Annotated in this window: 42 protein-coding genes and 6 pseudogenes (1 of these 48 only partly in view); 31 read left to right on the top strand and 17 right to left on the bottom strand. The window is 59.0% G+C overall.

The genetic code is table 11. The annotated features are described in order from the left end of the window. From AC1DIJ_RS27425 to AC1DIJ_RS27445, 5 genes are all read right to left on the bottom strand, one after another. Window positions 1-10, bottom strand: the 5' end (the start) of a protein-coding gene (locus AC1DIJ_RS27425; protein WP_112389113.1) for a CoA-transferase. Its footprint begins 1,604 nt before the window's first position; 10 of the gene's 1,614 nt are visible here — the first part of the coding sequence; the start codon lies at window positions 8-10; its stop codon lies beyond the left edge, outside the window. 30 nt (window positions 11-40) lie between these two features. Next, window positions 41-868, bottom strand: a complete 828-nt coding sequence (locus tag AC1DIJ_RS27430; protein ID WP_112389114.1) for an ABC transporter permease — start codon at window positions 866-868, stop codon at window positions 41-43. 3 nt (window positions 869-871) lie between these two features. Continuing rightward, on the bottom strand, window positions 872-1,783 hold the full coding sequence (locus AC1DIJ_RS27435) for an ABC transporter permease (protein WP_477831689.1): 912 nt from the start codon (window positions 1,781-1,783) through the stop codon (window positions 872-874). Next, window positions 1,783-2,865: an ABC transporter ATP-binding protein gene (locus tag AC1DIJ_RS27440; RefSeq protein WP_112389115.1), complete on the bottom strand. Its 1,083-nt coding sequence runs from the start codon at window positions 2,863-2,865 to the stop codon at window positions 1,783-1,785. The genes AC1DIJ_RS27435 and AC1DIJ_RS27440 overlap by 1 nt, the downstream gene beginning before the upstream one ends. A 74-nt stretch (window positions 2,866-2,939) precedes the next feature. Further along, entirely contained in the window at window positions 2,940-4,124 is a 1,185-nt protein-coding gene (locus tag AC1DIJ_RS27445) for an extracellular solute-binding protein (RefSeq protein ID WP_112389116.1), read from the bottom strand. A gap of 107 nt (window positions 4,125-4,231) precedes the next feature. Here AC1DIJ_RS27445 and AC1DIJ_RS27450 point away from each other — a divergent pair, with 107 nt between their 5' ends. From AC1DIJ_RS27450 to AC1DIJ_RS27500, 11 genes and pseudogenes are all read left to right on the top strand, one after another. Beyond that, window positions 4,232-5,005: a 3-ketoacyl-ACP reductase gene (locus AC1DIJ_RS27450; protein WP_112389117.1), complete on the top strand. Its 774-nt coding sequence runs from the start codon at window positions 4,232-4,234 to the stop codon at window positions 5,003-5,005. Continuing rightward, a complete protein-coding gene (locus tag AC1DIJ_RS27455; protein ID WP_112389118.1) occupies window positions 5,005-5,508 on the top strand; it encodes a MaoC/PaaZ C-terminal domain-containing protein in 504 nt (167 codons plus the stop codon). Before AC1DIJ_RS27450 ends, AC1DIJ_RS27455 begins: the two co-directional genes overlap by 1 nt. A 53-nt stretch (window positions 5,509-5,561) precedes the next feature. Continuing rightward, a complete protein-coding gene (locus AC1DIJ_RS27460) occupies window positions 5,562-6,593 on the top strand; it encodes a LacI family DNA-binding transcriptional regulator (RefSeq protein WP_112389119.1) in 1,032 nt (343 codons plus the stop codon). A 49-nt stretch (window positions 6,594-6,642) separates the two neighbouring features. Then, complete coding sequence (locus AC1DIJ_RS27465) at window positions 6,643-7,809, top strand: dihydrodipicolinate synthase family protein (protein WP_112389120.1); 1,167 nt, start codon at window positions 6,643-6,645, stop codon at window positions 7,807-7,809. Between the two features lie 6 nt (window positions 7,810-7,815). Next, the gene (locus AC1DIJ_RS27470) at window positions 7,816-9,108 is read left to right on the top strand and encodes a glycerate kinase type-2 family protein (RefSeq protein WP_112389121.1); all 1,293 of its coding nucleotides are present in this window, start codon (window positions 7,816-7,818) and stop codon (window positions 9,106-9,108) included. Window positions 9,109-9,527: 419 nt separating this feature from the next. Then, a pseudogene (locus tag AC1DIJ_RS27475) lies at window positions 9,528-9,875 on the top strand (copper resistance CopC family protein); the annotation flags it as partial. Window positions 9,876-9,892: 17 nt separating this feature from the next. After that, on the top strand, window positions 9,893-10,747 hold the full coding sequence (gene copD / locus AC1DIJ_RS27480) for a copper homeostasis membrane protein CopD (RefSeq protein WP_112389122.1): 855 nt from the start codon (window positions 9,893-9,895) through the stop codon (window positions 10,745-10,747). Window positions 10,748-10,825: 78 nt separating this feature from the next. Then, window positions 10,826-11,293 (top strand): DUF305 domain-containing protein, encoded by a 468-nt coding sequence (locus tag AC1DIJ_RS27485; protein ID WP_477831690.1) that lies wholly within the window; start codon window positions 10,826-10,828, stop codon window positions 11,291-11,293. Between the two features lie 15 nt (window positions 11,294-11,308). Then, window positions 11,309-12,763, top strand: a complete 1,455-nt coding sequence (locus AC1DIJ_RS27490) for a YncE family protein (RefSeq protein ID WP_112389123.1) — start codon at window positions 11,309-11,311, stop codon at window positions 12,761-12,763. A 52-nt stretch (window positions 12,764-12,815) separates the two neighbouring features. Beyond that, entirely contained in the window at window positions 12,816-13,343 is a 528-nt protein-coding gene (locus tag AC1DIJ_RS27495; RefSeq protein WP_112389124.1) for an RNA polymerase sigma factor, read from the top strand. Continuing rightward, window positions 13,343-14,116, top strand: a complete 774-nt coding sequence (locus tag AC1DIJ_RS27500; protein WP_477831691.1) for an anti-sigma factor family protein — start codon at window positions 13,343-13,345, stop codon at window positions 14,114-14,116. Before AC1DIJ_RS27495 ends, AC1DIJ_RS27500 begins: the two co-directional genes overlap by 1 nt. Before the next feature lie 288 nt (window positions 14,117-14,404). On the opposite strand, the gene AC1DIJ_RS27505 is transcribed toward AC1DIJ_RS27500, so the two are convergent. Together AC1DIJ_RS27505 and AC1DIJ_RS27510 are read right to left on the bottom strand one after the other, a co-directional pair. After that, window positions 14,405-14,806, bottom strand: coding sequence for an SDR family NAD(P)-dependent oxidoreductase (locus AC1DIJ_RS27505; protein ID WP_112389126.1), 402 nt, complete (start codon window positions 14,804-14,806; stop codon window positions 14,405-14,407). A 66-nt stretch (window positions 14,807-14,872) separates the two neighbouring features. Then, entirely contained in the window at window positions 14,873-15,769 is an 897-nt protein-coding gene (locus AC1DIJ_RS27510; protein WP_162706017.1) for a LysR family transcriptional regulator, read from the bottom strand. 126 nt (window positions 15,770-15,895) lie between these two features. On the opposite strand from AC1DIJ_RS27510, the gene AC1DIJ_RS27515 reads away from it, so the two are divergent. The 7 genes from AC1DIJ_RS27515 (at window position 15,896) to AC1DIJ_RS27545 (ending at window position 20,796) form a co-directional block, all read left to right on the top strand. Further along, window positions 15,896-16,690, top strand: a complete 795-nt coding sequence (locus tag AC1DIJ_RS27515) for an SDR family oxidoreductase (RefSeq protein WP_112389128.1) — start codon at window positions 15,896-15,898, stop codon at window positions 16,688-16,690. Between the two features lie 76 nt (window positions 16,691-16,766). Beyond that, complete coding sequence (locus AC1DIJ_RS27520) at window positions 16,767-17,777, top strand: polysaccharide deacetylase family protein (protein ID WP_112389129.1); 1,011 nt, start codon at window positions 16,767-16,769, stop codon at window positions 17,775-17,777. Between the two features lie 414 nt (window positions 17,778-18,191). Further along, window positions 18,192-18,536: an MBL fold metallo-hydrolase gene (locus AC1DIJ_RS27525; protein ID WP_477831692.1), complete on the top strand. Its 345-nt coding sequence runs from the start codon at window positions 18,192-18,194 to the stop codon at window positions 18,534-18,536. Further along, on the top strand, window positions 18,533-19,006 hold the full coding sequence (locus tag AC1DIJ_RS27530) for an MBL fold metallo-hydrolase (protein WP_477831693.1): 474 nt from the start codon (window positions 18,533-18,535) through the stop codon (window positions 19,004-19,006). Before AC1DIJ_RS27525 ends, AC1DIJ_RS27530 begins: the two co-directional genes overlap by 4 nt. A 36-nt stretch (window positions 19,007-19,042) precedes the next feature. Next, window positions 19,043-19,570, top strand: coding sequence for a cupin domain-containing protein (locus AC1DIJ_RS27535; RefSeq protein WP_477831694.1), 528 nt, complete (start codon window positions 19,043-19,045; stop codon window positions 19,568-19,570). Window positions 19,571-19,795: 225 nt separating this feature from the next. After that, window positions 19,796-20,134 carry a hypothetical protein gene (locus AC1DIJ_RS27540; RefSeq protein WP_112389130.1) on the top strand — a complete coding sequence of 113 codons (339 nt, stop codon included), beginning with the start codon at window positions 19,796-19,798 and terminating at the stop codon, window positions 20,132-20,134. 470 nt (window positions 20,135-20,604) lie between these two features. Further along, window positions 20,605-20,796, top strand: a complete 192-nt coding sequence (locus AC1DIJ_RS27545) for a hypothetical protein (RefSeq protein ID WP_477831695.1) — start codon at window positions 20,605-20,607, stop codon at window positions 20,794-20,796. A 163-nt stretch (window positions 20,797-20,959) separates the two neighbouring features. Here AC1DIJ_RS27545 and AC1DIJ_RS27550 read toward each other — a convergent pair. Continuing rightward, a pseudogene (locus AC1DIJ_RS27550) lies at window positions 20,960-21,232 on the bottom strand (hypothetical protein); the annotation flags it as partial. A 91-nt stretch (window positions 21,233-21,323) separates the two neighbouring features. Here AC1DIJ_RS27550 and AC1DIJ_RS27555 point away from each other — a divergent pair. Both AC1DIJ_RS27555 and AC1DIJ_RS27560 read left to right on the top strand, forming a co-directional pair. Then, window positions 21,324-21,614 carry an aldolase/citrate lyase family protein gene (locus AC1DIJ_RS27555; protein WP_112389132.1) on the top strand — a complete coding sequence of 97 codons (291 nt, stop codon included), beginning with the start codon at window positions 21,324-21,326 and terminating at the stop codon, window positions 21,612-21,614. 86 nt (window positions 21,615-21,700) lie between these two features. After that, a pseudogene (locus AC1DIJ_RS27560) lies at window positions 21,701-22,222 on the top strand (biotin carboxylase N-terminal domain-containing protein); the annotation flags it as partial. On the opposite strand, the pseudogene AC1DIJ_RS27565 reads toward AC1DIJ_RS27560, so the two are convergent. Further along, window positions 22,221-22,413, bottom strand: a pseudogene (locus AC1DIJ_RS27565) (pyridoxamine 5'-phosphate oxidase family protein); the annotation flags it as partial. The pseudogenes AC1DIJ_RS27560 and AC1DIJ_RS27565 sit on opposite strands and share 2 nt — an antisense overlap. 227 nt (window positions 22,414-22,640) lie before the next feature. Beyond that, the gene (locus AC1DIJ_RS27570) at window positions 22,641-23,783 is read right to left on the bottom strand and encodes a mandelate racemase/muconate lactonizing enzyme family protein (protein WP_477831696.1); all 1,143 of its coding nucleotides are present in this window, start codon (window positions 23,781-23,783) and stop codon (window positions 22,641-22,643) included. A 60-nt stretch (window positions 23,784-23,843) separates the two neighbouring features. On the opposite strand from AC1DIJ_RS27570, the gene AC1DIJ_RS27575 reads away from it, so the two are divergent. The 5 genes from AC1DIJ_RS27575 to AC1DIJ_RS27595 all read left to right on the top strand — a co-directional run bounded on the left by AC1DIJ_RS27575 (window position 23,844) and on the right by AC1DIJ_RS27595 (window position 28,820). Continuing rightward, on the top strand, window positions 23,844-24,539 hold the full coding sequence (locus tag AC1DIJ_RS27575) for a GntR family transcriptional regulator (RefSeq protein ID WP_112389133.1): 696 nt from the start codon (window positions 23,844-23,846) through the stop codon (window positions 24,537-24,539). 107 nt (window positions 24,540-24,646) lie between these two features. Continuing rightward, complete coding sequence (locus tag AC1DIJ_RS27580; RefSeq protein ID WP_112389134.1) at window positions 24,647-25,885, top strand: ABC transporter substrate-binding protein; 1,239 nt, start codon at window positions 24,647-24,649, stop codon at window positions 25,883-25,885. 73 nt (window positions 25,886-25,958) lie between these two features. Further along, a complete protein-coding gene (locus tag AC1DIJ_RS27585) occupies window positions 25,959-26,864 on the top strand; it encodes a carbohydrate ABC transporter permease (protein WP_477831697.1) in 906 nt (301 codons plus the stop codon). After that, window positions 26,861-27,712 carry a carbohydrate ABC transporter permease gene (locus AC1DIJ_RS27590; RefSeq protein ID WP_477831698.1) on the top strand — a complete coding sequence of 284 codons (852 nt, stop codon included), beginning with the start codon at window positions 26,861-26,863 and terminating at the stop codon, window positions 27,710-27,712. Before AC1DIJ_RS27585 ends, AC1DIJ_RS27590 begins: the two co-directional genes overlap by 4 nt. Window positions 27,713-27,722: 10 nt before the next feature. After that, complete coding sequence (locus AC1DIJ_RS27595; RefSeq protein WP_112389137.1) at window positions 27,723-28,820, top strand: ABC transporter ATP-binding protein; 1,098 nt, start codon at window positions 27,723-27,725, stop codon at window positions 28,818-28,820. Between the two features lie 1,262 nt (window positions 28,821-30,082). Here the strand turns inward: AC1DIJ_RS27595 and AC1DIJ_RS27600 are convergent. The 5 genes from AC1DIJ_RS27600 to AC1DIJ_RS27620 are packed head-to-tail and all read right to left on the bottom strand — an operon-like array spanning window position 30,083 to window position 34,970. Continuing rightward, window positions 30,083-31,543: an aldo/keto reductase gene (locus AC1DIJ_RS27600; protein ID WP_112389138.1), complete on the bottom strand. Its 1,461-nt coding sequence runs from the start codon at window positions 31,541-31,543 to the stop codon at window positions 30,083-30,085. 4 nt (window positions 31,544-31,547) lie between these two features. Beyond that, window positions 31,548-32,519, bottom strand: coding sequence for a branched-chain amino acid ABC transporter permease (locus AC1DIJ_RS27605; RefSeq protein ID WP_112389139.1), 972 nt, complete (start codon window positions 32,517-32,519; stop codon window positions 31,548-31,550). Further along, complete coding sequence (locus AC1DIJ_RS27610) at window positions 32,516-33,427, bottom strand: branched-chain amino acid ABC transporter permease (RefSeq protein ID WP_112389140.1); 912 nt, start codon at window positions 33,425-33,427, stop codon at window positions 32,516-32,518. The genes AC1DIJ_RS27605 and AC1DIJ_RS27610 overlap by 4 nt, the downstream gene beginning before the upstream one ends. After that, the gene (locus tag AC1DIJ_RS27615; protein ID WP_112389141.1) at window positions 33,424-34,164 is read right to left on the bottom strand and encodes a branched-chain amino acid ABC transporter ATP-binding protein; all 741 of its coding nucleotides are present in this window, start codon (window positions 34,162-34,164) and stop codon (window positions 33,424-33,426) included. Before AC1DIJ_RS27615 ends, AC1DIJ_RS27610 begins: the two co-directional genes overlap by 4 nt. After that, window positions 34,161-34,970: an ABC transporter ATP-binding protein gene (locus AC1DIJ_RS27620; RefSeq protein ID WP_112389142.1), complete on the bottom strand. Its 810-nt coding sequence runs from the start codon at window positions 34,968-34,970 to the stop codon at window positions 34,161-34,163. The genes AC1DIJ_RS27615 and AC1DIJ_RS27620 overlap by 4 nt, the downstream gene beginning before the upstream one ends. Before the next feature lie 100 nt (window positions 34,971-35,070). Between AC1DIJ_RS27620 and AC1DIJ_RS27625 the strand changes: the two genes are divergently transcribed. The 5 genes and pseudogenes from AC1DIJ_RS27625 to AC1DIJ_RS27645 form a co-directional block, all read left to right on the top strand. Beyond that, window positions 35,071-35,841 carry a GntR family transcriptional regulator gene (locus tag AC1DIJ_RS27625; RefSeq protein WP_112389143.1) on the top strand — a complete coding sequence of 257 codons (771 nt, stop codon included), beginning with the start codon at window positions 35,071-35,073 and terminating at the stop codon, window positions 35,839-35,841. Then, window positions 35,834-36,184 (top strand): TIGR04076 family protein, encoded by a 351-nt coding sequence (locus tag AC1DIJ_RS27630; RefSeq protein WP_112389144.1) that lies wholly within the window; start codon window positions 35,834-35,836, stop codon window positions 36,182-36,184. The genes AC1DIJ_RS27625 and AC1DIJ_RS27630 overlap by 8 nt, the downstream gene beginning before the upstream one ends. Before the next feature lie 10 nt (window positions 36,185-36,194). Then, the gene (locus AC1DIJ_RS27635; protein WP_112389145.1) at window positions 36,195-37,247 is read left to right on the top strand and encodes an aldo/keto reductase; all 1,053 of its coding nucleotides are present in this window, start codon (window positions 36,195-36,197) and stop codon (window positions 37,245-37,247) included. Window positions 37,248-37,270: 23 nt separating this feature from the next. Beyond that, complete coding sequence (locus tag AC1DIJ_RS27640; protein ID WP_477831701.1) at window positions 37,271-38,503, top strand: ABC transporter substrate-binding protein; 1,233 nt, start codon at window positions 37,271-37,273, stop codon at window positions 38,501-38,503. Between the two features lie 105 nt (window positions 38,504-38,608). Then, window positions 38,609-38,956, top strand: a pseudogene (locus AC1DIJ_RS27645) (DUF993 family protein); the annotation flags it as partial. 832 nt (window positions 38,957-39,788) lie between these two features. Here AC1DIJ_RS27645 and AC1DIJ_RS27650 read toward each other — a convergent pair. Beyond that, window positions 39,789-39,914, bottom strand: coding sequence for a hypothetical protein (locus AC1DIJ_RS27650; protein ID WP_310300788.1), 126 nt, complete (start codon window positions 39,912-39,914; stop codon window positions 39,789-39,791). Between the two features lie 197 nt (window positions 39,915-40,111). Here AC1DIJ_RS27650 and AC1DIJ_RS27655 point away from each other — a divergent pair, with 197 nt between their 5' ends. Continuing rightward, entirely contained in the window at window positions 40,112-40,342 is a 231-nt protein-coding gene (locus AC1DIJ_RS27655; RefSeq protein WP_162702701.1) for a hypothetical protein, read from the top strand. Between the two features lie 355 nt (window positions 40,343-40,697). Here AC1DIJ_RS27655 and AC1DIJ_RS27660 read toward each other — a convergent pair. Further along, window positions 40,698-40,844 (bottom strand): annotated as a pseudogene (locus AC1DIJ_RS27660) (transposase); the annotation flags it as partial. Between the last annotated feature and the right edge of the window lie 188 nt (window positions 40,845-41,032).

Below are 41,032 nucleotides of genomic sequence, written 5' to 3' on the forward strand. Positions count from 1 at the left end.
TGTTACGCATCTTATTCCTCCGATAGTTCACTTCCCGCCATCAGCGGGCGCGTCCGACGATCTGCGTCGGGTTCACGAATTTCAGGGCGATCACGAGCCAGATGAGTGTCGTGACCATGTAGACGACCGCCATTGCGTCGATCGACTGCACCGCACGGACGCCCGAGGCGAAGACCGCGTAGTACAGGGCGACGACAAGCGTCGTGCTGTCAGGACCGGCAACAAGGAAGGTGAGTTCGAACATCGCGATGGTGCGGACCAGCACCAACAGCAGAGCCGCCATGATGCCGGGCAGAAGAAGTGGCAGTAGCACGTGGATGAAAAGCTTGAATGTTCCGGCGCCGAAGACACGGGCAGCCGCTTCGATTTTCGGATCGATCTGCTCGATGAACGGGATCATCACCAGGATCACGAACGGGATCGTCGGAACGAGGTTGGCAGCGACGACGCCTGAAAAGGTTCCGGCGAGACCCGTTTGATAGAGAACGCTCGCGAGCGGGATGCCGTAGGTGATCGGCGGCACGAGCATCGGCAGGAGGATCAGCAGCATGACGATCTTCTTGCCAGCGAATTCGCGGCGGGCGAGAGCGTAGGCTGCTGTTACCCCGGCAATGCCGGAAATGATGACGACAGCGAAGACGACCTGCAGGGTGACTTTTAGCACGTCAACGAGCTGAAACTCGTTCCAGGCCGAACTGTACCAGCGCGTGGTGAACCCTGTGGGAAACCAAGTTCCAAGCCAACGTGTTGCAAAAGAGCTAACAATCACGGTGGCAATCATCGCCAGGAGATTGAGGATGAAGAAACCGATCAGTGCCCAGACGGCGTAGATCCAGATTCTTGAAGCAAGCGTGTTGTCTCTGATCATTGTTCAGCCCTTTCCGCCGCTGACGGGACCGCGATAGAGCAGGCCGCGCATTGCCAGGATGACGAGCACCACCGCGAACTGGACGAAGCCCATGATCATCGCGATGGCGGAAGCCTTGGAGTAGTCGTATTCCTCGAATGCCGCCTGGTAGGCCGCGATGGAGATCACACGGGTCAATCCTGCGGGCGCACCCAGCAGTACCGCCGATGGGAACACCGAAAATGCCTGCACGAAACTCAGGCAGAAGGTAATGGCGATGCCCGGCATCAGGAGAGGCAGATAGACGTTCATGAAGCGCTGCCGGCTGTTCGCGCCAAGCGTGGCTGCGGCCTTCTCAAGCGAAGTGTCGATCCCTGTCACGTAGGAAAGAATGAGCAGGAACGTGAAGGGAAAGCCTGTGATAAGGAGCGAGAAAAAGACGCCCCAGTAGTTCTGAATGAGCCGTATTGGCTGGTCGATGACACCCAACGTCAGCAGCGTTCTGTTCACCCAGCCCTGAGGTCCGAGATAGTTCAAAAGCCCCTGAGCAACGAGAACGGTCCCGAGCGTGATAGGGAGGATCAGAATCGTGGTCAGCACCTTCTGGTTTTTTAGTAGCCTCACGCGAAACGCGACTGGAAGTGCAAACCCGATATTGACGATCGTGACCGGAAGCGCCAGCAGGAGGGTCTTGTAGATCGTGTCGTACTGGAACGCGTCCGAAAAGAAATGGACGTAGTTGGTCAGCACGCCGCCTTCCTTCGGCTCGAAGGACAACATCAGGCCGTAGAGGAATGGGTAGATAAACAGCGCGCCCAGCAGCGCCACAGCCGGAATGACGAGTAGCGTCACACCATCGAACCCACGTGCGGCAAGCTTCTCGGACAGGCGAGGCGCCTCTATCGTCGGATGGAGTACAGTTGACATGTCTGCCATCACGCCCTCCCTGCGCCATCCGCGAAGATGATCACGCGATCAGGGTCCGCGCGGAGTTCGACAGACGAACCGATCGGCGCCGATGTCGGCGAGTGGAAGATCAGGTCGATGCCGTCCTGTGTTTTCGCAGTGCCGACGAACTCGCGTCCGCGATATTCGATTGTCTCGACCGTCGCGCTGAATGCGTTGTCGTTCGCGCTCCCGGCGACCAGATCGTCGGTGCGGATCGCGACATATGCATTCTGACCTGCTGCCAACGAAGCATGGGTTATGCCGGAAATCTGACGGTCGCCGATCTTGACGGTGGCACGGCCGGACGCCGCCGTCTCGACTTTGCCGCGAAGGCGGTTACGGAAGCCCATGAAATCGGCGACATCGACGTCGGACGGCTTTTCGTAAAGTTCAGTTGGGGTTCCGATCTGGCGGACGACGCCGTCCTTCATGACGACGACACGGTCCGCCATCGAAAGCGCTTCGTCCTGGTCATGTGTCACGTAGATCGTCGTGGCGCCGAGGGCGTTGTGGATGCGGCGGATTTCGGCGCGCATTTCCAGGCGGAGCTTGGCATCAAGGTTCGAAAGGGGCTCGTCCATCAATACAAGTGGCGGCTCGATGACGATCGCGCGGGCGATGGCGACGCGCTGCTGCTGCCCGCCTGAAAGCTGGCCAGGTAGCTTCGCATCCTGACCCTGCAGCCGGACGAGGGCGATGGCCTCGTCGACCTTTCGCTTGATCTCAGCTTTTGCGACACCACGCATTTTCAGGCCAAACCCAATGTTGTCGCGAACACTCAGGTGAGGAAAGAGCGCATAGTTCTGGAAAACCATGCCGAAGCCACGGTCTTCGGGCTTGAGAACATCGATCCGCTGCTTGTCGAGCCATATGGAGCCACCCGTCGTCGAAAGCAGGCCCGCGAGCATGTTCAACGTGGTGGACTTTCCGCAGCCAGACGGTCCCAGGAGTGCGATGAACTCGCCACGCTTGATGGTCAGGGTGATGTCGCGGAGGGCGTTGTGGGAGCCGAAGTCCCGGCGCACACCTTCCAGCCGCACTTCCTCGAAACGGCGAAGAGCAATAGCCATTGTCAACCTCATTCAGATTGGATGTCTGTCCCCGGCAGTCACATTCGTCGTGAGCCGGGGACCAGGAAAGATGATCAGTTCTTCTTGTTCGCGCCGACGCGTTCGTCCCAGAGACGGAATGCCGCGACCATCTTGTCCGGCATCAGCGGGATTTCGATTGGGGTCTCGGCAATCAGCTTGTCGTACTCGGGGCGTCCGAATGCCTCGATGACCGCCTTGCTCGAATCCGGAGCCTTGTCGAGACCGACGTCCTTCACTGCCGGACCGGGATAGAAATAGCCTTGGTCATAGGTCGTCGCCTGCTGTTCTGGCGAAAGAACCCATTTCACGAGTTCGAGCGCGACGGCGAGTTTCTCATCGGAAATGCCGTTTGGAACCATCAGATACTGGGCGTCTGCGATCCAGTGGAAGCCCTTGAGCGTCTGGGTCTTCGCTTCGGCGGGGACGATGCCGAGCGCGCGCGGATTGATGTCCCAACCCAATGTCGTGACCGTCATGTCGCGCGAACCTTCGCCGAACTCCTTCATAAGAGCGCCGGTCCCGGTCGGGTAGTATTCGATATGCTTGCCGAGTTCGACGAGGAACGACCAGGTCTTTTCCCAGCCGTTGACGGGATCCTTGGGGTCCTTGTCGCCGAGAATGTAGGGCAGCCCCATGAGCCAGGTGCGGCCGGGACCTGAGTTGGCCGGGCGTGCATAGAGAAAGCGGTTCGGGTTCTGTGTTGCCCAGGCAAGCAGCTCTTCGGCGCTTGTAGGCGGCGTCTTCACGCGGTCGGGCGCGTACTCAAGCAGAGGGCCGGATGGAGTGTAGACAGCGATAAAGGCTTGATCCTGGGCGAGCTTCTGAAGTTCGATCGTTGTCGACTGCAGAATGGCGTCCGGCTTCGGAAGCACCGCACCATAATCGGCAAGCAGCGGTACCCAGAGCTTCTGGTCGATGCCGGCAGAGAGAACATCGAGCCCGCCAATGACGAGATCGATATCAACCCGTCCGGCGCTTTGCTGCGCCTTGAGCTTGCCCGGAAGTTCGGGCGCCGGCGCCTTCGAAAAAGTTACGCGGGAAACGAGTTCTTTTTTGGTGTCGCGGAAGGATTCGAGGGATGGCTGCAGAAGCGCGAGCGCACCGCCAACGTCAATCACATTCAAGCTTACTGGCGACGACGGCAGTCTTGGCGCGTCCTTAGCCATGGCAAGGAGCGGCGACAGGCCTGCGATGCCCACGCCGATCACAAATGCACGTCTATTCAAGATGATAGGCATAATCTCTCTCCCAAAAATCTCTTGTAGAAAAATCTACTTGATCGTTCTACTAGATCGGTCTAGTACATCGTCACTAGACGACATGCAAGATTTTTTTGGGAGCGAGCATGACAAAAGGCGAAACGAAGCGGGCTCTGGTAACCGGGGCCGGACGGGGTATCGGCAGGGCGATCGCTCTCGATCTCGCCAAGAGCGGGTTCGACGTCGTCATCAACGATATGGTTGGTTCAGCCGATCTTGAGGAGACTGGAAGGCTCGTGCGCAAAACTGGGCGTTCCGCGCATCTGGTCACAGCCGACATCAGCGATCTCGACGACCACGAAAGAGTTGTTTCCGAGGCCTGGGACGCTTTCGGAGGCATCGAGTGCCTGGTCAACAATGCAGGGGTATCGGTCGCTCAGCGTGGTGACATGCTCAAGACCACTCCGGAAAGCTTCGATAGGCTGATGAACATCAACCTTCGCGGGCCCTTCTTCCTAACCCAGGCCGTCGCGACACGGATGTGTGAGGTGCCGGGCGAAGCGTCCCGGTGCATTATCACCATATCGTCATCGAATGCAGAGTTCGCTTCGACAGACCGGGCCGAGTACTGCATTTCGAAGACTGGCCTGTCGATGATGTCTTCTCTCTATGCCCTGCGTCTCGCGGGCGACGGCATCAATTCGTACGAAGTCCGTCCGGGCGTCATCCGCACGAGCATGACCGCCGTGGCAAGGGAAAAGTACGACAGGTCGTTCGCCGAAGGTTTCGCCCCGATCAGCCGCTGGGGCGAACCGGAAGACGTCGGCAGGGTCGTTGCATCGCTGGCGTCAGGCGCCTTCGGCTACAGCACCGGCGAGGTTTACCGCGTTGATGGCGGGCTTGCAGTGAGGAAGCTGTGATGGCCGCGCATCCAGCCGAGCTCGCCCCCGGCGAGTACTGGTTCGAGGATCTGCCCGTCGGTGCAGTTTGGAGAACTGGTGGGCTGGTCATCACAGAAAGCCACATCGTCGGATTCGCAGGCCTTTCCGGGGACTTTTTCGATGTTCACATGGACGACGATTTCGCGCGCAGCCAGGGTTTCACAGCCCGGCTGGCGCATGGTCTTCTTGGCCTTGCGCTAACGGACGGCCTCAAGAACCGCGCGTCGGTCAAGCTGATGGCTGTGGCGTCGCTGGGGTGGGATTGGCGCTTCGTCGGGCCGATCGTAGCCGGCGACCGTATCGCGGCGGTAATCTCCATTCGTGAGAAGAGGCTTTCATCACAGGGAAAGGGCATTGTCACACTGCAAATCGAGGTCTCGAACCAGCGAAACGAGATCGCACAAAAGGGCTCGACGACACTGATCGTTCGCAAGAGGGACGAAGACATGCGCAACACCGTACCAGTGCAGGGCATCAATTGATAATAAGATCCTCGCCAGCAACCGATTTGGACTCGAGCGAGGAGAGACAGGGCATGGATTCGAAGGCAACACGACAGAGACCGACACTTGTGGACATCGCAAACGCCTCGGGCGTTTCGAAGGCCACGGTGTCGCTGGTGCTGCGAAACAACCCCTCGATTCCTGAGAGGACGCGCGAGCGCGTCCTGCAAGCGGCCAAGGAGCTGGGCTACGTCTACAACAGGGGAGCGGCAAACCTTCGGGCCACAGGTTCGAAGCTTATCGCCATGGCGGTCAACGATCTCACGAACCCGTACTTCGCCGAAATCGTTGCAGCGATGGAGGACTCGCTCACAGAGCAGAATCGCGTCGTCATCATGTCCAACACGGGCGAATCGGTTGCGCGACAGGAGGCATTCGCAACAGTGGTGCGCGAGTACAACGTCGACGGCATGCTGGTCGTCCCGGCGGTCGGGACGGACATATCTTTTGTCGAAACCCTGCGCTCGTGGCGCATGCCGCTCGTGTGCGTCTCGCGTTCGATTCCCGGCGCGGACGTCGATCTTGTCCAGGCAGACCATCGCACAGGAATGATGAGCGCCATGGCTCATCTGATCGAACTCGGCCATCGACGTATCGGTATCATTTCGACGAACGAGCAGATCTCGACAGGCCGCCAGCGGTTCGAAGGCTACCGAATGGCGCTTTCGCAGGCAGGAATTCCGTTAGAACCAAGGCTCGTAAAGGCGGGCGCTCCGACGCGTGATGTCGGCATGCAGCACATGCTTGAACTTCTCGATCTTCCAGAACCGCCGACCGCAGTGGTCTGTTTCAACGACGTCGCGGCTTTTGGCGTGATGCTGGGTCTGCGTGCCCGCGGACTAGTAGTCGGCAGGGACATTTCCGTTGTGGGGTTCGACGACATCGCGGAGGCGACGCTATGGCGCCCATCACTGACAACGGTTGCAGTTGCTAGGCAGCAGGTCGCCAAGACCGCTGTCGAGATGCTGCTCCAGCGAATTGAGGATTTTGACGCGCCCACCAGGACCGTCTTGCTGCCAACCAAGCTAGTCGTCCGCGAGACGACAGGAGCCCCGATACCCTGAGCCGAAGGTAGATCTTCGGCGCAGGGTCAAGTCAGAGAGGAGACACTGAATGACACTGAAGCTAGCACTGCCCGACACTGCGGCCTCGAAGATCGAATACTCGCTCGTTGGTACGCCGATCGAACGTTCGAACGAAGTTCCGGAATTCAGCCGCATCGCGTACGCAGCCGCTCACGTCGTGTCTGATCCGGCGCGTGATCACAATCCCTGGCAGGACCCGGCAATCGACTGGGACGCGACCATCGCATTCCGCCGCCACCTCTGGAGCCTCGGCTTTAAGATCGCTGAAGCGATGGACACCTCGCAGCGCGGAATGGGCTTGAACTGGAAAGGCGCGCAGGAGCTGATAAGCCGCTCGCTTGCGGAATCGCGAACGGTGGCAGGAGCGGACTTGGCTTGCGGTGCAGGTACTGACCAGCTCGCCGCCGCCGAAGCCCGCTCTCTCGACGATGTGGTCAAGGCCTATGAAGAACAGTTCGGGTTTGTCGAAAAGCACGGCGGCCGCGCGGTGATGATGGCGAGCCGGGCACTCGCCAGTGTCGCGGCGTCGGCGGGTGACTACGAAAAGGTCTATGGGCACGTACTTTCGCAAGCCAAAGACAAGGTGGTCCTTCACTGGCTGGGCGATATGTTCGATCCGAATCTCGCAGGGTATTGGGGGTCGTCGGATTTCGGCCCGGCGCTCGAAAGCGTCATCCGCATTATCGAAGCCAACAAGGACAAGGTCGAGGGCATCAAGATTTCGCTTCTCGATAACGAGAAGGAAGTCATCCTTCGGCGCCGCCTTCCAGATGGCGTCCTGTGCTTCACCGGAGACGATTTCAACTACGCTGACATGATTGAAGGGGATGGCGAACATTACAGCCATGCGCTGCTCGGGATCTTCGATGCGGTTGCGCCTTCGGCCTCGAAGGGACTGGCAGCTCTGGCGCGCAACGATCTCTCGACGTTCCGCGAGGTGCTCCATCCGACGGTCGCGCTCTCCCGCAAGATCTTCGAAACCCCGACACAATTTTACAAGGCGGGTGTCGTATTCCTCGCGTGGCTCAACGGTCATCAGAATCATTTCTGCATGCCCGCAGGCATGCAGTCGGCGCGCGGCATTCTGCATTACGCGGAAGTATTCCGGCTTGCGGATCAAGCCAACGTTCTCGACCGCCCCGAACTCGCCGTTGCAAGGATGCGCCATCTCGTCGGCGTGTACGGAGTCGAGTAAAGCCAGATGACATCGCCGTATCATCTTCACGCGTCGGATCCTGATTTCGACCCGAGGCACTTTCTCAAGAGCCTCTTTGATGCCGCCGTCGCGGCTGCAGACCCCGTTGCGGGAATTCGTCAGCACCTTCCAGCAAAGCCAAAGGGTCGTACGGTTGTCGTCGGCGCAGGCAAGGGTGCCGCACAAATGGCACGCGCACTGGAAACGCTCTGGGATCGACCACTCTCCGGCGTGGTCGTGACGCGCTACTCTTATGGGTGCAAGACTGATGTCATCGAAGTCATCGAAGCGTCGCATCCCGTCCCCGATGCCGCCGGCCTTGTCGCGTCGCAACGATTGATGGATGCGATCAAGGACCTCAACGAGGACGATCTGGTCATCGCTCTGATATGCGGAGGCGGCTCGGCGCTGCTGCCGGCGCCGCCGCCGGGCTTTTCGCTCGAAGATGAGAAGAAGCTAAACGAGATTCTGCTTTCATCCGGAGCACCGATTTCGGCGATGAACGTCGTCCGGAAGCACTTCTCGACGATCAAAGGCGGGCGGTTGGCGGCAGCCACTAAAGCGAGGGTCGTCAGTCTGGTCGTCTCCGACATCCCAGGCGACAATGCGACCTTTGTGGCCTCCGGCCCCACATTGCCGGATGTTGGGACTCGGGCGAACGCGCTGGACGCCATTCGCCAATACGCCCTGCGTCTCCCTGCGCGGATGTTGGAACACATATCCTCGCCACTTGCCGATGCGCCGTCTCCACGCGATCCAGTGTTCGCCCGGAATTCCGCGCACATCATTGCCTCCGCGTCGATTTCTTTGGATGCTGCAGCCGAGCTGGCTCAAAAGTCCGGATTTCAAGCTGCGGTCCTGTCTGATTCGATCGAAGGCGAAACCCGTGACGTTGCGTACGTCCACGCGGCGATCGTGCGTGAAATAGCACTTCGCAATCGCCCTTTTGAAAAGCCGGTGGTTCTTCTCTCAGGAGGGGAAACAACGGTTACCCTCCGAGGGGCAGGCGGAAAAGGCGGAAGAAATTCCGAATTTGCGCTTTCAGCGGCTCTGTTAATCGATGGGATGCAGGCGGTTATTCTCGCGGCAGATACGGACGGCATCGATGGCTCGGAGACAAACGCAGGTGCATTTGCGGACGGCACAACGGTCCGGCGCTTGCGGTCACTTGGAATAGATCCGCGGGCACTGCTCTCTAGGAACGATAGCTATACTGGATTTGCCGCGATCGGAGACCTTTTTCTGACCGGACCAACCGGAACAAACGTCAACGATTTTCGGGCCGTAGTCGTTTTTTGATAGGGCGCACGCTAATAAGATCGTTAGCACATCTGGCATGACCGCTCATGTTGTATCGGGTGGCATCGTACTTAGCGATGCCAGACCCGAATATCGGCCACGAAGCTCTCCAAGGCAGCTACTCTCGCTTGTAGTTCCTGCTGACGCCTCAAAGCTAATCGGACTAGTTAATTGGACCTTTTGCACCAGAGGCTAGGTTCAGATCCGCTCAAAGCCCGAAAGTCGGTAATCGAAGAGAGCTTCGGCACCCGACGAAAGCAGATCGGCTATATCCTCGATCGACGCGGTTRCCAGAATTTGCTGCATCCGCTCGCCAAGCGATCTACGCGAAAGAACTTTTCAGTTTTCCTGGAATAAACGCGGCTGCGCGATGTCTACGCAAAAAGAACACTCGGAATTCGCTGACAAGGAACGCGGACATGACATTTTGTCTGACAAAACTACTTCTGCTTACCGCCTGCGTGGCTGCTATCTCAGCACCTGCCTGGGCTCACGCGCATCTCGAAATGTCAGTGCCGGCCTTCGGCGCGACGGTATCGTCGCCCCCGGTCTTGTCTGTCGACATGTCTGAAGCTCTCGAACCCTCATTTTCCACGATTTCGATCACCGATAGCGCAGGCGCGCCAGTCGCGATCGGCGATCCGCAGGTCGGCGGCGAAGGCGGGCGGCAGCTCTCCGCGACCGTGCCCAAGACCCTCAAGGCGGGCCTCTATCACGTGGAATGGCGTGTTCTTTCCAAAGACGGACACAGGACTGCCGGCAAGTTTGACTTCACGGTTGCGCCATGGCGTTCAACCGCTTCCTGCACGACAGTTCGCTCGGGCTGTTGTGGGGCGGGCTGGGCTACGCGTCGTTCGTCGCCAAGGGTCCGCTCGCTGACAGGCTCGTGCAACGGCTCGACCCCATGGTGTCCTTTTGCGTTGTGGTAGCCGTCGTTACAACGGCTTCAGGCTTTCTAATCTCGGCGGCGAATGCAACGGGCGTGTGGAGTTCTGTCTTCGATCCTGAGACGCTCCACCTCATGGCAGAAACGGAGGTCGGGCAGGCCTTTGCCATCCAGGCGGCCACGGCAGTCGCTCTTGTGGTGTCTACGCTCTTGAAGACCTACCGGACGTCAGTCGCCGTGACCGGCCTCATGCTCGGCGAACTCGCGCTTAGCGGGCATGCCACTGAAGGTTCAGGACTCGCGAGCTTATTCCATCAAGCAACCGACATCGTGCATGTCCTGTCCGGAACCGCATGGCTCGGAGCGCTCGTGCCGTTCATCCACCTCCTTCGCCTATCTTCCGTTCTGGACCTACGGACGGCAGCCCTTGAATCGTTGAAGCGGTTTTCCCTGGCGGGGCACGTCGCGGTCGCACTTGTCCTCGTCAGCGGGCTGTTCAACGTCTGGCTCGTTCACGGGCGGATTTGGCCAGACCTCTCTTCGAGATATGATCAGGAGCTTCTCCTCAAGATGCTGGCCGTCGGTCTGATGGTGATCCTCGCCATCGTCAACAGATACGTCTTCGTGCCGATGTTCGGCAGGAATGCTGCCCGTGCGCGAACCTGCCTGCTGTACGGGAGCCTGACGGAGATCTTCCTCGGCCTTGTCGCGCTCGGTCTGGTCGCCTCGTTCGGTCTGCAGGATCCCGTTTAAAAAAGAAATTGGCGTCTCCCGGAATAAACCGCTCCGGCCAATGTCTACGCTTTTGGAACAACAACAAAGGAGACGAAGATGACCCGATCTTCCAGATACCTGATCACGACGCTGCTCGTGTCCGCCGCGGCATTCTCCGGATACCAGGCGTTCGGCCAGCAGGTGGAAAACGCGCCGTCGGTGGCAAGCCAGCCGGACACGCCGGAAGCGGCCTACCTCGCCGAGAACGATGCGGCGATGACCAAGATGATGGAGGACATGGAGGCGAAGCCATCAGGCGATATCGACCGTGACTTCGTCGTCATGATGACGCCCCATCACCAGGGAGCCATCGACATGGCGCAGGCATACCTGCGCTACGGCACGAACGAACAACTGAAGCGCATCGCCCAAGAAATCATCGTCGACCAGCAGCAGGAAATCGCGGCCATGAAGATCGCCGTCGGTGACCCGCTGCCACCATCCGACGCGGCCCCGACCCAGGTCGCGCCGCAGACTGCCCCAGCCGGAGCCATGAAAGCCATGTCTCCTGATATGAAGATGTAAGTGAAAGGACCACCAATGACACGCTTATCGATCGCAGCACTTCTGCTCGCGGGCTCCATCCTCTCCCCGTTGGCCGCATTTGCAGGTCAGGCACCGGGATCAGCTTCGGACGCCGACATCCCGATCAGCCACAAGGACCGCGTCTATGCGGCCGAGCAGTTCTCTAACACGATCTCCGTCAGCGATCCCGTCGACAACAAACTGCTGGGCGTGATTAAGCTGGGCGACCCCCAGCCCGGCAACCTCAGCCCGCTCTACAAGGGCCAAGTCCTTGTGCACGGCATGGGCTTCTCCCCGGATCACAAGACGCTCTCGGTCGTCTCAATCGGTTCGAATTCCGTGACCTTCATCGATACCGCGACCAATGCGGTCAAGCACACGACCTATGTCGGCCGGTCGCCACACGAAGCCTTCTTCACACCAGACGGCAAGGAAGTCTGGGTGACCGTGCGTGGCGAGGACTACATTTCCGTCATCGACGCTGCGACCTTCGAAGAGAAGATGAGGATCAAAGTTCCGGCTGGCCCCGGCATGCAGATCTTCTCGCCTGACGGAAAGTACGGCTACATCTGCTCGTCCTTCAATCCCGAGACGGTCGTCGTCTCCGTCGCCGACCATCAGATCGTCGGCCACGTGAAGCAGGATAGCCCGTTCTGCCCGAACATTGCTGCCTCTCCGGACGGCAAGCAGGTATGGTTCACCCTCAAGGACGTCGGTAAGACACAGGTCTTCAACGCCCAGGCTCCGTTCGATCTCATCAAGACGATTGACACCGGTCCGATCACCAATCACGTCAACCTGGTCACCAACAAGAACGGCAGTTTTGCCTACGTGACGGTCGGTGGCCTCAACCAGGTCAAGGTCTTCCGTACCGACACCTTCGAGCAAGTCGCGACCATCCCTGTCGGCAACCTGCCGCATGGCATCTGGCCTTCGGGCGATGGAACGCGCGTCTACGTAGGCCTCGAGAATGCCGACCAGTTCGCCGTCATCGACACCCTCACCAACAAGGTCATTGCAAACATTCCGATTGGCCAGGCACCACAAGCCGTGGCATATGTTCCCAATGCTGTTCCAGAGGGCGATGGATTGCAGAACCTCGTGCCCCTTGGAACGGCAGGCGACGCGGCCCATCTGAAACTCGAGGCAAAGGGGAAGAGCAAGGAAGGCACGCCGACAAGCGTCACGCTCTTCAACCAGGGCCTGACACAGGTTCTGCAAGCCTCGGTCACGGGACTGGATTCGAAGAAGCCATACGTGCTGGCGCTTTCCGACAAGGCCGACTGCAGTGGCACGCTGCAGGGGCTGGCGAACTTCATGACCAATCCCGCCGGCTCGGCGATCGTCAACGCGGTCGGCCCAATCCGCCAGATCGTCGAAGCCAAGCACAAGGATGAGCGCCAGTACCTGGTCATCGCGACGTCCATGGACGGCAAGCCCGGCAGTGTCGTCCAGACACAGGCCGATTGATGTGGCTGGCCCGCCTCCACGAGACGGGCCTCCTTTACTCCGGAGGTGCCCGATGGACGACATGCTTACACTGGTAGAACCGCTTATCCCGACACTCCGGCGCTACGCTCGGGGTCTACTGGGCGACGCGGACGCTGCGGACGATACGGTTCAGGACTGCCTCGAGAAAGTGGTCGCCAACTGGCATCGCAGGCGGAACGAGAATCCCAGAACGTGGGTGTTTTCCATCCTGCACAATCTGGCTGTAAACCGCATACGGCAGAAGGCGAGGTGGGGCTACCTCCCGCCGATCGAGGACATGCCGGAGGAAAACCACTCATTAGCCGCCTCTCAAGACGAAACCGTTTACGGCGGGCAAGTGATGCAAGCCATTGAACGGTTGCTACCGGACTACCGCAGCGTCATCCTGCTTGTTTCGGTCGAGGACCTTTCCTATGCGGATGCAGCTAAGGTACTAGGTATTCCGATTGGAACGGTCATGTCGAGACTTTCGAGAGGTAGAGAGCAGCTTCGGGCGCTGCTCGAGCCGCAGCCGGTATCGGCCGGTAAGGAAAGACCGCATCTGAGGAGTGTTAAGTGATGAGAAAGCCAGTCACGGAAGACGACATCCAGGGCTACGTCGACAACCAGCTTCCTTTGGAACGCCGAGACGATGTCGAAGCCTATCTGCATGCCAATGGAGCCGAAGCCGCCCGCGCAGCCGAGTTCCAGCGCCAGGCCGAGGGCCTGAAAGCGGCGCTTGACCCGGTTGTTCGGGAGCCGATCCCCGTCCGGCTGACCCTGGCCCACATCGCGGCGAACAGGCAGCCCGAGAGACTGCATAAGTGGCGGTACGCGGCGGCGGCCATGGTGTTGCTTGTTGCCGGTGCGGCCGGCGGCTGGTCCATGCGCGGTTTCTCTATGCCGCCTTCAGAGGGGGTCGCAGCTCTCGCGCAGGAGGCTTCCGCGACCTATGGTACGTTTGCCACCGACCCGGTGCGACCAGTCGAGGTCCGCGCCGACGACATGGGAGAGCTCGCCAGCCTCGCGTCGGCCACTCTGGGAAAGAAGGCCGTCCTTCCTGATCTCTCCAAGGCGGGTTACCGTCTGATGGGCGGACGGGTAATCTCGACAACCCATGGCCCCGGCTTCATGCTGGTCTACGACGACGATAAGGGCGGCCGGCTGGTGGTCATGGCGAGACATATGATCGTCGATCAGAACAAGCCGATGGTGCCGCACGCCGATGGCGACGTAAACGGCTGGTCGTGGGCGAATTCGGGAATGGGATACAGCGTGGTTGCTCCACAGTCGTCGGAGAGCTTGCATCCGCTCGCCGATCAGGTTCGCGCGCAGGTGACGACAACTCTTTAGCAGCGCTAAACGCGGTGCGTCCGATTTGAGAGCTTGCAACGCCTCACATGTCCAAGCAGCGGCAAGCTCTATTTGCGCAGTCGCAATGTTTATGACGAGTTACCAGATGCCGGCGACGATACTTTAGATTTCAAGGTCCCAAACGTCCAGGAAATGCTGCTTGCGGGGTTTCATTTCGATATGTTCAAATGGCGAAGTCATGCACGCTTGGTCTCGCGCGCGCTTTCCCCACTCATCCGCGTCAACGCCGTCTGCCCCGCATTGTCGACACGACGCGGGCACTTCTTGTCATCGTGTTGATCGCGCCCTTGAAAGCGGCATGAGGAGCGACGATAACAGACGCATGGGCGTGACGCCGGCATTGTTGAATAACGTGTCGAACCTGCCGAAGCGCTCGGCCGCCGTTCCCGCGATCTGCCGGCAGGCATTGTCATCAGCGATGTGCCCCCCGACCGTAATTGCATCGACGCCTTCGTCTCGGCATTGCGTGGCTACAGCTCGGCAAAGAGGTCTATCTAGGATGTGTCTTGTGAGGTAAACCAGAGCGTCTGCCTTGCCGTGATGCGGTCCCACGCCGTCATAGCGAGCAGCTAGCAGGCGCGAACGATCACTCCGTGGGGCCTCATCGCTCGCGATGTGGATCGGCGCCGTTATGCCTTGGTCGGGGAGGCTTAAACGTTCGAGGCTCATGCCATGAGAGACCTTCTGCCGGTCAGTCACCGTTGGCGGCGACAGGCCAACCGGAGGCTCTCAGGCTCACAGTATCTTCGTCACAAAATCGATGAATGCTCGAACCTTTGGTGCGAGGTTTTTATTCGATGGAAACAACACTGAAATCGGCGGACCGTCCGCCGCAAAAGCTGCGAGGACCTCGATCAGTGCGCCAGACTTGATGTGCGGTTCAGCCATATAAGTATGCAACTGTACCAAGCCGGCACCTGATAGTCCGGTGTCGACCATCGCGTCTGGACTATCGAAGCTCAAAGTTCCCTGGACAAAACGTTCAAAAGGCTCCCCGGTCTCAGGTCGAGAAAAACGCCAGGGCGCGAACTCAGGACCATAGTGCGAGACCCGTCGCACGCAATCATGGCGAGAAAGGTCTTCTATGGTCTCTGGCTTGCCATGAGTTGCAAGATATGAAGGGGAGGCGCACACGATGTATCGAACGGTTCCAACGCGCTTTGCCATCAGGCGTTCATCACGCGGTTCTCCGATCCGGACGACAGCGTCGATGCCAGCAGCAATCGGGTCTGTGACTGTGTCAGCGAACGTCGCAGCGATGCGCAGTTCGGGGTAGATCGATGTGAGCTGCCCCAAGGCAGGCACAATCTTGAGCCTTCCAAGCGCCGTCGGCATTTCGATGCGCAGGACACCACTGGGTCGAGCGGCCCGTGCACGCATGTCCTCTTCCGCCCGGTCGAGGTCCGCCAGGATCCCGCTGCACCGCTCGAAAAACAGCTTCCCATCTTCAGTCATGGTGAGAGTTCGGGTCGTCCGATGAAAAAGCCGGAGTTGCAGCCGTTCCTCCAGCCTTGCGACGCTCTTGCTGATTGCCGAGGGCGAAACGTTCAGATCCCGGCCGGCAGCGGCGAAGCCGCCGAGCTCAGCGACACGGACGAATGCGACAATACTTCCAAGACGATCCGATGCCAAAGTGATCTCCTCGCCCATCCATTAGTGACTTGTCGGAACGAGTGCAAGGACTGTTCCACGTCTACTGTCTGGTTTCGAGCAGGCATATCTTCTCTTCTATCGAATGAACGGTAAGAGGAGTTGCAAATGAAAATCGACCTTTCTGGAAAGCGCGCTATCGTCAGCGGCTCGACCGCGGGTATTGGCCTTGCCATCGCCACGGGCCTTGCTGCGGCAGGCGCGGAAGTGGTGGTCAATGGCCGCACAGAAGAGCGCGTGCAAAAGGCTATCGAAACCATCCGACAGGCAGTCCCAACGGCGATCGTTTCCGGCGTTTCTTCTGACATGTCGACGGCTGGAGGTGCTACCAAGCTCGTAGCAGCGGCGCCTGAAGCCGACATTCTCGTCAACAGCGTCGGTGCTGCTCTGTTTAAGTCCTTTGATGATCTGACCGACGAAGACTGGCTCTTCATGTATCAGCTCAACGTCATGAGCGGTGTGCGGCTTACCAAGCACTATCTGCCAGGTATGACCAAACGGGGATGGGGGCGTATCGTCTTTATTAGCAGCGAGTCCGCTCTGAACCCGCCGAAGGAAATGATCGACTACGGCATGACGAAAGCCGCCCAACTCGCGGTATCGCGTGGAGTCGCGGAACTGGCAGCCAAGTCTGGCGTCACGGTCAACTCTGTTCTGCCGGGACCAACACGGTCTGAAGGTTTTGGTAGTGTTCTGGAGGGTATCGCCCAGCAGACCGGCCAGTCAATTGAAGCGGTCGAAAAAGGTTTTCTCGAGCAGAACCGGCCGACGTCGCTTCTGGGCCGCTTTTCCACCACCGAAGAAATCGCCAACATGGTCGTCTACGTCTGCTCGCAACAGGCCTCGGCGACAAATGGCTCGGCATTGCGCGTCGATGGCGGCGTCGTCCGGTCAATCGCGTGAGCGCTTCGGCGGCTGGTCGTGCCAGCCGCCATTTCTAAGCGCGCGATCGCAAGACAGACAAACAAGGAAAACAGTGATGTCATCCAAACTGGAATTAACTCGGCGTAACTTCGTTGGCGTGGCCGCAACAGGGGCACTCGTTTCGCAGGCGCTTCCTGCTGCGGCCAAAACAGGCAGCACAGGAGTAGCATCGAGCAGCAAGCCAGACGGGAAGACCGGCCCCTTCTGGCCGAACGGTGCTAGATTGGCGGTTAGCATTTCCCTGATGTTTGAGGGAACGGGACAGCCGATCTCCGGGGCTGGCGGCGCTTTACCTGAGCCGATAAAGCCCGGCGTTCCGGATCAAGCGACGAATGCCTTCTTCGCCTACGGTGTGAACGAAGGCATCCCGCGCGCGCTCGACCTGTTCGATAAGCACGACATCAAGGTGACGTCGTTCATGATCGGCAAGGCGATCGAGCAGAACCCGGACTTGGCGCGCGAGATCGTTAGACGCGGTCACGAGGCGGGTGCACACGGTCCGACTTGGACGGCCTCGTATGATCTGTCACCTGAGGAGGAGAAGGCGTTCATCAAGCAATCCGTCGATACCATTAAACGTATCACCGGACAGAAGCCTGTCGGCTGGAATGCCTACTTCATGCGCAACTCCATCCATATATCGGAGACCCTGCAAGATCTTGGCTTTCTGTACAGTATTGACGAGCCAAGCAGGGACGAGCCGTTCATCATCCCTGTTCGTGGAAAAGACTTTGCCATGGTGCCGTACACCCTACATATGAACGATATGAACTTCCCGTTCCAAGGCTACGACCCCCATGCGCACGAGCAGGCCTTGCAAGACGAGTTCGACCAGCTCTACGAAGAAGGTGCGACCAGACGCCGGCTGATGGTGATCGGCATGCACGATCGATTGAGCGGACATGCCAATCGAATTCGCGCGCTGGATCGCTTCCTCGCTTATGCGAAAAGTCATGACGATGTTTGGTTTGCGCGAAAGGACGAGATAGCACGCTGGGCGCTAGCGCAACGCCAGTATACGCCAGTTGTGCACCGCGGCCCTCCATCTGAAACCGGCTTGCCGTGAATGAATTCCTCCGGCCGGCGCATTTCTCCATCGCTTGACCGACGCCGCCGGCCGGAATGCACCATCTTCAGCTCTTCAAACCAAATGTGACTTAACGTTAAACATCTACTGCAAACGGTTGCGGCGGATCTACTGTCGGTGCTTGGAGAGATTGGCGCTGAGGACGCATCCCCTAAAGCGATGCGGCCGTGAGCAAGGCTCACATCGTACTCGAAAATAATCTCATAAAAAGTGGAATAATCTGCGGATCGAGATGTCTACCTCGTAAGAACATCGGAAAAACACCGTCTGCATCGCGAGATCTGAAATGCAAGGCCCGGAAGTGAAATCGGAAGCTTGCCTGCACAGCGCATTTAGGATGGGCGCGACGAACTGGTGGAACGTCCCCGGGTGTTCTTCAAAAGGAGCAGAACTATGGGCCCACGCCTCTATGCGATGACATGCGGTTGGCTGACAATGCCATCCAAGCTTTTCCTGAGCGGCGGGGAGGGTTGGTTGGCTATCCCGGTACCGAGCTACCTTATCGTCCATCCAAAGGGCACCGCACTGTTCGACACCGGGCTGGAAACCAACCTTCAGAGCCTCGATCGCGAGGAAGTCAAGCGAACCTTGGGAAAGTTCGAGCCTCTGGTCAAGCCCGAGTTCAAGGCCGGCGAAGACGTCGCCGAGCGTCTTAGGGCGTTTGGCGTCGATCCCGATAAGATTGACGACCTGATCAACTCGCACCTGCATTTCGATCATTGTGGCGTAATGAATTGATAAAGAACGCTCGGCTGGTTCTCCAAAAACGAGAGTGGATAGCGGCAACAACACCTGAAACGATCGAACAAAATAGCTATCTGACCCGCCAGTACGATCTCGGTCATGACAGGCTTCTGGTCGATGGAGAGCATGATCTCTTCGGCGATGGGAGCGTCGTCCTCATTCCAATGCACGGCCATACTCCAGGTCACCAGTCGCTCAAGGTGAAACTCGCGGACGGCGAGATTATTCTTTCGGCCGACGCCTGTTACTTGCGCAAGGCCCTAGAAAAAATGGTGCTGCCAGATCCTGCGTTTGTCCGTGATGAGGCGGCAATGTTGGAGTGTTTTCGCCGCTTGCAGAAGTTTCAGAATGACGGTGTTCTTGTCGTGTTCGGTCATGATCCCGAGCAATGGAGGCACCTCAACAGCGGGCCGATAAGAGAGCTTTTTCACGCAACGGTGGCTGAAGCCGCGAGAGGACAGTGACTGTTGCAGTTCACATCAATCAAGTTCAGACAAAAGATGGATCAGATCGTCATGAAGAATACCGAAAATCTCGCGCTTGCTCGAATACCGGCTGGCGAAGGCAGAACGTTTTCTGTTGCAGGTGCGAATCTCACGTGGAAGGTTAGAAGCGGCGAGGCGAATGGAGACTTGTGCCTCTTCGAACAGGTCGTCGAACCGGGGGAAGGCGTTCCCGTCCACATACATAGTTATCCGGAAGCTTTCTACGTCGTCAGCGGTACCATCCACTTCGCATCAAGCACCAACTTGGGCAAGAGCTGGGACTGTAGTGCGGGCGACGTCGTTATTGCCCGGCCCCATACACCACACGGGTTTTTTAACAAGGGCAGTGAGACGGTGCGTATGCTCAGCATTTCTGTGGCTGCCCATGAAAGGTTCTTCGACGAGGTAGAGGATGCCGACGAGCAGGAGCCCTTTTCGTCGCAGCCGCCAGCCGCGGCTTTTGAGCGTGTGATTGCCATCGGCGCACAAACCGACACGCATTTCCTGCCGCTTTCCTCTGAGGAAAGCGCGCCCGAACAGTAAGATTATTTGAAAGCTGCTGTAGTCATTAAGGGCTGAAATTCTACCTTTCCGTGAGAAGCCAGCGACGAATGGTGCGCGGTGCAATGATGGGGCGTAAGTGAAAGCTATGCCGGCGTCCGGGTCAGTGTTCGGCCGGATGCTCTGGCTGCAGCAACCGCCAAGGCTGCCAAGCCTGGCACAACCCCTAGGGAATATTCCCATGAGCAAGATAATGCGGAGGCCAACATGCTTATTAAACATCATCCTTATAACGGAATAGATCCCAGCGGTTATGCGTTAAAGCCGACGGAGCGGCAAAAAAGTGCCAACGGCTTTGCCAATGTATTGGCAACCACGAGCGGTACGAACTCCGCGGACAACGAAACCGCTGCTTTCGCAGCATCATTTACGCTGGCGACATCAGGAACTTCTGCGGGTGTAGCTGGCCGCATCCAAAGTGTAGATACGTCCATCCCTCAAGCAATGAAAGCCTTGGACTTCGATGGGGACGGCCAGCTTAGCTTAAATGATATGCTGAACGATCTTGCAAAAGCGAAGTCATTGGGCATCAAATTGCCGGAATAACGATGCAACAATTCATTCGTCTGCAAAGATCTCGGGTCCAGATGTCGTTTCTGCGACTTCTTTGGAGCGGGGCACGGCTGAACTTTCCCGTAGTCTGATGAGCGGCGGCTTTCTGTCCTTTAAAGCGATCTACGGACGACCGAATGGTGTCGACATCCGCACCCAGTCCAACCGTCGTTTACAGGCGACTTATTCGGACCGCGAATGCCAAACGCGGACGGACCGCCGTCGCCCATTATCACGACAGTCGAAATGCGGCGCGGTTCCAAGAGTCATGTCGCGCAAAGGGACGAGGTAAAACTTCTCGCGCATGGACGGCGAGGCACCGCTCATCGAGCAGCTGTCGTCCAGCATCCTGGCGTAGTCATGTTCGAGAGCCGCCCATTCTTCGCCCGAAGTTGCCAGTTTCGCCCCGGGGAATTTGTTCTACCGCTAAAACCTAGACGGAGCCAACCCTTCGGAGGCGATCATTGCAAATTCATGGCGTCAGGGCATGGCGGGCGGCGTTCTTGCTCATCATGCGAGTGTCGCTTCTTGGCTGGAAGATTATACCGACCGAACACCTCAAGAAGATCACCGTGCCGGTACTGGTGATGCATGGCGAGAAGGAACCAAGTCGTGCCATTCGCCAGTTCGGTGCCGCGTGCGGTCAACCTACTTAAGAGTGGTGACTGAAGGTTTTCGCCGTGGCATGTTGAGGACACATGCTAATGTCCTCAACCGTGACTTGCTATTGTTGATCGGATTGAAGACATCCGTCAATCTTCAGTGTTTAGAGGGAGATCGCCTGACGGCGGTCTCTTTGTCTGCTATAATTCGCGATGATCAAAGTATCATTGTGTTTGGTGGCATGCCGAGCAGGACACGACCATGTAGCTCCGCGGAGGCGTCGATGTCGAAAGCTGCATGGCTGCACATTACTTGTATGTCGCGAAACAGCCGTTGAAAAGCGTTATCGCTACGATGAACGCTCGAACCTGCGCCGTCTGCAACTATCCGCGCAGCTTTGAGGCAAAGCTGCGCGGCATAGGCAAATTCCATTGGGAGCCGGGCACGAGTTGGTACCTGGGAGGCATTCGAAAGCGACTGCGCCGCGAGGGCGCGTCGAGCGGCCCCTCGTTTCTGGCGTTACCCGTGCAACACGGTTCGGCCGCACACCCGCATATCAGACAAAGGCGCGTGACGAGATTTGCCTGATCGTCCAGGTCGAATCGCGTCTGTCGCCGGCATCGATGCGATTTTTGTCGGACCTTCCGACCTCGCTGCGTCACTGGGTTTTCCAGGCCAAGCTAATCATCCTGTTGTGAGAGAAGCAGTTCTGGATGCAATCAGAAGAATTCGCAGGGCTGGTCTTCCTCCCGGGATTTTGACCGTCAGCGAGGATTTGTACCATGCGGCGATCGAGGCAGGCGCAGTCTTTGTTTCTAAGACGATTGACATGCTCTCGTTGCAAAAGGCCGTAACTCTTCGAAGTGACTGACCGTCTAGCTGGGACAATCTCCCACACACTGCGAGCATCGCGGGTCGAAGCTCATATGCAATCGCTGTCGCCCCGAGGTAGCTGAGATGATTTCCAAAATCCTGGTCGCCAACCGCTCGGCAATCGCTATCCGCGTGTTACACGCCGCTAACGAGCTTGGGATAAAAACGGTCGCCATCTGGGGCGAGGGAGACAAACTGGAGCTTCATCGCTTCAAGGCGGACGAGAGCTATCAAGTCGGCCGCCGGCCGCACCTTGACCGCGATCTCGGGCCGATCGAGAGCTATCTGCGGATCGAGGAGATCATCCGCGTCGCTAAGTTCTCCGGCGCCGATGCCATTCATCCCGGCTACGGCCTGCTGTCGGAAAGCCCGGAATTCGTAGATGACTGCGATGCGGCCGGCATCGTCTTCATCGGCACGAGGGCCGATACGATGCGCCAGCGCGGCAACAAGGTCGCAGCCCGCAATCTGGCGATTTCGGTCGGTGTGCCTGTCGTGCCCGCAACCGAGCTGTTGCCCGACGAAGTGGCTGAAGTGGCGCGCATGACCGAGGAGATCGGCTACCCGGTGATGCTCAAGGCCTCCTGGGGCGGCGGCGGCCGCGGCCGCGCGGGCTGACATCCACTCTGCCGTCGAGATCCTCGGTGCCTATGCACAGGAATGGCGACCGGCGGATGAACTCCTGCGCATGCTTGCCCGAGCTATCGTGCATTTCTGAATGGCCAGGTTGTGTGTTGGCTCGAACAGGCCCCGAAGCGAGCGTTCTCAGTAACGGCAAACTCCGGATAGGCCTGTATCCATTCATGCGATGCTCCTCGACGGTTTTCGTTGCCGTGCGCGCATATTACGCGGACAGGTTTTCTGATGTACGTGCCTCATTTATAGGTACAACAAACGCCGGTCGCGATCAAGCTCGCTGAGCCGCAGAAAACGTCGAGATTAGCGGGTCGAGGGAGGGACAGGGCAGGCTGCTCAGCTAAAGTCTGCTGACCAATCGCGGGAGAAGCCTGCCGCCAGTCGTTTCTCAGCTGTATGCCGGAAGGCGCAGATTGATCGGCGCGGCGCCGAGTTCCGATCGATCGAGGCGGCGCGGGCGCGACCATTCCTTGCGGGCGGTTTCGCTCAGGACGAGACCATGGCCGGGCCGCTCGGGCGCATAGGCGAAACCGTTGGTGATCTCGATCGGCTGTTCGACGAGATGGTCGAAATTCTGGAACGAGTATTCCAGCCATTCGACTTCCGGAAGGGCAACGGCCATGTGAACGCCGACTTCCAGGAAGGTGTTCCCCAGGCTGACCGGGATGCCAAGCTCAGCGGCAAGCCATCCGATCCGCATGACGTCCGTGACCTGACCGTGAACATTAAGCAGGTCGGTGCCGAAATTCTCCATCAGCAGCCGCTTGCCGTTTGCGTCGAGATACTCGCCGCTGTTGATCTGCGTCCAGTTGGCAGCGTGACGGAGCGTCCGGAGGCCTTCGAAATCATGCCGCAAGATCGGATCTTCCACCCAGAGCAGTTCGTGGCCCGCATCGCGGATCGCCGTCAGTTTGACAAGCGCTTCCTTGGAGTTCCACGCTTCGTTCGGATCGATCATGATCTGCGAACCGGCCGGGACGACCTCCTTCAGCAGATCGAGCCGGCGCATGTCCCGTCGGAAGTCGGAATGGCCAACCTTGATCTTGAATGCCTCATAGCCAAGGCTTGCCGCATGCGAAAACAGCGCGCAGAAGGCTCCGTCGCTCAGGTGGAAATCGAGGCCGCTGGCATAGGCGCGTACCCGGTCGCGGCGGCTTCCCAAAAGCTTGTGCAGCGGCAAGCCCGCTTCTTTGGCAGCAAGGTCCCACAGGGCGACCTGAAGCGCTTCGTGAAACGGTAGCGAAAAGGCACGCTGGTTTCCGCCACGCGGACGACTGACACGGTGAACCACGCCGATCGCTTCCTGTCCCACGATGCCGGGCCAGACTTCATTCTTGAAGACAGCCTCTATCTCCGCCTGATCCGGTAGAGGGTGAAAGAGCGTCTGAATAAACCCCAGCCCGATCTTCCCGCTTTCGCCGACAAGTTCCAGCGCGGCCACGTTGGCATCGTCTGCGCGGACCTGACTGTCGCCGATTACCCTGTCGCGGGCGAATTGAAATCGGGTTATACGAAATTCGGAGATGGGCATAAAAGTGCTTTCTGATCGCTTTATATTGATAACTGATCTATCAGAGGTAATATCGGATCGATGAAAAAATCGCAAGAGCGTAGATCGAGACCAACGACGCCAGAGGTGTCTGCGCCACGGCTGAGCGATGTCGCCTACGAACGGATTCTCGAAAGCCTGTTTGATCGCAAGGTGCCTGTCGGCGCGTTTATTTCACAGAGCGAACTGTCGGCGATCGTCAGCGTGCCGGTGGCGCCGCTGCGCGATGCGCTGCGCATGCTCGAGGCCGAAGGCATCCTGACGATCCATCCACGCTCCGGCATCCAGTTCGTGCGGCCCGGCCTCGAACTGACGCGTTCCACCTTTCAATTCCGTGCGATTGTTGAGCGTTCGGCTGTTCGCGTTTTCGCCGAAGAGGCTGGCGAAGACGCGATGAACAGCCTTGAAGTCCGACATTCCAGGCTTTTGCGCAAGGTTGAAAAGGATGGGTTGACGCCTGAGCACCTCGCCGAAATGGACAGCCTGGAGCTTGATCTTCATGGCCAGATCATCGCGATTTTGCACAATCCGCTTATCGATATCGCCTATCGCCGGATGCACAATTATTTGCGCCTGCTGCGGCTGGACCGCAAGATGACGCCGCCAATCCTGATGCGAACCCTAAGGGAGCACTTGGAAATCCTCGAGGCGTGTTCCTCAAGGGATGCCGATGCCGCCGAAAAGGCGCTTCAGGCGCATTTCCAAGCTGCGATAAACCGCAATCTCGGCCTAGCCTGATCACAGGGTTTACCCCGGGCCAACTCACCTATTGCCGTGAAATCAAAAGGCTGCTATCTCCAACTGATCGATCAGATTACAATTCTGATATCTGGGAGGATCAAGAGATGCAGATCACGAAACGCGAATTCCTTGTTGCGACAGCGGCGCTTGCACTTGCCAGCGGCGTCCGCTCGGCCAGCGCTGCCACGGCGATCAACTACTGGCATCACTTTGCCAGTCAGTCGGAAATGGCGGGTCTGATGAAGATCATCGAGCTCTTCGGCAAGTCGCACCCTGATATTTCGGTCACTCAGGAGAGCATCCCGAACTCGGAATATATGGCCAAGGTATCGTCCGCTGTCGTTGCTGGCGGGAGGCCCGACACCGGAATGGTGATTGCCGAGCGCTTCGCCGACCTGACGGCGATGGGCGCGCTGACCGACATCAGCGAGCGCGTCAACGGCTGGAAGGGAAAAGCCAACCTTCCGGAGAACCGATGGACCGGCATGTCTCAGGATGGTGCCATCTACGCCGTTCCCGCCTATGCGTTCGTCGACTGGATGTACTATCGAAAGGATTTTTTCGAAGAGGCAGGCCTGTCCGGGCCGCCAAAGACTTTCGAGGAATTCGTCACTGTCTGCCAGAAGCTCACCGATCCGTCGAAAGGCCGCTATGCCTTCGGCATGCGGGGCGGAGCCGGCGCATTCAAATACGTGATCGATGTCATGGAGGCCTTCGGCTCGCCGATCGTCAAGGACGGACAGGGCGCCATCGACAAGAGTGCCGCGGTCGAGGCAATCACCTTCTATTCAAGTCTCTTCCTGAAGGAGAAGGTTGTTCCTCCGAGTGCTCCGAACGATAGCTATCGTCAGATCATGGAAGGTTTCCGCACCGGCCAGACGGCGATGGTCTGGCACCATACCGGATCGCTGATCGAAATTTCGGCCGCCTTGAAGCCAGGGGTACAGTTTTCCACAGCGCCGATGCCTGCGGGACCGAAGGCGCATATCGCCAGAGTGGCCTATGCCGGAAACGGCATCATGAAGGACGACAATGCCGACGCTGCCTGGGACTGGATCAGCTTCTGGGGCGAAAAGGATGCGGCCATTGTCTTGCTTGAGGCGACGGGCTATTTCCCAGCATCGACTGCTGCGCTCGACGATGAGCGGATCAAGTCCAACCCGATCTATCAGGCGGCCTCGCAGACGCTCGACTTCGGCCGGCTGCCGAACAGCTTCGTAGGTGCTGCGGGGTGGTCTGAGAACGTGGTCAATCCTGCCTTCCAGTCCGTTCTTACGGGTCAGCTCACACCGGAGCAGGCCGTCGATCGAATGATCGAGGGTCTGGAAGCCGCCCTCCGGTAATGAAACAGACGCGACGACGAAACGTCGTCGCGTCCGAGAGGACGGCCTGCGCCGTGAAAACATGAAATCAGTCTTGAACCGCGGTCCACTCGCCAAGCTCGGCGATCTCTCCGAGACGCGCTATTGGGTTTACCTTCTGCTGTTTCCGAGCCTGATCCTGCTCTTGCTGGTCGTTGCCTATCCGACCCTTTATGGCTTCGTCATCAGCGTAAGGGAAATGCGTCTCACCCGGCCGGGCCTCAACGGCTGGGTCGGGGCCAAGCATTACATCGCGATGATGTCGGATCGCGTCTTCTGGATCTCGTTGAAAAACACGGCGATCTGGGTGGCGGCGGCCATCGCGATTGAGGTGACGCTCGGTTTCATCGCCGCGGTCGCCCTGAACCGCAACGTGCCGGGCACAAAGCTGTTCGGCGTGCTGATCCTGCTTCCCTATTTTCTGCCGAACGTCGTTGCCGGCCATATGTGGGCCCTTCTGCTGGATCCGCGGCTGGGCGTCATCAACGACCTGCTTGTGGGGATTGGCATACTGAGCACCTACAAGGCGTGGTTCGCCGATCCGGCCACGGCCTTGGCCGCGACCATTCTGGTCGAGGCGTGGCATGGCTTTCCGTTTTTCGCGCTGCTGTTTCTGGCGGGGCTGAAGGGCATTCCCGAAGATCTCTACAAGGCGGCTGCCGTGGATGGCGCAGGCCCGGTCCGGCAGTTCCGGCTGATCACCGTGCCGATGCTGCGGACGGTGATCACCGCCGCCGTCATCCTGCGCGTGATCAGCCTGGTGAACTCGCCGGATCTGCTGCTCGTTCTGACTGGCGGCGGGCCAGGCAACGCCACCCAGGTCCTGTCGCTTTATGCGTTCCAGACCGCCTATCGCGAATTCAACTTCGGATATGCCGGCGCTCTGTCGGTCGTCATGTTCGTCATCCTCATGGTGTTCGCGACCCTCTACATCAGATTCACGCAGGTCACGAAAGAATGACGATGTTCAAGACCAGCCGCGGTCGCCGCCTGATGGCCGATACCCTGACCTATATCGTCCTCTTCACGATGACGATCTTCTGCCTCGGGCCGATTGTCTGGATGTTCCTGACCTCGTTGAAGAACGAGGCGGACATCGTGACATCCCAGATGCAGTACATTCCCCGGTCGATCACCTTTGAGAACTACGGGGCGATCTGGACCCAATCGAACTTCCCCGTCCTGATCACCAACAGCTTCGTGGTGACGGCGATAACCGTGGCGATCTGCGTCATAACAGGAACGCTCGCTGCCTATGCATTCTCGCGGCTGTCATTCAGGGGGCGCGACAAGCTGATGCTCGGCTATCTGCTCGTTCGAATGTTCCCCGCCGTGATGGTGATCATTCCGCTCTTCGTGATGATGCGCACGGTCGGTCTGGTCGATAGCCGCTTCGGGTTGGCGCTTGCCTATACGAGCTTCCTGCTTCCCTTGTTCGTCTGGATGCTCAAAGGCTTTTTCGACGCCGCGCCGAAAGAGCTGGAAAGCGCTGCCCGTATCGATGGGTCCACTCGTTTAGGCGCCATGGGGCGTATCATCTTGCCCCTGGCACGAAACGGCCTGGTCGCAAGCTCGGTTTTCATCGCCATCGCCGCCTGGAACGAGTTCATTTTCGCACTGATGCTGACGACAGGGCAGGGTTCGCGGACCTGGCCCGTGGGCCTGCAATTGATGGTCGGGGAATTCCAGTTGCCGTGGGGCGTTCTCGCCGCCGGCGGCATCCTCAGCATCCTGCCTGTTGTCGTCCTGTTTGCCATCGTCCAGCGCACGATGGTTCAGGGCCTAACGGCTGGCGCGGTAAAAGGTTAAGGGCATTACAATGGCGACACTGTCGATCAAAAATATTCAAAAGTCCTATGGCGCCCTGAAGGTGTTGCACGGCGTCGACGTCGATCTCGACGACGGCGGTTTCCTGGTGCTTCTGGGGCCATCGGGATGCGGCAAGTCCACCTTGCTCAACATCATTGCCGGGCTCGACGAGCCGTCTGCTGGTGATGTCGGGATCGGGGGACGATCTGTCACGGCACTCCCGCCCAAGGACCGGAACATCGCAATGGTGTTTCAGTCCTATGCCCTCTACCCGACGATGTCAGTGGCCCGGAACATCGGGTTTGGGCTCGAGATGCGGGGTATTTCGGAAGGGGAACGTCGCGTCGAAGTTCAAAAGGCAGCGGAAATGCTGCAGATCACCCATCTTCTGGATCGGCTCCCCGCGAACCTTTCAGGCGGCCAGAGGCAGCGCGTTGCCATGGGGCGCGCGATCGTGCGCAGCCCGGATCTGTTTCTCTTCGACGAACCGCTGTCCAATCTCGACGCGAAGCTACGGGTGGAGATGAGGACCGAGATAAAGCGGTTGCACGAACGGCTTGGCACCACCATCGTCTACGTAACACACGACCAGATCGAGGCTATGACTCTGGCTACCAAGGTTGCGGTCATGAAGGGCGGGCATGTCCAGCAGCTTGCCGATCCCAGAACGATCTATGAACGGCCCGCAAACATGTTCGTCGCCGGCTTCATCGGGTCGCCCGCGATGAACTTCATCAGGGGTAGACTGATTTCCGATGGCACAGCCAGCCGCTTCGAAAGCGAGGGCGTCGTCGTTCACATAAGCGCTTCGAAAGCGGCGGCGGGTTCCCGCGAATGCTTTCTCGGCATACGGCCGGAAGAGTTCAAAATTGTCGACAGCGACGACGCGGCGATCAAGGGTGTGATCGATGTCGTGGAACCGACCGGTCCAGACACGATGGTGACCGTGAAGGTGGGCGACCATGCGATCGTGGCAAGAGCCGAACCGCGTTTTCAGGGCCGGAGAGGCGAACAGATTCGGTTTGGGGTCGATCCGCAGAGCATCAACCTGTTCGACGCCCAAACGGAGGATCGGATAGCAACGGACCTCCCTCATCGGCGTTTGTGATTGATTAGTTCGGAGCTCTGGTAGCTTTCGAACGGACTCGAATCGGTTCGTCAAGGCGGTGCCTTTCAAACCGAACGCTTAAAATATTTGCCTGTGATCGCTGCCTTGGCAGAGAGCTCGCAAGGCAGATATTATCCCAGTAGAACAAGATCAGTGCGGAATCGTACGTTTAGCCCCGGAAGTGATGCTCGGGATCAATTTTCGCCCCAGAACGGGGTTTTAGATAGCATTTCACCCCAAAACTTCATTTCGCCGGCGCCAAACTATGGAAAATATGCGCGAATTCGGTTAGAATACGACATTCGCACTGATCTTGTTCTGCCCTCTAGAGGCGAGAGTGCATCGAGTCACGCCAGTCGTATCGGCTTGGCCAATCGGCGTAGATGGCATCTATCGTATGTCGAATCTCAGTAGCGCACGGCTCGGGAATATTTAGAACCTACATCGGAATTCGTTCGAAGTATTGTTGGCCACCGCAAGATTTTGTCATTTTTCTCAATATCTTCCACGTGTCGTTCGAACGGCACGCGGCCACGGCAATTTCTTGAGGCTTCCACACGCGAGAATTAGGAAGGCGTCTACGAGTTCGCGACGCGCCGATTTGCATCGATCCCAATCCACAGGGAATAAACCACAAGATTCCGGTCCATCATCCTCTTTCGCGAGCTCTCGATATTGCCGCTATCAATGTGGCGGGCTGTGGCAGATAAAAACGTGTTATCGTGTGCCTCTTGACTGTCGAGAAATAGACTTGTGACGGCCTTTATGCCGCCTCATCCAAGTCGAGCGTGTATCTGTCGGCCAGCTGAGCTGCGAGCTGGCTGATCGCCGAGAGGATTTAATTTCGCTCGGGCGCGTTCGCCAAATTTAATGGAGCGAAGTTTCGCGCAACTATTGCGTTCGCCACATGCCGGTCCACGCCCTGGGGGATAATCTGAGCACCATCGAGTTCATTCCCTAATATGTTCAGCAGCTGTGAGATGACTGAGATTTCGTCGCCGTCGAACGATACCTAATTATCTGTTGGAGCAGGCCTAAGGCGAGACGCTTACGGTCTTTTGGAGATGGCGGCCCATTGGAATCACGCATTTTCGCTACCTTCTAGTAGGTAGCGTGTCAATGAACTTTACAATGATGTCGCTGGGGGCGATCTCTTACGCGGACAGATGCAGAAGTGCAGCCAAGCACCGGTGCAGCCATCTCCGTCAGCACGAATGATGTTGATAGGGAAAGCGTCTAACCCTACTTTATGTTGCATGTACTCAGTCGCAGATCGCTTCCGCCTCGATCTCGACCTCGTAATCGCCGATCAGATTGCCGGCCTCGATCAGCGTGTTGGCAGGAAGAACCGAGGCGAAGGCGCGTCCGTGCGCGCGCGACACCGGCTCCCACTGATTGGCATCACGCAGATAGATGCGGGTCCTGGCCACGTCTTCCATCTTGCCGCCAAGCGCCGAAATGGAGGCGGCGATCTTGTCGAGAATGTAGGTCGCCTGCGCGCCGGCATCGCCGGGCGCTACGCAGCGGTTGGTGCCATGAGTCGCGGTCGTGCCGGAGACCATAATGCGATCCCCCACCCTGACCGCCCGGCTATAGCCCGCGATCGGTTCCCAGATGCTGCCGGATGAGACACGCGAACGGCCGGGACGACCGGGTACCGGCTCAGCCGTGTAGACGGATGGAATGGCATCGAGATGGTGGCTGAGGTCGCCGGATGCCGTGAGGAATGGCGGCTTGCGGTATTCGTCGCCGCAGTCGCCGGGAATGGGCTGCGTCTTATCAAAGGCAGCGTTCAACGCGGCGTGATCCTCTTCGTCGAGCGCGAAAGAGAAGACGTTCAGATTGTCGCCGCGATGCTCGTTTTCGCCGATGCGCGCGCCGACGATGGTGGCGGCCACCGCATCGTGCTCCAGAACCCAGCGGCTCGCGACGTTGGAGATCGACACGCCGTGCTTGGTCGCGATTGTTTGGGCTGTGCTGAGAATGCCCTGGAAGGCCTGCCAGCCGCCGGCGGCGTCGATGAAGCGCTTGTACTTCGAGCGGCTCCAATCGGCGATACCAGTCGGTTCCAGTTGGCCCAGCCACTTCTCGGACAGAAATCCGCCGCAGAGCGTCCCATAGGCGAGAAGCTTGACGCCGCTATCGGCGCAGAGCTTCGAGAGCGCACCGGCCGCGCGGCGGTCGACGAGGGAGAACGAGACCTGATTGCTGGCGATCTCGATGCCGTCGGCGAGTGCCAGCGCCAGATGTCCGGCATCAAAATTGGTGAGGCCGAGCGCGCCGATCAGGCCTTCCCCGCGCAGGCGCTGCATCTCGTGCAGTGCGTCGAGCCACGCTGGATGCTCGAAGCTCCACCAGTGGAATTGCAGTAGATCCACCTTGTCGACACCAAGTCTCGTCAACCGCTCCTCGACGCCACGACGCACGACATCAGCCGTCATCGGTCCCGGCTCCGGGCACCATTTGGTGAAGGCGACTGGCCGCTGGCCGTTCTGATAGCGCGACAGCAGGCGACCGGTGATCAGCTCCGCCGAACCATAGTGATCGGCCATGTCGAACGTATCGAAACCATCGAGCGCATAGGCCTGCAGCACATCGGCGCCCTTGTCGGGATTGATCACGGTGCCGTTCTTCTCGATGTCGGCCACCTGCCAGAGACCGCAGACGATGCGGCTGATGGAGAGATCCTTGGTGAGGGCTATGCGTGGGGGCGTGGTGGACATGTCGTTATTCCCTGGATGTCTGTTTGCGCTTGCTCGTCAGCGATGCCAGCGCATTTGAGGCGCCGAGAATGCCGCGAGGGCGCAGGAGCAAGATGAGGCAGAGCCCGACGCCGATCATGACGATCTGCAGCGACGCCGCGCGGGCCTGCTGTTCGGGCGGCACGAACGCGGAGACGGCGGCCGCCGACAGCGCCCACAGTCCCCAGACCAGCACCGCGCCGAGTATGGCGCCGCGATTGTTGCCGGAGCCGCCGACGATCAGCATCGCCCAGACCTGGAAAGTCAGGATCGGCAGATAGTTGTCGGGAGTGATGAAGCCGATGAAATGTCCTTGCGCGGCCCCTGCCAGCCCCATGATGGCGCCGCCGATGGTGAAGGCCTGCAGACGAAAGCGGATAGGCCGCTTGCCGAGCGCCTGTGCAGCGCTTTCATCCTCGCGGATCGCGCGCAGCACGCGGCCCCAGGGGCTCTTGGCGAGATGCTGGAGCGCCAGATAGAGCGCCAGCACAACGCCCGCCATCAGCGCGAGATTGGAAAGGGAAAATGCCAGCGGATCAGCGGCAAGGCTGCCGAACGGGCGCGGAATGAAGCCGATGCCGAAGGCGCCGCCGGTTAGCGGCTGCAGGTTCAGCACGCACAGCTGCACCGTGACCGCGACGCCGAAGGTGGCGATGGCGAGATAATCGGATCGCAGCCTGATGGTGAGCGCACCGACCAGCCAGGCAGCGAACCCCGCGATCAGCGCGCCGCCAAGCCAGCCGATGGCGATCGGCATGTCGAAACCGCCGAAGCGGCCGGGCGCATCCGGAGTCGTCAAGAGCGCTGACACATAGGCGCCGATCGCGACGAAGGCAGCTATGCCGACATTGAAGAGGCCGGTCTGGCCCCACTGCACATTGAGGCCGAGGCACATGATGGCATAGGTCAGTGCCATCGTCAGGAAGAAGGCTGCGTAGGCGATCAGATCAAGGCTCATGCCGCCCTCCCGAACAGACCGCGCGGGCGAAGGAGCAGCACCGCCACAAGGATGACGAAGGAGACAGCCGCCCGCCACTCAGCGCCGACGACCTGCACGGCCAAGGCCTCCGACAGGCCGACGATCAGCCCCGCGATCATCGCGCCCGGGACGCTGCCGATCCCGCCGAGGATCGCGGCGGCAAACAGCGGTAGCAGCAGGTCATGGCCGAGATAGGGGCGAATCTGCACCAGGAGCCCGGTCATGATGCCGGCAATGCAGGCTAGGGCTGCACCTGTAAACCAGACGACGCGGATCACGCGGCGCACATCGACGCCGGCGATACCCGCCAAAGCCGGATTTTCGCTGACGGCGCGCATCGAGCGGCCGATGTCGGTGCGGGTCATCAGCAGGTGGATGGCGACGACCGCGACCAGGGAAAGGCCGAGCGACAGGAGCTGGTCGGGCGTGGCACGCAGGCCGCCACCGATCTTCACGGCGATTTGCAGCGCCTTGGTGTAATAGGCGGGCTTCGAGGTGAAGATGAATTCGAGCAGGCTGCGCAGCGCAAGCGAGGCGCCGAAGCTCGCCATGACGAGAATGATGATCGCGCCGCCGCGCGCCCGCAGACGCCCGAACAGCACCGCATCGACGGCAAGTGCAAGCAAGCCCGTGAGCAGGATCGCGATGATAGCTGCAAGCGGTAGCGACCAGCCGAATGAGAATGGGCCGATCGGCTTCGTCAACGTGGTCGACAGGAGCCCGAGGCCGCCGCTGACGGCGAGCGCCAGATAGGCGCCCCAGGAGAGCATCTCGCCATGCGCGAAATTGGCAAAGCGCAGGATCGAATAGGTAAGCGTCACGCCGATGGCGCCAAGGCCGATCATCGCGCCGGCAATCAGGCCATCCATGAGAAATTGCGGGTTCATGGTGCCTCCGCCGCCTGCGTGGTGGTGCCGAGATAGAGCTTGGCGATCAGCGGGTCGCCGAGCAGCGAGGAGGCCTCGCCCTCGTGCCTGATCCTGCCCTCGACCAGGATGACGGCGCGGTTGGCGATCGCAACGGCCGCCTTGACGTTCTGCTCGACCAGAATGACGGTGACACCGCCGGCGTTGATCTCTTTCAGCATCGAAAACACCTCGCCGACGATTTTGGGCGACAGGCCGGCCGAGGGTTCGTCGAGGATGAGCACGGAGGGATCGACGATGAGCGCGCGGGCGACCGCCAGCATCTGCCGCTGCCCGCCCGACAACGCGCCGGCCATGCGCGAGGGCTTGCTGGCGAGATCGGGAAAACGACGATAGAGCGCAGCGATCCTGTCTGACCGCTGCGGCTTCGGCAGGACGGCTACGGCGAGCTGCAGGTTTTCGTGGATGGTCAGCGTCGCGAAGATATTGTCCGTCTGCGGAACGAAGGCGAGGCCTTCGCCGATCTTGCGGTGGGATGCGACGTGGGTGATCTCCCGCTGGCCCAGCATCACGCTTCCCGAGTGGATCGGCACCACGCCGGCAATCGCCTTGACGAATGTCGACTTTCCGGCTCCGTTCGGTCCGAGCAGCACCAGCAATTCTCCCTGCGCAACCGAGAGATCGATGCCGCGCACGATCGGCAGGTCGGGTTCGTAGCCGGCGACCAGCGCGCGGGTTTGAAGCGCCGGCGTGGTCATGCCGCCGCTCCGAGATAGGCTTCGATGACCTCGGGATTGGCGGCGACGTCGGCGGGCGTGCCCTCGGCCAGCGGCTTGCCGAGTGCCATGGCGACGACGCGGCTGCAAAGCCGCGCCACCATATCCATATTGTGTTCGATCAGCAGGATGGACTTGCCCCGCGCGTTGAGATCCAGCACGCGTTCCATGATCGTCTCCAGGAGCGCGGGGTTGACGCCTGCCGCCGGTTCGTCAAGCAGAATCGCCTGCGGATCGGCCATCAGGATGCGTGCGAGTTCCAGCAGCTTGCGCTGTCCGCCCGAGAGAACCTTCGCCGGCTGTCCCTCTAGGCCCGACAAGGTGACGAACTCCAACAGCGCACGCGCCTTTTCGATCGCTAACCGCTCCTGTTGCCTGACATGACCAAAGCGCAGGAAGTTCGCGAACAGCCGCTCGCCGTCCTGGGCCTGCGCGCCCACGAGTACATTTTCGAGCACCGTCATTTCGAGAAAGGGCTTCGGAATCTGGAAAGTCCGGCCGACGCCACGACCGATTCTCTGCTCTGGGCTCTCCTGCGACACTTCGCGGCCGCCGATCCAGATTTCGCCCGATGTCGGCTTCAGGCTTCCGGCAATCAGGTTGAACAACGTGGTTTTGCCGGCGCCATTCGGGCCGATGAGGCCAACCATCTCACCTTCGCCAAGCCTGAGCGACATGCCGCCGACGGCCACATTGCCCTGAAACGACTTCACCAGGTCGCGCGCGTCGATCACGGCTCTGGCGGGTTCTGCCGCTTTCGGTGGGGCGTCTGGCACTGGCAAAGGCATGGAGAAAAGAAGTCTCTTGATTTGATTGGTGATGTTTGATCAAACTTTACCCCATGGTGAAAAGCAACCGAAAAAAGCGGTGTCTCACGGAGCAGGCTCGATGGTAGTCCCATCGGGAGGAGCCCATGCGAGGAAACCGGCCGATGGTGGTCACGACCGTGACGACGCGCTGTCGCCGGTCGGGCGCGAAACGCTGCAAGACCGCGTCTACGCGCAGCTGCGCAACTCTCTGATCAACGGCATGTTCGACGCCGGCGACGTGTTGCGCATCGTCGATCTCGCCGAGCGGCTGCAGACGAGCACCATGCCGGTGCGCGAGGCGCTTGGCCGCCTCGTGTCCGAGCAGGCGCTGGAATCGCTGCCCAATCGCTCGGTGCGCGTGCCGCTGATCACCCGCGAGCGGCTGGACGATCTGGCCCGCGCCCGCATCCTGATCGAAGGCCAGATGGTTGCGCTGGCGCTGCCCAATCTGACGGATGACGATTTTGCCGTGCTGAAGCAGATCAATGTCGATTGCGATCTCGCTTTCGAGCAGCACGGCAAGGATATCGGCCATGTCACCTCGGCGCTGAACCAGCAGTTCCATTTCCACATCTATCATGCGGCGCGCTCGCAGGTGCTCATCCCGATCGTCGAGAGCCTGTGGCTTCAGTCGGGCGCGATCATTCGCAAGGCCGCGCATATTCATGACGAAGAGGGCGGACTTGCCGCCACCAATCATCATTGGGCGCTGATCGGTGCGCTGGAAAATCGCGATGTCGAGGCCGCGATGCAATCGCTTTCCAACGACATCAGCCGCTCCTTCGATCTCATCCGCGGGCGGCTGGATGCCGAACCCAACGGCAATGCATCGGGAGGTCACCATGCCTGAACCCATCGACGACGGCTTCGACCTGTTCGATCTGAGGGTCGACGTGATCATTCCCGAAGGCGGCGCGGTTTACTGCGGCGCCAAGCCTGGCGATCATTTCGAGCTCAAGGGCGAGATGCTGCATCTGCCGGAGGGACAGGGGATCTCGATCTACTCGCTCTCCTCCGTGCTGCCGCTGCTCGCGGCAAAGCAACGCCCGACGGATCGCAACGACTGGATGACGACGGACGCCGACATCGCTTGCCCGGACCCCAATTGCTCGACACGGCTCAGGATCACCCGCACGGGTATCCGCCGTTTCAGCCATGCCGCCACCACGGCGGTTCCCTTGAATGACCAATAGGCTGAAAGACATGCAGCGCATCACCATCGCCCCCGGTTACGAAATCTCCCGCGTCATTCGCGGCGGCTGGCAGCTGGCGGGCGGCCACGGCGCGATCGATGGCGGCAGCGCTGTCGAGGACATGATCGCCTTTGCCGACGCCGGGATCACCACTTTCGACTGCGCTGACATCTATACAGGCGTCGAGGAGCTGATCGGCCGTTTTCGCGTCGCCTACAAGAACCTGCGTGGCACTCAGGCGCTGTCGCGCATCCGCGTCCACACCAAATTCGTGCCCGATCTGACCGTCCTACCAAACATCAGCAAGGCTTATGTTGAAGGCGTCATCGATACCTCGCGCAAGCGGCTCAACCTCGACTGCCTCGATCTCGTGCAATTCCACTGGTGGGCCTATGATATCGAGGGCTGGCTGGAAACGGCGGGCTGGCTGAAGGAGCTGCATGAGGCCGGCAAGATCGGCAAGATCAGCGGCACCAATTTCGACACGGATCATATCAAAGCGATCATCGGTTCCGACGTGCCCTTCACCTCGCTGCAGTTGCAATATTCGCTGCTCGACCGGCGCCCGGAAAAGCGCATGGCGGCGCTTGCCGGCGAAAAGAACTTCGCGCTGTTCTGCTACGGTACCGTCGCCGGCGGCTTCCTCGGCGATCGCTGGCTCGGCCAGCCGGAACCGGAACATCCGCTCGAGAACCGTTCACTGACGAAGTACAAGCTGATCATCGACGATTTTGGCGGTTGGGATCTATTCCAGGCGCTGCTGTCGACGCTGCGCGAGATCGCCGACCGGCACAATACCGATATTGCCACGATCGCAAGTGCAGCGATGCTGACCAAGCCAGGCGTCGCCGCCGTCATCGTCGGCGCCCGCAATCGGGATCACCTGAAGTCCAATCTTGCAATCGCCGATATCGCGCTAAGCGAGAAGGACAGGGTTGAGATCGATGCGATCCTTGCGCAATCAAAGCCGCTCGACGGCGACGTCTATACGCTGGAGCGGGACAGGGAAGGCCGCCACGGCAGCATCATGAAGTACAATCTCAACAAAGGGGAACAAAAATGAGAACGACATTCCTGCTTTCTGCCATGGTAGCTGCCCTTGCGGCATCCACGGCACCGACGCTGGCCGCCGATTGCGACATCACCGTGGGCCTCGTTATGGAGCTCACCGGTCCGGCCGGTGAATATGGCCAGGCCGGCGCTAAGTCCGTCGAGATGGCCTTCCGGGACATTAACGACGCCGGGGGCGTCAATGGCTGCAAGGTCGTCGCCGACACTCGCGACAGCCAGAGCCAGGGCAACGTCGCCGTCGATCAGGCGACCCAGCTCGTCAACATCAAGAAGGTGCCCGTCATCATCGGTGGCATCATCTCGTCGGTATCGATCCCGATCCTGACATCTGTAACGGCACCGGCCGGCGTGGTGCAGGTCTCGCCAGCATCCTCGTCTCCAACGCTGACCGAGCTTGGCCGCAGCGGCAAGACCAACGGCGTCTTCTTCCGCACCATTACCTCGGATGCGCTGCAGGGCACCGCGGCCGCGAAGTTCGCGATGGACCAGGGCCTGAAGAAGATTGCGATCATCAACGTCAACAACGACTTCGGCGTGAACATGGTCAAGGAATTTTCGACCGCCTATCAGAAGCTCGGCGGCACGATCACCTCGACCACGCCCTATAACGAGAAGCAATCAAGCTACGCCTCGGAAGCCAGCGCCGCGATGGCCGGTGACCCCGATGCGCTTTATCTCGTCAGCACGCCTGTCGATGGCGCGACCATTGCTCGCGCTTGGGTTTCCGGTGGTGGCAAGCAGACCTTCCTGTTGAACGACGGCATGAACTCCAAGGACTTTATCGAGAGCGTCGGCGCGCAGTATCTCGAGAATGCCTATGGCACCTCCTCCGGCACCAGCCCTACGGCGTCGACCGAATATTTCAATGGCAACTACGAAGCCTTCTCCGGCGGCATCTCGCCTTCGGCTCCGGCCGCCGACCGCTCTTATGACGCGGGTGCAATCGTGGCGCTGGCGATCGCCAAGGCCGGCAAGGCAGATGCGGCCGCCATTAAGGTAGCCATGCACGAGGTCGTCGCCGAGGGTGGCACGCCCATCCATGCTGGCAAGGAAGAGTTCGCCAAGGCGCTGCAGCTCATCAAGAATGGCAAGCCGGTCAAGTACGAAGGTGTTATCGGCCCTGTCAGCTTCGACAAGTATGGCGACATCACAGGTCCGTTCCGCTTGTGGAAGATCAGCAGCGGCGAGGTGACGACGGTCGGTGAGTTGAGCGCCGAAGAGGTCACCAAGATTAAGACCGCAAAATGAATTGAGTGAGCTCGAGGATACTCCACGAGCCACTACATCAAAGGGTGAGCGTATCGTGCACGGGTGCCGATGCTGTACCACCATCGGCACCCATTTCTCGCTGCGGATGACTACGAAGAGGTCTATGGGCACCTACTTTCGCAGGCCAAAGACAAGGTGGTCCTTCACGGCCTGGGCGATATGTTCGATCTGAACCTCACAGGGTATTGGGGGGCGTCGGATTTCGGCTCGGCGCTCGAAATCGTCATCCGCATTATCGAAGCCAGCAAAGACAAGGTGGAAGGCATCAAGATCTCGCTTCTCGTTAAAGAGAAGGAAGTCATCCTCCGGCGCTGCCTTCCGGATGGTGTCCTGTGCTTTACCGGGGACGATTTCAACTACGCTGACATGATCGAGGGGGATGGCGAGCATTACAGCCATGCGCTGCTCGGGATCTTTGATGTGGTCGCGCCCGAGAAATGCGGCTTATCATCTGGAACAACAACTATAATGACCCCGCGCTACAGGCTCACAAGGGCTGGGGTAGCGGCAAAAGTAAACCCCGCCAAATGACGAGCGAAGCTAGGGGGAGTGTCGCCGCATCGCTGCGGCACGTGTAAAACTTGCCGAACCAGGGTGGGTTCCAATAAAAAAGGGCTCGCCACTCAATACATAGGCGAGGCCTTCTCGTGCGTCTTAGTTTCGGCATCTGCCTGCACCTCGACGACAATTCTATCAATAACGCGCCTCTTCGCGGGTTAATCCTCGCGTAGCTTCCTTTCGATGCCCATCATTATTGACCATTCCTCGTCGTAACCCTTGCGCCATGTCATCAAAATAGGATTTGCGATGGATAGAAGCTCTTTTTGGGCGCTGTTTCTTCCATCTTGCGCTGCAGCCTCTTGGTCCTCTCTCATGGACGTACCATCAGCCAATAGGACGCAAAAAAGTGGATGCTTCGGCGGGTAAGCCGCTAATCATACGTAGAACAGCGCAGACCGGGAAATTCTTTACCGACCGCAATTGACCGCTGCGGAGCCGAGCCACCAATAAGCGCTTATGTGGATCGTATTCTAAGGTCGCGATCGTTTTGGTGTGGACGGGTAGTGTGAGCATTCCTAGATCTTTCGTCGAGATTAACTCGCGCTGAACTCGCAATATCGAGAACATTAAACGCTCTACGAGCGGCCCCGGCAATACGGGCTAAAGTCGGTGGTTGTCAAACGGCCTCGGCGGAGGATCTTCCTCTCGGATCGGAGTAATCTAAGCTGAGATTCTCGATGGTGGAGCACTCTCGATTGGACCACTATCTGGCTGCACTGACGGTGTTGTTGCGCGCAAGTGCGCGCAATTGCCGAAGCACGATCGCCAGAAGAACCGCGGTGACCGTGAAGACGAACGAAGAATAACCGAGCAGTAGCCACCAGAGCATAGTCTCACCCCTCATTTGATTTACGAGGCGACTAACTCTCGAAGCTCTATCGGGTTCCAGCTATCGGACCTTAGTCCGGCGGACATCACCACCGCCCCATCATCAGCGGCTAGCGCTGGAAGGAACCAGAAGGGGCTGTATACATTTCTGCCTCCGGTCGTGTGTTTGTGGCAGTGACCCTACGTGGTGGAGATTGTATGCGACAGTACAGTTGGACCCTGATGAGGCCCGGAGCCGTTCCCAATGTCGGGCTTGGAACCCTTGATGAAGTAGAAGGGGCGATCCATCGTTGTCATCTGCCGGGAATACCAACTGCATCCTGGCTGATTGACGAGATGAAAGCCAAGCAGGATTCGACCGGTACCGCCAGATATAATTACGCGCTAGGACAACCCGACGAATGGCGCTTTGCCTGGATTGCACAGTGAAGGCGCTTACAGCAAGGGCGTATCATTTGGGCCGGATCCCCCCAGTGCCCGTTCATAATCTTATCTTGTCTCAGCCTTAGGTTCTGAATACACCTTAAGGGCTGAGAGCAGCGGTCTGGGACTAACCGGGCCCATAACGGCATCACTTGATGTGCCAAATCGCCTGACGTTCAGAAAAATCTGCGATTTTGAGGGTCAATTCAATCTGCGACCTCTTCCACAGTTTGGATCTGCGTTTCGATCAATCGTCAACCGTTGATAGTCGAGTGGGTCATGCTAGCTCGGGTTGCGGAAAGCCCTTGGTGGAACTGCAGACCCCGCCATTGGTCACAAGTGCCCATACAATACGCGCGGTTCCGGATGAAAAAGACCTCGGTGTAATGCCAAGCCACGAGGCAAAGTGCCGTGCCGTTTTAAAGAGCGTTGCGTCCGGGACGACTGCTCGGACAGTGGCAGCCGTGATTTTTCCCACACCTGGAATAGTCATCAGGCGCTGTGTAGCATCATCTTTCTTAACCTGGTCATCGATCGACTCTCCAATTGAACTGCCCCCACTTTCGACCGGACACTCAGCATAAGCAGGAAGGCTCAAGCACAGGCTTGAGGATAAGCTTATGTCTAACGAGTTTCGACAGGTTGATCTGATGATCGGTGACGTCCGGCGGCGACGCTGGACAACGGAGCGCAAAC

This window comes from Rhizobium sp. 10N427 (assembly GCF_056394605.1).

Bases quoted from the DNA above. Each gene is read 5' to 3' on its own strand.
- AC1DIJ_RS27495 (WP_112389124.1), top strand. From the start codon at position 12,816: ATGGACGACATGCTTACACTGGTAGAACCGCTTATCCCGACACTCCGG.
- AC1DIJ_RS27445 (WP_112389116.1), bottom strand. From the start codon at position 4,124: ATGCCTATCATCTTGAATAGACGTGCATTTGTGATCGGCGTGGGCATC.
- AC1DIJ_RS27655 (WP_162702701.1), top strand. From the start codon at position 40,112: ATGCGACAGTACAGTTGGACCCTGATGAGGCCCGGAGCCGTTCCCAAT.
- AC1DIJ_RS27540 (WP_112389130.1), top strand. From the start codon at position 19,796: ATGCTTATTAAACATCATCCTTATAACGGAATAGATCCCAGCGGTTAT.
- copD (WP_112389122.1), top strand. From the start codon at position 9,893: ATGGCGTTCAACCGCTTCCTGCACGACAGTTCGCTCGGGCTGTTGTGG.
- AC1DIJ_RS27575 (WP_112389133.1), top strand. From the start codon at position 23,844: ATGAAAAAATCGCAAGAGCGTAGATCGAGACCAACGACGCCAGAGGTG.
- AC1DIJ_RS27590 (WP_477831698.1), top strand. From the start codon at position 26,861: ATGACGATGTTCAAGACCAGCCGCGGTCGCCGCCTGATGGCCGATACC.
- AC1DIJ_RS27450 (WP_112389117.1), top strand. From the start codon at position 4,232: ATGACAAAAGGCGAAACGAAGCGGGCTCTGGTAACCGGGGCCGGACGG.
- AC1DIJ_RS27580 (WP_112389134.1), top strand. From the start codon at position 24,647: ATGCAGATCACGAAACGCGAATTCCTTGTTGCGACAGCGGCGCTTGCA.
- AC1DIJ_RS27605 (WP_112389139.1), bottom strand. From the start codon at position 32,519: ATGAGCCTTGATCTGATCGCCTACGCAGCCTTCTTCCTGACGATGGCA.
- AC1DIJ_RS27620 (WP_112389142.1), bottom strand. From the start codon at position 34,970: ATGCCTTTGCCAGTGCCAGACGCCCCACCGAAAGCGGCAGAACCCGCC.
- AC1DIJ_RS27505 (WP_112389126.1), bottom strand. From the start codon at position 14,806: ATGAGCCTCGAACGTTTAAGCCTCCCCGACCAAGGCATAACGGCGCCG.
- AC1DIJ_RS27595 (WP_112389137.1), top strand. From the start codon at position 27,723: ATGGCGACACTGTCGATCAAAAATATTCAAAAGTCCTATGGCGCCCTG.
- AC1DIJ_RS27650 (WP_310300788.1), bottom strand. From the start codon at position 39,914: ATGCTCTGGTGGCTACTGCTCGGTTATTCTTCGTTCGTCTTCACGGTC.
- AC1DIJ_RS27435 (WP_477831689.1), bottom strand. From the start codon at position 1,783: ATGGCAGACATGTCAACTGTACTCCATCCGACGATAGAGGCGCCTCGC.
- AC1DIJ_RS27515 (WP_112389128.1), top strand. From the start codon at position 15,896: ATGAAAATCGACCTTTCTGGAAAGCGCGCTATCGTCAGCGGCTCGACC.
- AC1DIJ_RS27570 (WP_477831696.1), bottom strand. From the start codon at position 23,783: ATGCCCATCTCCGAATTTCGTATAACCCGATTTCAATTCGCCCGCGAC.
- AC1DIJ_RS27500 (WP_477831691.1), top strand. From the start codon at position 13,343: ATGAGAAAGCCAGTCACGGAAGACGACATCCAGGGCTACGTCGACAAC.
- AC1DIJ_RS27470 (WP_112389121.1), top strand. From the start codon at position 7,816: ATGACATCGCCGTATCATCTTCACGCGTCGGATCCTGATTTCGACCCG.
- AC1DIJ_RS27625 (WP_112389143.1), top strand. From the start codon at position 35,071: ATGGTAGTCCCATCGGGAGGAGCCCATGCGAGGAAACCGGCCGATGGT.
- AC1DIJ_RS27635 (WP_112389145.1), top strand. From the start codon at position 36,195: ATGCAGCGCATCACCATCGCCCCCGGTTACGAAATCTCCCGCGTCATT.
- AC1DIJ_RS27465 (WP_112389120.1), top strand. From the start codon at position 6,643: ATGACACTGAAGCTAGCACTGCCCGACACTGCGGCCTCGAAGATCGAA.
- AC1DIJ_RS27460 (WP_112389119.1), top strand. From the start codon at position 5,562: ATGGATTCGAAGGCAACACGACAGAGACCGACACTTGTGGACATCGCA.
- AC1DIJ_RS27455 (WP_112389118.1), top strand. From the start codon at position 5,005: ATGGCCGCGCATCCAGCCGAGCTCGCCCCCGGCGAGTACTGGTTCGAG.
- AC1DIJ_RS27610 (WP_112389140.1), bottom strand. From the start codon at position 33,427: ATGAACCCGCAATTTCTCATGGATGGCCTGATTGCCGGCGCGATGATC.
- AC1DIJ_RS27525 (WP_477831692.1), top strand. From the start codon at position 18,192: ATGGGCCCACGCCTCTATGCGATGACATGCGGTTGGCTGACAATGCCA.
- AC1DIJ_RS27615 (WP_112389141.1), bottom strand. From the start codon at position 34,164: ATGACCACGCCGGCGCTTCAAACCCGCGCGCTGGTCGCCGGCTACGAA.
- AC1DIJ_RS27600 (WP_112389138.1), bottom strand. From the start codon at position 31,543: ATGTCCACCACGCCCCCACGCATAGCCCTCACCAAGGATCTCTCCATC.
- AC1DIJ_RS27640 (WP_477831701.1), top strand. From the start codon at position 37,271: ATGGTAGCTGCCCTTGCGGCATCCACGGCACCGACGCTGGCCGCCGAT.
- AC1DIJ_RS27490 (WP_112389123.1), top strand. From the start codon at position 11,309: ATGACACGCTTATCGATCGCAGCACTTCTGCTCGCGGGCTCCATCCTC.
- AC1DIJ_RS27630 (WP_112389144.1), top strand. From the start codon at position 35,834: ATGCCTGAACCCATCGACGACGGCTTCGACCTGTTCGATCTGAGGGTC.
- AC1DIJ_RS27430 (WP_112389114.1), bottom strand. From the start codon at position 868: ATGATCAGAGACAACACGCTTGCTTCAAGAATCTGGATCTACGCCGTC.
- AC1DIJ_RS27440 (WP_112389115.1), bottom strand. From the start codon at position 2,865: ATGGCTATTGCTCTTCGCCGTTTCGAGGAAGTGCGGCTGGAAGGTGTG.
- AC1DIJ_RS27535 (WP_477831694.1), top strand. From the start codon at position 19,043: ATGGATCAGATCGTCATGAAGAATACCGAAAATCTCGCGCTTGCTCGA.
- AC1DIJ_RS27520 (WP_112389129.1), top strand. From the start codon at position 16,767: ATGTCATCCAAACTGGAATTAACTCGGCGTAACTTCGTTGGCGTGGCC.
- AC1DIJ_RS27485 (WP_477831690.1), top strand. From the start codon at position 10,826: ATGACCCGATCTTCCAGATACCTGATCACGACGCTGCTCGTGTCCGCC.